Below are 54,759 nucleotides of genomic sequence, written 5' to 3'. Positions count from 1 at the left end.
ACTTCAAGGCGCGGCTGGTGGCCATGCACGCGCGGGGCAGGGGTAAACCGGGGTTCGGAGTGGTCAGGTCACAGCCGGTCGGGATCCACGACTTCAAGTTGACCGGCCTGGCCGCGAGGCCGGTCAACTGCCATGTCAGGATCGGGTCGCCGCCGGCGGGGCAGGTGCTGCTGTGCGATCTGCAGTGGGACGACCCGGCTGGATGGATCGCGATCTGTCACGACCAGGTGCAGCCCTACGAACTGTACGGCTACAGCATCGGAAGTGACGAGCCCTGGGGCAGCGACGACGCGATGTTGCTGTTCGCGCTGGCCGGAGACGCGACACGCGTCATCGACTACGGCGATGTGCCACGATCCGGTCTGCTTGACCGGATCGCTCTGGCGAAACTGCTCCTTGAACTGCACGGCCGCAGCAGTGCTGAGCGGGCCTTCGACGTCAAGCCGGTGAAACGAACGGGACCGAACGAGCCTGATCTGGAGATCACGGGGCTCGGCCCCGCGCCGCTCTACGCGGTCTTCAAATACGGAAGGCCCGTGCTGCCGGGTGAGACGCCGTTGTTCAAGGTCCTCGACGAACACCTGCAACGCTGGCTCGCTGTCGTCGCGGCTCCCGACCTGGCCGGCCAGACTCCCCTGCACGTCCTTGACGACAGGTTCTCGCCGGAAACGCCGGGCCTGAGGTTTCGCCGGCCTGAACCGGGGACGGCCGTGTACCCCGTCAAGTGAGCGTCCGACACCGCGATATGCCTTTAGGGGAGAGATGAGCCTGCGTACTGACGACTTGCGGAACTTTCTCGCAGGCTCGGGGCCGGAACTGTCCTTGCCTGCGGAGATGTTCGCGATCGAAGCGGTAGATCAGTTGTTCGCGAGCTACGGTTCGGGGTCGGCCCTGGAGGTCTCGGAGGCGGTCTGCGACCTGCCGGGCCTGGAGGTGCGGGGGCGGGCGCTCCTCGCTGGGCAGGCCCGGGCAACGTGCCTGCGGTTCCTCACCGACCTGGCTGGTGAGGCGGTGGTCGGTGTCGAGGCCGTGGCGGAGGGCTTCGACTGGCTGATCACGGAGCCGCCGGAGGCGGCGGGGGACTTCACCTTCCTGTGCGATGTGGGCTTCACCGAGCCGGTCGCGCTCTTCAGCGCCGGCCACGAGGTGACCGGGGTGGTGTGCGCGGACGGGAGCGCGTACGCGGTCGGTCCCGGGGCGGGCTTCACGGTGCCCACCGGTGACGGCCCTGCCACCGCGTATGTGACGGTCCTGGCCCCCGGCGTCCTCCAGCGCTACCAGCTGTCCGCGCGGCTGCCGAACGCAGTACCACTGGCCTCCGTGGAAGCGCTTGCCGAGCTGCCGTTCCTGAAGGGCCTGCCGCTGGCGGATCTGGACATCCCAGCCCAGATCGAGAACGCGTTGTCGGCGGTCAGCCTCAGGGAGGTGTCGGCCGCATACGCGACCGACACCTCATCGATCGACCAGGCCGGGGTCGTACTCACTGTGGTCCCGGGAACCCGGTGGGAGATCATCGAGGGATTCCTGGCCCTGGAGTCCTTCCAGGACCTGATTCTGACCGCAGTGTTGGAGGACGGCTCGTGGCAGCTCGCCGCCAGCATGGGCGCGACGTTCACGGTGGCCGGACGGTACGAGCTGCGCGCCGACCTGGCGCTGCCGCAACAACGCCTGACGGCCACCCTCGCCCAGCCAGACCGGGGCGCAGACCTGATCGCGGACCATCTCGACGGCAGCGGACTCGACCTGTCCTCCGTCACGGTGGACTGTCTGCGGGTCGAGTGCGACATCCCGACCCGCTCCTACTGCCTGGCACTGGCACTGGCCACGGACACGCCATGGACTCCCATCGCAGGGGTCGCGCTGGAAGGCCTGGAGCTGCGCCTTCGCGGCCAGGGCAGTTCAGCCATCATCGACGCCACACTGACAGGGCGTTTCACGATCGGCCAGAGCACGGTCGTGCTGGAGGGCGTCCGGTCGGGGACGGTGTGGCGGGTCGCGGGCAGCGCGTTCGGCGTGGACGTCGACAGCTTCGCGACCTGGTTCCACAGCACGTTCAGGGTGGAGTTGCCGGACGCGGTCGCCGGCCTGAACCTGTCGGAGATCGCGCTCTCCTTCAGTAGTGACGGCACCGGAGTCGTCACCTGCAGCGGTTGGCTGCCGCTGGGCGACGGCGCCGTGGACAGCACGTTCTGTTTGCGGGCGGAGCTCAGCCGCACAGGCGGCGCCTGGTCACCGCGGTTCGAAGCCGAGCTGGAGATCCGGGCGGATCTCGGGGGCGAGGACGGCCCGTACCCGATGCGGTTCACTGTCACCCTCGGCTCGGACCCGGCCGGAAAGCAGCTGACCGCCAGGTGGGAGGCCACCGACCGGCCGGTGCCGCTGTTCGCGGTGCTGCGCTCCCTGGGTCTCGCCGACCTGGGCGACATCGAGGAGACGCTGCCCGCCACGCTTCGCCCGGACCTGAGCGAGCTGACGCTCGTATACGACTCCGTGCCGGGCTGCACCGTGGTGGTGGCGAGTACCGGCAAGGTGTCCCTGGTGGTGGCTTCGGTGCGGGACGGGCAGGGGACGTCCACGTGGGCCGCGCAGGTGTCGGTCGCCGTGCGGGCGAGCCTCTCGGAGCTGCCGCTGTTGAACGGCTTGATCCCCTCGGGGGAGGATCTCGGACTGACCGGTGTCCGGGTGGTGTCTTCCTCTCGCTCGGTACCACGGGTGCTGCTGGGCCGGCTGAACCAGGCGCTGGCAGAGGCCTCCCCGTCCAGTCCCGCTCTGCCGGTGCTGGACGGGGAACAGGGCGGGCTGCCCGGCGGGACCTGGCTCGCGTTGGAGTACGTCGTGCCGGGGAGCGTGCCCGGGCTCCTGACGGTCCAGCTGGGTGGATCGCGCCCAGCGTTCCCGGTGAGCCAGGCTCTGCCCGTGCGGCCGGCCGGGCGGCGGGTGCTGGAGGGCGTCGTCCTCGCACCGGGCCAGGAGCCGTTGCTGCCCGAGGCGGAAGGACGGGCCGGGGCCTGGGTCGAGCTGGGCCGCTCGTTCGGGCCGCTGGCGGTCCATCGGGTCGGTGTGCGCTACGAGGCCGGGACGATCTGGCTGATGGTGGACGGTGCGCTGAGTGCCGCTGGGTTCACGATGGCCGTGCAGGGCCTGGCCCTGGGCGTCGACCTCGGCTCGGATGCCTTCGTGGTCCGGTCTCGGCTTGAGGGTCTGGCCGTGGAGTTCGACCGGCCGCCGCTGCGGATCGCCGGCGCGTTGATCAACCGTCCGCCGGAGTCCCCGTACGTGTTGATGGTCGGCGGGATGCTGGTGGTGCAGCTGCCGAGGCTCGGGATCACGGCGGTCGGGGCGTACCAACGGCGTGATGACGGCATGCCCTCGCTGTTCGTGTTCGGCCGGGCCGTTGCCGCGCTGGGGGGCCCGCCGCCGTTCCGGGTGACCGGTCTGGCGGCCGGGTTCGGGTTCAACAGCAGCCTGCGGATCCCCGAGTTCGACGAGGTGACCTCGTTCCCGCTGGTGAAGGGCCTGAGCGGCGGGCTGCCCGAGAACCCGATGGACGTGCTGGACAGCCTCACGGGCACCTGGGTGAAACCGCGGCAGGGCCAGATCTGGCTGGCGGCCGGGCTCGACTTCACCTCCTTCGAGTTCATCACCGGCCGGCTGCTCCTGCTGCTGGAGGCCGGCAACGACCTGACCGTCGCCCTGCTGGGGACCGCCCGTGCCGCGTTCCCCAAGACCGGCAAGGCGTATGCGCAGGTCGCGTTGCAGCTGCGGATCGTCTACCAGTCGGCGCGTGGGGAGTTCGCGGCCACCGCGCTGCTGTACGACTCCTACGTGATCGACCCCTCGTGCGTGCTGTCGGGCGGCTTCGCGTTCTTCATGTGGTCCGGCGTCAGTGACCACGCGGGGGACTTCGCGCTCACCGCGGGCGGCTACCACCCCGAGTACACGGCTCCCGCGCACTATCCGCAGGTTCCCCGGCTGGAGTTCACCTGGTCGCTGGGTGCGGTGAGCATCAGCGGGACGGCGTTCTTCGCGCTGACGCCGTCGGCGGTGATGGCCGGCGGCACGCTGGATGTGCGGTACTCGTCCGGGCCGCTGAAGGCGTGGCTCAGCGCGTACGCGCTCCTGCTGATCAGGTGGAAGCCGTTCCACTTCCGGGTCGGCATCGGGATCTCGATCGGCGCCTCGCTGAATGTCCTGTTCGGGACAGTGCGGGGCGAGTTGAGCGCTTCGCTGGACCTGTGGGGGCCGCCCACCGGCGGCAAGGTCACCGCCAAGTTCACCTTCGTCAAGGTCACCGTCAAGTTCGGCCCCGGAGACACGTCGTCGCAGGACCGGTTGACGTGGCCGCAGTTCACCGAGCTGCTGCCCCCGACCGAGCAGGTGCTGCGGATCGGGGCGAGCGCGGGGCTGCTGGCGGACGCGGAACCGCCGCAGGGACGTGACGTGTCCGATCCGAACGCGCCCTGGCTGGTGGACGCCGGCGGGTTCACGTTCGTCGCCGAGACGTCGGTGCCCGCCTCCGAGGCGATCTTCCAGGAAGAGGAGCGGCACAGCGGGTCCGCGCTGGACATCCGGCCCATGGGGGAGAGCGGGAAACGGAGCTCGTTCACCGTCCAGGTCGCCCGCAACACCGCACAGCGCGGAGTCGCCCCACGGTGGGAGGCCCTGGAGAACGACGGGTCCTGGCAGGCGACACCGATTCTGGACGCGGTGCCCACCTCGCTGTGGGGGGCGCCGAATGCCGACAAGGGCGACCTGCTCGACCCCGCGAGGCGGCTCCTCACGGGACGCTGCACCGGGCTGAAGGTCGTAGTGCCGCCGCCGGTGACGACGGGCAGGCCGCTTGGGGAGATCGCCGAGGCTTCGCTCGCGTACGAGGAGATGCCGGACGCGGCCGGGCCGTTGAAGCCAACCGACCGGCCGACCGGGGACCTGCTGAGCCTGGCGACCGGCACCGGCGTTGGCACCGTCGCTGAGAACATCGCGTCCGGCCAGACGGTGAGCGCGCGAACCCGCCTTGCCGGAGCACTGGCCGGACTGCTCGACCCGCTGCCCGACGACTCGCTGCGCGCGTTCGCCGACCACGCGACGACGGACGGTCTGCCCGCTGACCCGCTGCTGCGCGAAGACGCCGCCGCGCGCGGCGAGCAGCGGCCCCGTCCGGTGGCGTCGGCATGACCGCCGCTGACAAGGAGGAACACATCATGGGTGCCACCAGGGCCACCGGCGGCGCGGGCTCGAACCAGTCGCCGCCGGCCGTGCGCCGCCGCGACGCCTCGTTCACCCTGCGATTCGGGGACGACCTGGTCCCGGCGGTGAAGGCCGGCCGGTTCCTGATCACCGCGAAGCAGGAGATCGACGGGGTCGACACCGGCGGCTACCTTCGCGATGCCACCCGGGAGTTCGAGGTCCGCGCGCCGCAGTTCGTGCTCTCCCCGGACATGGTTCACGCGACCAACCCGGCTCCGGAGGAGGCCGGCGCCCTGGCCATGACCCTGCCCCACGTCACCTTGAGCGGTCACCTGTTGCCGTGGCTTCGCGACATCGACCCCCGATGGGTGGGGACCGGGCCGGTCACACCACGGGCGCCGTGGCTCGCGCTGCTGGTCTTCGCGGCCGAGGAGCTGCCCGGTGACCTGAGCGCGGTCGGGGAGGTGGACCGGATGCCGATCGGCCAGCTGCTGTGGCCCACCTCGCCCGAGCCGGGCGTGCTCGTACCGGACATCCCCAGGACGCAGGTCGAAGTGGCGCACTCGACCGAGTGCGACACGATCCGGATCCCGGGCCCGGTGTTCACGGCGGTCTGTCCGCGCCACGACGAACTGCGCCACCTCGCCCACGTCCGCACGGTGCGCGCCGACACGCGTCTGCGCGGCGAGGAACTCGCCGCGGGCGACTTCTCGGTGATCGTCGCCAACCGCCTGCCGAACCCCGCTGCCGGGCGGCACGTCGCCCACCTGGTGTCTCTCGAAGGGTGCCAGGCCGCGCTGAACACGGTCACCGCCCAGGACCCGCAGCCGCCGGACGTCCGCGTCGTATCGCTGCACCACTGGTCCTTCGAGTGCTACCCCGCCGACGCAGCCGGCTTCGCGGTGCGCGTCCACGACCTGCTCCACGACGACGCGGACGACGGAAAAGCACGCGACCTCCTGTTGCGCCGGCCCGTCCCGGCACCGTCGGCCGACCCGGCGGTGTCCCGGGCCCGTGAGCGCATCGAGGAGGGCTGGGTTCCGCTGCCCTACCAGGTGGCCTCGGGTGAACAGACGTACGCGTGGTACCGGGGTCCGTTCACGCCGACCGTCGCGCAGCCGCTGACCCGCCCGCCCGAGGACGGCTGGACGGAGGCCGGACAGCTCCTCGGCTACGACCCCGAGTGGGGCGTGTACGACACCGGCTGGGCCGCGGCCTGGACGCTCGGCCGGGCGCTGGCGCTCGCCGACGACGACTTCGGCGCCGGCCTGAGCGCGTGGCGCAGCCGGGCCCGGTACCGGTCCGCTGTGATCGCGCAGCGCCTCGCCGCCGCCGGTTCCGACGCCGTCACGGCCGAGCTGACCCGCCGGGCCCGCCCGCGCGTCAACGACCGGGCACTTCGGGCGCTGGCCGGCACGGGAGCGGCCGAGCGGCTGATCCGGGCACTGAACGACCCGCCCACGGAGCGCTGCGCCCGCACCGCGCCCGACCAGCCCGCACCGGTCCCTTTGGCCGTGCACCGCGTACTGGCCGAGAGCCGCGTCCAGTCCGTGCTGCGTGAGGAGCTGCGAGAGGCCCTGGACACTGGCGGCGAGCAGGTCGCGGCCTGGTTCGCCCGGCTGCGCCTGCTCTACGACGTGCCGTTCGCGCAGCTCGTGCCCGACGAGGCGATGCTGCCGCGCGAGTCGCTGCGGTTCTTCCACGTGGACCCCGGGTGGCTCACCGCCCTCCAGGCCGGCGCCGAGAGTCTGGGCGTCACCGGCACGGCCGACGTGCACCTGGCCGCGCTCGCCGCACCGTGGACCGATCGGACCCGCAACCCCGACGACTCGTGGCCGCGCGCGGGGCTGCTGATCCGCTCCGCGTTGACCCGCGAGTGCCCGGAGCTGATCGTGCGGGGCTGGCAGAACCGGGTCCCGGTGGGGCTGTTGCGCCGCAGCCTGCTGGAGGACGACGTCTTGCTCCTGCTGTTCGACCGGGTGCCGGACGAGGTCGAGCTGTCGGAACCGCCGGAGGGTCTGTCGTTCGGTGTCGACCCCCACCCCCGGGACGGCGTGCCGGTGCTGAACCTGCGCAGCCTCGGCGACGCAGGTGTGCCGACCGGCGCGACCCTCCGCGACGTGTACTTCCCGCAGGATCCGGGAGAGGCGGGCATCGACGCCTACCTGCGCGACGACGCCTTCGGCCGGCGGGTCCTGGACCTGCGCCCGGACGACGACGGCCTGGTGCGCGCGCTCGGCGCACGGCTCACAGAAGCGGGGCAGCCCGGCGAGCCCTCGCCCGCGGTGCTGGCCCTGCAACTCGTCAACGCACCGTTTCGGCAGATGATCCTGTCCAACCTGGCCACCGGGGGAAGCCCGTCATGACCGACCCGAGCCCGCTGTTCGTCCCGGTCCACCTGGATGCCCTGGTTGTCAACGACCAGGTCCGCCTGGGCGAGAACTTCCAACGCTGGCAGGCCAACTACACCCTCACCCGGTCCCGGCTCTCGCCCGAACCACCGCCGTTCGGCAACATCGACACGGACTTCGCGATCACACCGGACCGCAACGGCGTCTACCTGCAGTGGCAGTTGCCGCAGGCGCTCACCAACGGCACGCAGGACCACCCGGACTCCGACATCTCCTTCCCCCTGGTCCCCAACCGCTGGCTCGTCGTGCGCACGCACGGCCTGCCGGGCGCCGAGGCCCGCGAGCAGACCGCCTGGCTGGTGGAGAGCGACCACCTGGACCCGGTGGGCGGCACCAGCCCCTACGCCACACCGGACGGCACGATCACCCGGATCGGCCGCCGGATCAACCTCTCGGCCGGTGCGTCATGGAACGAACCAGGCCCGCCCGCCGGCGGCCTGTTCCTGACCGCGGTCGGGCCCGGCGTGCCGACGTTCGCGGTGTACCAGCCGTACAACGAGGACGTGTTCTCGATCCACGACACGATGGACGGCCTCGACCCGACCCGGGAGTGGACGGTCGGCTACCTCGTCGCGGGCTGGTACAGCGATCCGAGCGCCGATCCGGTGACCGAGGCCGGCCCCGAACTGCGCAAGCTGCTCACCGAGTTCGACTGGACGCTCACCCCCGGCCCCGAGACGGACCCGGAAGATCCCGAGGCTCCCGTCGCGGCCGCCTCGCGCGGCATCTTCCACGGCACCGTGCTCGGCCTGAGCTGGCACGGCACCGGCCCCTCACCCACTTCACCCCGCCCCGATCTGGTCGCCGTGGCCCTGGGTCACACCAGCGCGCACGCGTCGCTGGTGTTCGAGGAGGAGGCCGAGCCCGAGGACGCGCCCGGCCTTGCCGAGCTGCTGAACACGTGCCAGCGCGGCCTGCTGGAGGCCGTAGACGAGCCCGACGGCGCGTTCGTCAAGGGCCGCGCCACGTTCGAGTCCTGGTTCGTGCCGACCCCCGCGGGCTACACCTGGACCCTCGAAGCCGACCCGGACGCCCCCGAGGAGCCGGCGCGCGCTCGCCGCCGGGCCCGCCGCACGTTCACCGACCTGCTCGCCACCCTCAACGCGGACCAGGCCGCGCACGACGAGGCCGCCCGCGACCTCGCGGCGGCCCAGCGCCGGGTCTACGACCTGTGGTGGGCCGAGGGCCTGCCCGTGGTGCCCGAGTTCGACCCTGACGAGGTGCTGGAGGACGGCGCCTACCGAGGCGAGCTGGGCACCCGCCTGCGCGCGGCCGAGGAGGAGGCGGCCCGCTGCCAGCTCGTGCTCGACCAGGCGCGCGAGCGGATCCCGTGGGGGCGCACCCAGGACGAACTCGCCGACTCGATCACCGAGCACTTCGCAGGCCAGACGTCCGGATTCGTCCTCAAGCGCGAGGTGCTGCCCGACCTGTACCGGGCAACCGAGCCGGTCGTCGCGCTGCGCTGCACCAAAGAGGACCAGCAGGCCCGGCTCGCAGCCGAGGACGGCCTGCTGTGCCGGCGCGCCGAGGAACTGGTGTGCGGCGTGTACCTCGACCCGGCGCGCACCGTGCTCGTCACGGCTCCCGCGAGCGCGATCCCGGTACCGCCGAACCTGCCCAACGCACCAGCCGAACTCCCCCGCCTGCTGCATGAGTTCTTCTACCTCGACCCGGCCAACGCGCGCGCCCTGGCCAGGGCCGCCGGCCGTCCCGACACCGATGCGGCGGCGCTGCGCGAGGCGATGGCCGACCCGGCGACGCGGGCGCACGGCCTGCCCCCGGCACTCGGCACGACCGAGTGGCGGCAGGCGTGGTCACCGCTGTTCTTCCAGTGGGAGATCGACTACTACCCGATCACCTACGCCGAGGGCCAGGGCATCGAGGACCCCGAGCAGGCCAACTGGACCTTCGACGGCAACCGGTACCGCTGGAACGGAACCGGCGCCGACCACGAGCCACTCACCCTGCGCGGCCGGCAGTTCCTCACCCCCACCCCCGCGCAGACCCTCGCCGACTCGCTGCGCCACGCCGCTGCCGACCGCTCCGGCCCGTACGCCGAGCTGCTGCGCACCCTGGCCGACCAGGCCGCCGAGGCCGACCTGATCTCGCAGACCCTCAACGGCTTCAACGACCAACTCCTCGCGCGCAGCGCCAACGAGGCCGTCCACCTCGGCGGCGGCTCGCGGGTGCGCGACGCCGCGATCGGCGGACAGATCGCCCAGGGCCTACCACCGGACCCCGGGCCGTTGCCGCGCCCGTTCATCGGCTGGGCCGCCTCCCGGTTCCAGGAGGTGCGCTCGGGCCAGTTCGCGTTCACCCGGCTCAACGTGGTGGACCGGTTCGGGCGCGGCCTGCCCGTGGTGATCCCGGACGAGATCGAGCTGCGCGACACCATCGGCCAGGGCACCCCCGCGCACGCGTTCCGACCGGGACTGCCGCACGATCTGAGCCCGGGCACCGACGAGGAGACGGGCGAACTCGTCACGGTCGTCGACCGGGACCCGGGCCGGTTCGTGGAGCTCAAGCCGCGGCTGCCGCAGCCCGCGCGCACCCGGCTGAGCCTGCTGTCGGCCGATGCCGACGCGCACGTGCTGGACGACGAGGCCGCCGCCGCCTCGATCTGCGCCTGGCTCGTCCCGAACCATCTCGACCAGGCCGTGCTGTGCTACGCGGCGGACGGCTCGCCGCTGGGCTCGGTCGCGATCAGCGTCATGCCGGACGGGACCACCGTCCCGCGCTGGCAACCGTTGCCGGGATCGATCTACCGGCTCCCCGGCGATCTCGCCGCCGACCACGGGCATCTGCACGACCTGGTCACCGGTCTGCTGGACCTCGACCGCACCACGCTGCGCACCTTCCTGCGCGGCATCGACCGGGCGCTGACCACGATCGCGCCGACCGGCGACCAGGACCCGCCGACCACGCTGAGCCGCCTGCTCGGCCGGCCGCTCGCCCTCGTGCGTGCCCGGGTGCGTCTGGACCTGGACGGCTCGCCGTACCGCGACCCGTCGTGGCAGCACCTGCTGGAGCCGTCCGAGCCCGAATATCCGAACTACCGCTGGCCGGTGAGGCTCGGCGAACGCGACGAACTCGGTGACGGCCTGGTGGGCTACTACCAGGAGCGCGACTACACCGGCCTGCACATCGTGCTCGACGAGACCGATCTCGCCGACCTGGACGACCAGCACGACTACCTGCGCCCGATCGGGCCGGGCAACGGCCTCGCCCTGCCGGCCCGCCCGCCGCGCGACCACGACCCGGCGAGCACGGCCCACCTGACCCTCCTGCTCGACCCGTTCGGCGCCGTCCACGCGACCACCGGCATCCTGCCCACCGCCCAACTGCGTGTGCCGGCGCGGGCCTTCGAGGAATCGCTCGGCGCGATCGCGGCCGGCTTCCGGTTCGGCCCCATGTTCACCATCGAGGCCCCGGACGACGCCGCCCTGATCCTGCCCCGCCCCGCCGACCGGCACGGCACGTGGACCTGGGCCCAGCCCGCACCGGCCGGTGCGTGGGCGGATCCGCACCCGACGGACCAGGCCGACCCGCTGCCGAGGTTTCCGTTCGCCCGTCCGGTCCTGCGTACCGGCTACCTCCAACTGCAGCCGTCCGAGGAAGGACCCACACCGTGACCGAGGAGTTCCCGGAGTTCCCCGCCTACTCGATCGCCTCGGGCGCGCTCGACTACGCCTCGCTCACCACGCCGTTCCCACTCCAGGTCAGCCCGCCGAGCGGCGATCGGCCCCCCGCCCGGATGGACTTCGTGGTCTCGGCGCCGCCCGGCGATCCGGTGCGCTGCGCGAAGGTCGTGATGGAGATCCCGATCGGCACGGGTGCGACGTCACTCGTGGAGACCGCCACGGGGATCACGGCCACGGCTCCGACCGGGTGGCAGTCGGCGATCACCTCCACCGCGAGCACCGCCACCATCACCTTCACCCCGCCCGGCAACGCGTTCGTCTTCGACCAGGACGGCGTCGAGATCGTCATCGACGGCCTGCGGATCAACACCGAGCCGGGCAACGTCACGATCCGGATCGCGGAGCACCTGGTCGGCGAGCCACAACCGACGGTGGTGCCGTTGTTCGTCGAGAAGTGGCCCTACCGGCCCCCTGTCCTGGCGGGCTCCCCGAACCGCTTCGCGGCCAGGCGGTGGGCGGGCACCGGCAGCCTCAGCCCTTCCCCCGCGACACAGGTGACGGCCGGCCAGAGGGTCACGCTGACCTGGCAGGCCCGAGGAGACGTCGAGCGTCACCTGTTCACCCAACCGCTCAACGACGACCTCGGCGCGACCGGCCGGGACGTCTCCACGCTCACCCGCTTCGACTGCGACCCGGTCGTACGCCCGACCACGTTCACGCTGCGCACCAAGGTCAAGGCCACCGGCGAGACGATGTACGACACCGTCACGGTCACCGTCGACACCCCGACGTTCGCCGGACTCTCGCTGACCGCTCCCCTCGCCGCCGGGGCCAGCGGCACGGTGACCTTCCCCGAGGCGGTGACGGTGACCAAGGGCCTGAGTATCGACGGCGAGCTGACGGCCGGAGCGGGCCTGACGGCGCTGGCCACCTTCGAGGCCAAGCAGAACCTGAACGCGACCACGGGCATCAGCGTCACCGGATCGGCCGGCGCGGGCGGGACCTCGACGGTGCCGGGCGGCGAGGTCACGGCCGCTGGCATCACGACCAAGGATCTGACGGCCAAGAAGACCGTAAGGATCTTCAACAGCGTCGTACGCATTTCACGTCCCCAGGATTTTCCGGGCACTGATCGGCTTCTCGTCGGCTACATGGTCCAGGGGGTCGGCGTGCCCAACCCTGGCATGGTCACCGTGACCGTCGGTAACCGGGAGGTCGGCGCTCGCGGCCGCAGCCTCAGCAGTGCCGACTCCCTCTTCCTGGCGGTCCGGGGTGACGAAGCAGTGACCTACGACCCATCGACCATCAGTTCCACCACGATGTTCCTCGCCTGGGCCATCCTCGGCAGCCCCACCTCGTCCTGACACCCGTCGCCCGGAAGGCACCCCGATGTCCCTCGCCTCGTCCGCCGCGCGAACTGTGCCGCCGGCGGCTGCTCCGTTGCTCGACCACGCCGTGCGCACCGATCCGGAGCCGCTGGAGGCGAACCTCTCGGGGCCCTCGCCCGCCGACCTGCGGGTGGTCGTCTCCAACAGCGGCAACGTCGCCGTGCGCTGCACCTCGATCGTGATCGAACTCCCGGTCGGTAGTCGCCCACGTGACCTCGCCAGCACCGGTGTCGGCATCGAAGCGTCGACCACGACCCCGGGATGGGTACGCACCGGACAGACCGTCAGCCCCACCCAGGCCCGCTTCGAGTTCGAGCCCAGTACCGATGAGGCGGCGGTGATCACGGAGGATCCTCTGACCTTCAAGGTCGACCGCGTACCGGTGAACAGCTCCGTGGGGGTGGCCTATCCGCTGATCACCGAGACCTCGGCCATCAGGCAGGACACTCCGCAGGCGCGTGAGGGCTACGCTCGGCTCCCGAAGTTCCCGGCCGGCACCACGGCCACGCTACCGGTCGGCACCAACCTGCGGGTCCACGTCGGTGAGCAGCCGATCGAGGGGCGTCCACCTGCTGTCCGCGTGCCGCACGGCAGCAAGGTCACCGTCGCCTGGAACCCCGCGCGCGACGTCGTGCGACACCTGCACTACGAGGACAAGGAGGCCGGTACTCCGATCGCGGAAGGGGCCACCCAGCTGGTGTGCGGCCCGCTGTACCGCGAGACGACGTTCACCCTGCAGACGGTCTCCCAGGTCAACGGCCAACCCGTCAGCCGCTACGACTCGTTCACCCTGCAGGTCGACGTGCCCGAGTATCCGCGAGTGAACCTGCCGAACGGAACCCTGGGCCACGTGGACCCACCCGGGCTGACAATCACCTCGCCCGTGCGCACCGAAAAGCTCCTGACCGTCAAGGAAGCGATGCACGGGAAGAACACGGCGTCGATCACCGGACGCCTCGAAGCCCCGACGATCAAGGCAGCCGCCACCCAGTTCGGCGGCACACTCGAAGTCGCGGGAACGTTCACCGCGAACAACCTGACCGCGGCGAAGGTGACCACCAGCCGGGGCCTCACCGCGACCGGGCGGGTCAACATCCTCAAGGCCGGGCACACACCGCTGCCGGCGTCCGGATCGCAGACGTTCCCCACCGACGGCCTCATCCTCGCCAGCGCAACCGACCATGCCGACCTCGAACTGTGGGTGGACACGCCCTCCCACAAATTCAGGAACGTGTCGTGGGGGAGAGTCGGAACGTTGGTCGCCCCGGTCAAGGCCGAGCAGCCGATCACCTGGGGCGGTAGCGGCACCGGCTACACGTTCAGCTGGTACCCGTTCGGCACCTGACGCTTCGTCATCCATCAGCCAGGCCAGCGAAGGAACCCGTCATGACGACCACACCGGACGCGCCCGCCGCGCCACTGCTCAGCTACGCGATCCAGACCACCCCCCACCCGCTGATCCACAGCCCGACGGAGGGCGAACTGTCCCTGGCCCGCTTGCGCTTGCTGATCTCCAATCCGCACCCCACACCGGTGCGGTGCGGTCGGATCACCATCGTGCTGCCGGTCGGCACGATCGCCGCCGACCTCGCCCAGACCGGCGTCGGCATCGTGGCGACGGCGACCCCGCACACCTGGTCCGTGGTCGCCGTCCAAGAGGACGTCCTGATCGCGGTGCCGCAGAACGGCACGGCGGAGTTCGTGCCCTCCGAGCACGGACGAGAGGACCAGGTGACCGCGAGCCTGGCGATCGAACTCACCGGCGTCAAGGTCAGCCGCAAGCCCGGCACCGCCTGGGTGCGCGTCATCGAGAGCAGCGCCCGTCCCGGCGAGCCCGAGACCGACCGTGACAACCCCAAGATGTTGGAGGTGATCAAGTCCTTCGTCCGCGCGCGACGTGACCTGCCCGCGGGCGGGACCGGGCAGGCACCGGCAGGCGAAACCGCGGCCGACGAGGAGGCCGAAAGTACGGCGAACCTCACCGCACGGCTCGGGACCGCGACCAGCCCCGACACCAAGCCCGCAACGCTCGTGCCCAGAGACACCCCGGTCGTCCTCGCCTGGCAGGGGCCGACCGGAGAGCAGACGCTGTACTCCACGGCGCATCCGAACGGAATCCCGATCACCTTCCCCTACGCGACGTTCCCCCTGGTGCACGACGAGACCTTCATGGTCAAGACCAGCGCGGGCGGTCTGGACCGCTACGACTCCGTCACCGTCGCCGTGAGCAAACCCCTCATGAACGGGATGCGCGCGGACTCGCTGGTCGGTTCCCCCGCGCTGACCCTCGACGCAGCCTCGGTGACCATTGCCAGCACGCTGAATGCCCTAGCGCCGGTCAAGGTCGAGAAGGCGTGCACCATCGATCGCGCCGTCACCACGACGAGCGCCACCACGCCGAGCCTCATCTCGACCGGAGCGATCACGGCGAGCGGCGCGAACCCGGAGATCACCGCCGACAAGCTCACGGTGACCGGCGCGCTGCAGAGCGACGACACCCTGAACGCCACCCGGGGCAAAGTGCAGATCCTCGGCCAACCGATCGTGAAGGACGTCCGCAAGGTCACCGACACCGCCCAGACCGACGGGTTCCTGGTCGGCTTCGCCCATGACGCGAAAGTCATGCTGAACGCCCCGAACGCCAAGGCCTATCAGTCGGGCACCTGGGGGCAGGGCCGCGCCACCACGGCCCTGCCCGTCCACCGTGGGGACCCATACGTCGGCGAGGTGGAACAGGACAACCGTGGCGGCCAGTTCGTCTTCTACCCGATCGGGAACGCCTGAGGCACACCCGGTTGTACGCCTCGCGCGGCGTGGCGTCGCTGGAGGGGCGTCAAGGCGGTGGACCGCTTGGTCAGTACCACCTCGTCGCGCCAGTCCTTCCGGTCCATCGCTCACCCGACCCGTGTCTTCGCGTCGGGGAATTCTGGATCCATCCGACGGGCCGCCTGATCGGCTGGGCGGCCCCTGGGACCTGCTCAGCCGATCACATGACTGGGTTACGCTGGTCCATCACGCCAAGGGGGTGAGTGCCGTGGAGCTGGGCCGCGAGGAAGCCGTCGCACTCGTGCAGCGAATCATGGACGCGGACTATGCCAGCGATGACGAGGTGGACGGCTGGCTGGACCAGCTCGACAGGGCCCTGAGGTGTCCGACCGGATACATCGGCGACCTCATCTTCTGGCCCAAGGGACCCGAACCATCAGCCGAAGAGGTAGTGGATCAAGCTCTGGCCTACCGACCGATCGCTCCCTGACCTGACGCTGACGGGATGTTGATCAGGTGGTGGGCTGTGCAACCTCCACCGCGAACTTGCCGCGCGCTACGGCCTGCCCGCCGCCGTCTACCTGGTGGTGGGGCAGGCCGTTGGCGGTCGCGACTGGGACTGACCGGTCGGAGCGGCCTGTGAGCCATGGGCAGCCGCATCGATCAAGTCGGCTGCTTCGGCGACGAGTTCACCTACCGGTCGACACGGTGGTACGGATCGGCTCAGCATCATGTCCTCCCTCTCGGAACGCTGGCAGTCGGAAGCCCGGTGGCCGGTCGCCGAGGAGACGCGAGGCATCCGGGCACTACGCGGGCAGCGGATCCGTCCCACGCCCCGGCTGGACCCCGCCGCACGCCTTGCCCTGATCCGCCCGCCCAAACACCGCCGGTCCCGACGGTGTCCGACCCACCACCAGCGCCCCACCGACTCGCAGTACTCCTTGCCCGGCGGCCCGGCCGACGACCACCTGCATCGCCTTGTCAACACGGCTCGCAAGCGCGTTTCACGGTGCGGCCTCGGTCGTGGGCCGCGGGGTCAGAGCGGGGCGTGACCGTGGCATGCGGCGAGGACGGAGGCAACGGCGGCTATGAGCGTCGTGAGCATCTCGGGTGGGAGACGGCATGGCGTCGTCGTCTTTCTTGTTCTTGCGGGCCATGCCGGGGCGGTCCTCCCTGCTGGGGTTGTGGGCACGGCTCCGCCGAGCTGGGAGTGAGGACTGCGGCGGACGGCCGTTGGTTGGGTACGGCTTGCACATAGGGCGGTGCGGCGGCATGGTGGCGCCAGGTGCTGGTAGGCGGTGGGACGGGTCGGCGGGAGGCTGGCGGCGCCTCCTTGGAAGGCCGGAGGTGGCGGTGGAGGCCTTCGTGTCGACCCTCGCCGGTGAGCTCGGCCTGCTCGGGCCGGCATTGGAGACCGCCTTCACGGTCCGGGAGGTTCGGCCGCGCCGAGCGTCGTGATCGTTCGGGTCGTGCGGCCGATGGGCGGCTGCACGACCCGAGAGCCGGGTTCAGGTGGCGTCGACGAGTTCCTGGAGCTGGTCGGTGACCTCGTCGGTCGGCACGCGGATCAGTCCGTAGTCGTCGTCGAGGGCGGCGGGGCCCCCGCGATGGCTTCCCGCAGAGCGCCGACCACGGCCTGCGCCGCATCCCGGTGACCGACCCGACGCCCGTCTACCCGCACGCCCTCCTCTGGCGCCGCGACAACCCCCACCCGGCGCTGGCCACCCTCCGCGCCCACTTTTGAGCCTTTTGCTGCGGCCCAGCGGACGCGGTCTGCCAGGCCGTCAAGATTGTTTGAATACGATCAGTTTTTCATGCATCTCTCATGCTGTTGTTACGGTCTGACGCTGTCGCTGCTGCTCTCCGCAGCCTGTCAAAGGAACAACTGTGCTCTTCACCACCCCATTCCGGATTGCTGCCACCTGTGCGGTCGTCACCCTCGGCGTCACGGCTTGCAGTTCCGGGAGCGGCGCCACGAAGTCGGCTGCCGCCCCCGCTCCGGCCACGTCCGCCGCCTCGGCCGCCCCGACCTCGGCGGCCCCCTCGGCCTCGCCCTCCGCGACCGGCCCGGACCTGTCGACGATGACCGGCGACCAGATCCTCCAGCAGGCGATCACCGCCCTGAAGGGGGCCGGCTCGCTGCAGACCGTCATCAGCGGCACGACCAGCGGGGTCCCCATCCAGGCGCACGTGTCCGTGGACGCCAAGGGCGACTGCAGCGGCAACATGAGCATGGGCCCTGGGGGGAGCGCCGACGTCCTGAGCACCCCGCAGCAGACCTACCTGCGGCCCGACGCGACGATGCTGACGACCTTCTGGGGAGGCGAGGGCGCCGCGGCCGCCAAGCTCCTCAACGGCCGCTGGATGAGCGGCGTCCAGAACGACGCGGACCTCAAGGACATCGCGGATTCCTGCAGCCTCGAGCAGTACACCGATCAGCTCGGCAAAGCCGGGGACAAGGCCACCAAGGGCAGCACCGACACGGTCAACGGCCAGCCCGCAGTGATCGTGCACATCGCTCGCGCCGACGGTGGCCAGACCGACCTCTGGGTCGCCACCCAGGGCACGCCTTGGCCGCTGAAGTCGGTGGACAAGGACAGCGACGGCAGCGGCACGGCCACGTTCAGCGCGTTCAACGCGCCGGTCACCGTGACCCCGCCGGCCGACAGCGACGTCATCGCGGCCTCGAAGCTGAAGGCGCTGGCCGGTTGATCCGCGTGATCCGCGTGTGAGTCGTTCGGGTCGTCGCCCGTGCGGGCAACCCGAAGGGCAGCACGGCGATCGCAGAAGATCAACGCCACCGGGCCCGTCCGGGCCTGCCCCGCCCTTTTCCGTGCGGAGGATCGGACCCTATCTGTCGTCAAACCCTGTCAGCAATCACCATCGGATCTGATTGGATTCGAGCTGCCGCGAACCCCCGGATTGCACGGGTTCATTGGACGCGCCGGACGCCTGTCGTCAAACGATCGCCTGACGACAGGCGGGCCGAGACGCGGAGCCTGTGCTCCTGTCACGCGGTTGCGGTGAGGAACTGCGTCTGGATCTGAGCGGGCTTCTCGGTCATGGGCAGCTCGAAGTGGTTGACCACCGTCACCTTGGCCGCATCGTGAACCTGCCAGCCGTGCTGGTCGAGGAGGGTGAGCCAGGCGTCACGAGACTTGATGGTGTGCAGGGGGCTGGCGCCAGTGAACATCACGTTGTCCACCGTCGAGACGACGAGCGTGGAGTCGAGGCCCGCGGGGTGTACTTCGGCGGTCAGGGCCAGCGTGCTGCCCCTGGCGGCACGCTGGGAGACGCCGGCGATGAGTCGGGCCACGTCGTCCGGCGTCAGGAACAGCACGAGGTGCTCGGCGATGAAGAGAGTCGGCTGCTGGGCGTCGTGACCGGCGCGGGCCAGGATGGTGGCGACGTCGTCGGTCGCGAAGTCCACTTCGGTGAGGGCGACGTGGGTGGTGTCGGTGTCGAGGGCATCGAGGCGGCGCGCCTTGTCGGCGATGACGTCGGGCAGGTCCAGTTCGAAGAACTGGACTCCGGTGTGCCGAAAGCGCAGAGCGCGGTCGTCGTAGCCGGCGCCGAGGTTGACGACCTGGCGCACTCCGGCCTTGACGGCGTCCAGGACGAGCTGATCGAAGTACGGGGCGCGGGGCGCCAGCAGGTCCAGGGACAGGGAGATGTCGCTGGGCTCGCCGTCCTGGTCGAGGGCTTGGAGGCCCTTGACGAGCGCGCGGCCGGCGTCGGGGTCGCCTTCGGGGGTGCGGGGGGCGGTCATGCTCGACGCGTCCCAGGGCGCACACCTCGCGGATCATGGTCAGGGTCTGGCCTGCTTGCGTGGTCATGAGGTGGCTCCGTTCCTGTCCGGGCAGGCCCGGGCGCGCGTCGACCTGTGCCGACGCGAGGTGTGATGAGAGGGTGCGCCGGTTTCGACGCGTTACGCGTCAGGACTCGTTGCCGTGGTGCGGCAGGCCGGCGGTGATTTTGGCGAGGAGGGCCTGGAGAGTGGCGCGCTCGTCGAGGGTGAGGGGCGCGAGGATCGACTCGTCCACGGCGATCATCGCCTCCTCATGTCCGGAGATGAGCTCGATGCCGGTGTCCGTGGCGAAGACGCGTTTGCTTCGGTCGTCGTCCTCGAAGCGACGCTCGACCAGGTGACGTGCTTCCAGGCCGCGCAGCACACCGGAGACATTCGCGGCGCTCGTCCGTGTCGCCTCGGCGATATCGCGCTGGATGGCACCGGGATGGCCTGCGAGGTAGTCGAGTACGAACGCCTGCTGCACACTGAGCCCGCGGGATCGAATCCATTCCTGCCCCGCCTGCAGCTGAGCCCAGTTGATCAGCTTGAGCTTCTCCAACGGGCTGGTAGGAGTTTCTCCCGGTGTGTCCATATCTCGAAGTTAACAGTTAAGGCCTTAATGGTCAAGTCGCTAACTGGGAGCTCGCGCGATGCGTGCTTCCTCCTCGGCCTCGGCAGCGCTTGCACGAGGTGCTGTTGGCAGAGTTGCGGGCCGCGGACCTGCTGGACTTCTCCCGGCCCTCGCCGCCTGTTGGCCGTGTGGCCGGTCTGGTCAGCCGGCCTCGGGAAGGCGCGTTTGAAGGTTGCCGTTGCTGTCCGTTCGGGTGGCGAACCACGGCTGCGGGGCGGTGGCCGGGCCGTCCACGTTCCAGCCGTCCAAGAGGCGGAAGACGCTGCCGTGCCAGGGGCACGTCACGCAGCCATCGGTGACCTCGCCCTCCGAGAGGGAACCGGAGAAGTGGCTGCACCGGTCGGCCAGGACATGGAACACGTTGTCGGCTTCCCGCACCACCAGGACCGGTACCTCGCCGACCACCCGGCGCGATGCCTCACCGACAGTGAACCGCGTGATGGGCCCGAGGGTGTGCCAGCCGGGCTCGACCAGGTGGGGGACGGGCTCCGTCTTGTTCACGCCGGCGGCCTGACGATAGGCGAGGTGGCCGCCGACCATCGCCCCGCCGCCGACTGCGGCCAGTCCGGCGAAGCCGAGCACGTGACCCGGCACGTTGCGGCCGCGCGAGCGGGCCGCCCACGACACGCCGTAGAGGCCCACCGCAGCCGCCATCGACACGGCGTGCAGCAGGCCGGTGCGCATCTGCTGCTCGGCCCAGTCGGCCCAGTCGGTCAGCGCCGCGGGGGCGGCGGTGACGACGCCGACCGCGACGAGGACCCGTGCGGCGTACTCGGAGCCGGGAACGCAGTCGAGAACGGCTGCGGAAAGCCAGGCGCCGACCGGCAGTTGGACGAGAGCCGGATGCAGTGGGTGTCCCAGGGGACGGCCGTGGCGGCACACGGCTCTTCGGCCTGCGGCTGGACATCACGCCGCACCCCGTACCGGTCGACAACGGAAACGCGTCCGGTGGCCTGCTGGTCTTCGCCCGGCGCGCCGGGCCGGGCGATTCGCTCCTCCTGATCGAGACCCTGATGACGCTGGTCGGCTACCGGCCGCGGATCGTGCTCAAGAAGGTGCTACGGCTGGACCCGTGCCTGGACGTCCTGCTCGGCACGCTGCCCACCTGCTTCGTCCCCGCCGGGCACGGCAGGGATGAGGTGGTCGCCGGGATCGGGCGGCTGGCAGCCGACCTCGGCGACCGGGACGCATTGGTGATCTTTCCGGAGGGCGGAAAATTCACCCAGGGGCGCCGTGCCCGGGCCGTACGGTGGCTACGGCGGCACGGCGAGGTGCGCCGGGCCGCCTACGCCTCCCGCAGCCGCCACGTGCTGCCTCCGATGACCGCGGGCCCGCTGGCTGCCATGGCCGCGGCGCCACGGGCCGACATCGTCTTCGTCGCGCACACCGGTCTCGACGCGATGGACTCGGTCGGGGCCGTCTGGCGCGGCCTGCCACTGCGGCACCCGGTCCGGGCCCGCTGGTGGCGGATCCCTGCGGCGGAGCTGCCGGTCGGGCCGGAGGCACGGACCGACTGGCTGTTGGCTCAGTGGGCCGAGGTGGACGCCTGGGTGCGGGACAACCGCGAGCTGTAGCTGGGACCCCGACGAGACGGCCCTGCGGTCAGGCCATCGCCTGGCGCTCGCGCAGGGTGGTGACCCCTTCGCCGTCGAGCTGGTCGCAGTAGGGCGCGCGGCCGGCCATCGCCATGACCAGGGCCAGGGTGGTGCCGGACACCCGTGGGCCGTCACCAGCGGCGAAGGGGCCGTCGGTGGCCGTCAGCCGCAGGCCGGCGGCGCGCCTCTTGGAGAGGACGGGCAGGTCGGAGCCCTGGTAGTAGGTGGCCAGGGCGGTCAGGGTGTCGACCGGGTAGTCGCGCTCGATGCCGAGCGGCCGGCGGATGTCCTCCGCGTGCACCACGGTCTCCCCAAGCATCGCCACTCTCGGCAGGGGCGGCTTGGTCGTGCTGGTGATCACCCGGCGGAACCGTGCGAGCGTCTCGTCCGGAGCGGCGCCCATCTGCTCGGCCAGCCGCAGGGCGACCTGCCGGTCGAAGTGGAAGCGGCAGCGGATCACACCCGCCATCCACCGCACCGGGGTGAGGCTCGCCCCCGCGGTCATGTGCGCGAGCACCTCGCGGACGGTGAACCGGTCGCAGAGGGACCGGATGGCCCACTGCCCCTCGCCCAGGCCCGCCAGGTCGGCGGCCAGGGCGGCCCGCTCGGTGTGGATCTGCCCCCAGATGCCGGTCGCGGGTCGGGGGCTGTCGGTCGGTATCGACGGTGGCATGCGGGCACTGCTCCTGTGCGGTAGACGGGCGAGCGCCGATCCGGCACCGGCGGAGCGAAGCCTCGCACGCGTGAAGCCACGGCGCATCCTCCGCAGCCTCCGCCAGCCTTGCGCGGCGACCGATCAGCTTGCGCAGACAGCCGACGAAACCCTCGACAAAGTCGCCATCTATTGCCACCTATTGCCACCGAATCTCTGACTCAGGTCACTGGAAGGGGAAGAATCCGCTCACCACCTACCTCGGAGCGACTTCTGGCGGCGGGAACGATCACCTCCATCCCGGTGGACAGCGGGTTCGTCCGCACTGCTGTCAGGTCGGCAGGTAACGGTGGAGGTCACCAGCCGGGGAAGCGCCGGCGGGCGGCCGCGCTCCGAGCGCCTCTGGTCGCCCGACGACCGCCGGGGGCTGGCCGCGCTGGGAGTGGGCGAGGCACCTCTGGCCGACCGTCCGGGCCCAGGCCACCCTGGCCGCCCTCCGGTGGCCCGAGGCGGCCAGGCAGGTGGAGCACGAACCCGCGCCTGGGGGCGCCATCCAGCACCGGACACGGGAGCGACAGAAGGATCGAGAACCATGAGCGAGGACTCCGAGGCGACGGACCTGCCCGAGGACCTGCTGGATCTGGAACGAGCCCGCGTGGCGGCACGGCGCGCCCTGGACGTCTTCGTGTGCACGGTGGCGGTCGAGCGCCGCATGCTGTTTCCGGCCCACGACCAAGTGGCGGAGCGGGTGAAGTGGCCCGAGGAGCAGAACACCCGCTGGCACGAACTCCGCGACGCCTACCAGCAGGCGACGGCTGCGGTGCGCGCCCACCCCCTGCTCGTCGAGGCAGCCGCGAACGACGGCTTGTGGGTGATGGAGATGCAGCTGCGCACCACGGTCCCGCAGGTCGAAGTGGTGGTGCGCCGCGATGAGGCGGGCCACGAGGTGGTCAGGGTCCTGCTGGGCGGCGTGGAGCAGGAGGAGGCGGAGTCCTGACGACCCACGGCGTCTGGGAGACCAGTTCAGCCGCTGTCGGGATGGCCGCCCAGGCTCACTCCCGCTACCGGCCTGATCCGGGCCAGGGACACCACCGTGGATGGCCCCTCGTCGGGAACGCGGCCCGGGATCCGAGCGCTCTGGCACTGGATGAGGCTGCGGGGTACCCGGCCACGAGGCTGCTGAGGCCAGCGGTGGTCAGGGAACGCAGTCGCGACAGACCGGCCGGGCGTCGGGAGTGCGGTCGGCGTGTGCGCGGTCGGTCGATCGTCGGGTTCAACCAGCCAGCACCCGTGGTCCCCCACGTCGAGCGGGTCGAGCGTCGGAATCCCCGCACGGCGGTCTCCGGGTCCAGATGGACCACGCCGTCAACGGGTTGCATTCAACGCAACGATGTTGAATCAGTTACGCGATGGCACGTCACGCCTTACGCCGAACGACACCACGCGAGCGACACCGTCGTCGTGCACTTCGAAAACCACAGGCCACGGCCCTGCCTCGCAGCTGCCGAATGATGCATTCAGTGCAACTCCGCGCCTAGCTCGCTCCACACGGTCTTCCCGGTCAACTCGGGGGTGACGCCCCAGCGGTCGGCTAGCTGGTCGACGATGTGCAGGCCGTGGCCGCCGATCTGATCGGGCAGGTGTCCAGGGCGCAGGTGAGGTGGAACGGCACTGCCGTCGGTGACCTGGATGCGCAACCGCCCGCCCTCGCCTGACGGGTGGCGCGCTCTGGCCCGGGCGCCTGCCCCGCTGGTGAGGCGTTACACCCCCGGTACCGGAGAGCCACTAGGCGAGAGTCAGCAGCACAACGACGTCGAGGCGGCACGCTGGTTCGAACGCAACCGCGCTGCGTGCGGACCCCCGGGCCTGTACCTAACGACCCACGGTTCGTCTCACCGGACATTGCGTGTGCAGATCAGAGTGCCCTCGGCTCACCCCAAGTGATCACAGGGTTCGTGGCGGCCCGGCCGGGGGAACATAAGCCGAGCAGTGGACACTCGGCGTGAGGGATGTGCGATGGCGACAGGAACCGTGAAGTGGTTCAACGCGGACAAGGGATTCGGATTCATCAGCCAGGACGACGGCGGGCCGGACGTCTTCGTGCACTTTTCTGCGATCCAGTCCCACGGCTTCAAATCCCTCATGGACAACGACAGGGTCGAATACGACCTGGTGCAGGGGGCGAAGGGACCACAGGCCGAGAACGTCGTGGTTCTCGAGCAGTAGGCCACGCTGCCGCCGGTATGGGGCCGGGCGCAGCCTGCCCGGTCCCCATCTGGAGTCGCCCCCTCGGCCTGCACGGCGGCGACGCTTCGTGAGGGTTGTGGGGCGGACATGGTACGACCGCTCAAGGATCGATGAGACTGCTCAAGCTCGGGTGCGACGAGACAGCGGCAACCTCCGGCCGTGTAGCGAGCCGGGTCCTCGAGGGCGCTGCCATCGAGGCCGGCGAGGAGTTCGCCGACGCTGGCACGTCCCACGGGGTGTCGCCGATGAACAGGGCCTCACCCGGCTTCGCGCCAGCTTTGGCCAGAGCGGCGTGGACGAGGTCGGGGGCGGGGTTGCTGGCATCCACGTCGTCGGCATCCAGTGCGCGGCGCATGGCAGTCAGGTCCCGCCCGGAAGCGGAGGATGCGAGGCTCCGGCCACGTAGAGCGCGGCCGCCCAGGTGGTGACCTGGGCGGCGCAGTTCGCCAGGCCGCTGCCGTGCTCGGCGAGTCGGCCGGTCATGTTGCCGACGATGGTGACGTCCAGGCCGTCCAGGATCCAGACCGTGCCCAGGCTGACGACGATCCGCCAGTGCCAGCCGGACCAGGGCAGCCGGTCGAGCCGGGCGGGGATCCTGGTCCGCAGCACCGGCCGTCCGGCACCGGGGCGTGGGGGCTCTCCAGGGGCGCCCCCGGCGGGTTCTGCTGTCGCATGGGTGCACGTCATCCCGTGGCCCCGGGCGGCAACCGCGGCATCCCCCGAACGGGTGACGGGCGGTCAGCGCACGCCGCGCGGGCGGAACTGGACGCTGATCCGTGGGCCGACCGGCCGGGTGGTCTTCGGCACCGCGTGCTCCCAGGTGCGCTGGCAGGAGCCGCCCATCACCAGCAGGTCGCCGTGGCCCAGCGAACGGCGCACGGTGGGACCGCCGCCGTGCCGGGGGCGGAGCAGCAGCGGGCGCGGTTCGCCGACCGAGAGGATCGCGACCATGGTGTCCTCGTGGGCGCCGCGGCCGATGGTGTCGCCGTGCCAGGCGACGCTGTCCCGGCCGTCGCGGTAGTAGCAGAGGCCGGCGGTGCGGAAGGGCTCGCCCAGCTCGGCGGCGTAGTGCGCGCTGAGCGCCGCGCGGGCCTCGGCCAGCACGGGGTGGGGGAGCGGGTCGTCCTCTCCGTAGTGGGCGAGCAGCCGGGGGACGGCCACCACCCGCTCGTACATCCGGCGCCGCTCGGCCTGCCAGGGGACGTGGACGACGAGGTGTTCGAACAGGGCGTCCGCGCCGCTCAGCCAGCCCGGCAGGACGTCCAGCCACGCGCCCTGGCCGAGCACCGTCCGGCGGGCGGCGCTCAGCGGGCCGAGGCCGAGCTGGTCGGCCGCCGCGAAGAGCGATCCCTGGAGGTGCGTGGTCATGGCATCAGGGTACGCCCGAATAGGAACGGGTGTTCGAACATGCGGTCATGTGTACGGTCCCTCGTACAGCTGTGCGGGGGCTGGTGGCGGTCGGGGCCGGCTGTCCGGATCGGCCCTCGGGGCACCCGTCGGCCGCGCTAGATTCGGTGCGGGCAGACCGAGGCGAGGAGGCCGTCGTGCACGAGCTGGAGCCGGAGCTGGAGACCGCGGAGGACGACCCGCAGCGCTGGTGGGAGGCCGACGCGGCGGTGCTCGGTCCGGCCGCCGCGCTGGACGTGGCGATGTACTGGGCGCGCCGGATGGCGGACTGGTCGGCCGGGCACGATCCGCGGGTGGCGGGTGCCGACCTGGAGGCGGTCCGGACCCTGCTGGGGCTGGCCGTCTACCGGTCCGCACAGCTGGAGGGGGTGGCCGATCCGGGTGGGCTGCCCACCCTGATGCCGATGATCATGCTGTCCCGGAGCAAGGCGCCGTCCACCGCGGCGGTCCGGCCGCTGGGTCACCTGGGTGCCGGCCGGCTGCGGCTGGCCGACCGGGAGCGGATCCGGGCCGCGCTGGCGGACCCGGATCCGGTGGTGTTCGAAACGTTGCGCAAGGAGACGGTGATGGTCCTGGTGTCCAACACCGACCATGCCCGTACGGTGCTGGGGATCCGGAGCAACGACAGCACGGTGTGGACCGAGCGGCCGCTGATCCCGCTCGCCTCGCGGCACCTGGAGCTGCCGGACGCGGACCTGGCCTGGGACTGGTACGGCGCGGCCTGAAGGCCGCCGGGCCTCAGGCCTGGCCGGTGTCGAAGCGGCTGATCCGGCCGTCGGCGATCTCGAACTGCCAGCGGGTGCGCATCTCCCCCCAGGTCTCGTTGGTGAAGCGGGCGACCAGCTTCCGGCCGTCCTTCGACTCCTGCTCGACCGCCATCCGGCCGTTGGAGGAGAAGATCTCCCGGTCCACCCAGGCGTCGAGGTCGCGGTCGCTGCCGTCGTCGGACATCGTGGCGCCGTCGGCGAGCAGCTTGAAGAAGGCCTGGCGGTCGCCGCTGTTGACCGCGCCGACGAAGGCGCGGACGGTCGGGTCGGAGAGCTGGTCGGGTGAGATGGCCATGGGGACTCCCGGGTCGGGTTGGTGGGGGCGGTGCCGTCCAGTCAAACGCACGATCGGGAGCGGGTCGCGGGAGCGTGCGCCGTCCAGGTGGTCGGCCCCGGGTGACGGGCCTCTCGTCGGGGCGAACGCATCTGCTACCGAATAGCTCGGTCACCGATGTAATGTGAACACATGCGCGAGCACCGTGTCCCCCCGTCTCCTGCCGTGCCCGGGCTGCGTGCCCTGCTCACCACCGAGCGGCCCCGGCCGGAGCTGATCCGCCGGCACCCCGCGGCCTGGCGGCTGGCGGTGGCCACGGTCTGCTTCGGTGCCTTCATGGGGCAGCTGGACGCCAGCATCGTGACCCTCACCTACCAGCCGCTGCGCGAGGAGTTCCACAGCGGTCTGGCCGGGGTCGAGTGGGTCTCGCTGGCCTACCTGCTGGCCCTGGTCGCGCTGCTGGTCCCGGTCGGCCGGCTCTCCGACGTGCACGGCCGCAAGCTGTTCTACCTGTACGGCTTCGCGGTCTTCACGGCCGCCTCGGCCGCCTGCGGCCTGGCACCGGGGCTGGCCGCGCTGGTCGGGTTCCGGGTGGTGCAGGCGGTGGGTGCCGCGCTGATGCAGGCCAACAGCGTCGCCCTGGTGACCACCAGCGCGCCGGCGGACCGGATGCGTGGCGCGCTCGGGATCCAGGCGGCCGGCCAGGCGCTCGGCCTGGCACTCGGGCCGACCGTCGGCGGTGCGCTGGTGGACACCCTGGGCTGGCGCTGGGTCTTCCTGGTCAACGTGCCGATCGGCGTGCTGGCCCTGGTCGGCGGCCACTACCTGCTGCCGCGCACCCGCCAGGGCGCGGACCACGGGCGAATAGACGTGCGGGGCGTGCTGCTGCTGGCCTGCTCCAGCACGGCGGCCCTGCTCGCGCTCTCGGTGGCCTCCGGGCTCGGTCTGCCGCTCTGGACGGTGCTCGGGCTGGTGCTGATCGCCGGCCTGGCCGGCTGGGCGTTCGTCCGACGGCAGCGCAGCTGCCCGCGGCCGCTGCTGGACCTCGCGCTGCTGCGGGCCGGGCGGATCGGTCCGGGCCTGCTCGCCGGGCTCTGCGGCTACCTGGTGCTCTTCGGACCGCTGGTGCTGGTCCCGGTCGCGCTGGCCCGGCACGGTACGGCGCCGCTGACCACCGGGCTGGTGCTGACCGCGCTGCCGGTCGGCTTCGCGGTCGCCGCCACCACCGCCGAGCGGTTGCTCCCGGCGGGCTGGTCCGACCTGCGGCGCAGCCGGATCGGGGCGGCCGGCTGTCTGGTGGCGCTGGCGCTGCTCGTGGTGCTGCCGCTGCGGGCCGGCACGCTGCCCTGGTCGCTGGCGCTGCTCGGGCTGGCGCTGGGGGTGTTGATCCCGGCCAACAACACCCTGGTGATGCGGGCCATCCCGGCCGGCTCGGCGGGGACCGGGGGCGGCATGGTCAACATGACCCGCGGTCTGGGCACCGCGATCGGGGTCGCCGCCGTGACGCTGGCCCTGCACCTGGCCGCGGGGGACGGGGGGCTGCGGGCCGCCGGGTTCGTGCTGCTGGGCTTCGCCGCGTTGGCGCTGGTCACGACCGTTCCGCTGCGGTTGTCCGTCAAGTTTTGGTAATGATTATCAGCATTATGACAGCTGGGCTGGTTCTGAAAATCGTTTCTGACTAGCGTGAGTGGTGTCGAACCGTGCCGGACACCGCTCAGTCGGGGTCCGCCGCTCCCGAGGAGTCCCCACCCCATGCGCGTCCCCCTGTCCCGTCCCGGCCGTCGGCCCGTCGCACGGCTGGCGATCGGCGCCGCCGCCGTCGCGACCCTCGCGGCGACCACGAGTGCCTGCTCCACCGCCTCCCCGGCGCGGAGCGCGGCCGGCTCCACGGGCGGCGGCAAGGTGATCCAGGTCGCCGCGGCGGAGAACTTCTGGGGCAGCATCGCGAGCCAGCTCGGCGGTGACCACGTGAAGGTGACCAGCATCGTCACCAACCCGGACACCGACCCGCACTCCTACGAGCCGACCACCGCCGACGCCCGGACGGTCACCGGCGCATCGTTCGTGATCACCAACGGGATCGGCTACGACGCCTGGTCCGACAAGCTGCTCGCCGACAGCCAGGTGAGCGGGCGGACCGTGCTCAAGGTCGGTGACCTGCTCGGCAAGAAGCCCGGGGACAACCCGCACCAGTGGTACTCGGCGGACAGCCTCCACCAGGTGATCGACCAGATAACCGCCGACTACCAGAAGATCGACCCGGCCGACTCGGCGTACTTCGCCGACCAGAAGCAGACCTTCGAGACCACCACGCTGGCCCAGTACAACCAGCTGGAATCCGACATCAAGGCGAAGTACGCGGGCACGCCGATCGGCGCCTCGGAGTCCATCGTGACCCCGCTGGCCGAGACCCTGGGCCTCAAGATGCTCACCCCGGAGACCTTCCTGGACGCCGAGAGCGAGGGCACCGACCCGACCGCCGGCGACAAGGCCCTGATCGACCAGCAGATCGCCACCAAGCAGATCAAGATCTACGTCTACAACACGCAGAACTCCGACCCCGACGTGATGGCCCAGGTGAGCGCCGCCAAGGCCCAGGGCATCCCGGTCGCCACGGTCACCGAGACGCTGGCTCCCGCGAACGCGACCTTCCAGGCCTGGCAGACCCAGGAGCTCCAGGGCATCGAGGCCGCACTGCACCAGGCGACGGGCAAATGAGCCGGCAGTCGGTCCTCGGCGCGGACCCCACGACGGCGCCGGTCGCCAAGCCCGGCACCGACCCGGTGCTCGCGCTGCGCGGGGTGGCGGTGCGGGTGGGCGGACGGACCCTCTGGTCCGGAGTCGACCTCACGGTCGGCCCGGGCGAGTTCACCGCCGTGCTCGGCCCGAACGGGGTGGGCAAGTCCACCATGGTCAAGGTGCTGCTCGGGGTGCTGCCGGCGGCGGCCGGCGAGGTGCGGGTGCTCGGCGCCCAGCCCGGGGTCGCCAATGCCCTGGTGGGCTACCTGCCGCAGCGGCGCAGTTTCGACCCCGGCCTGCGGATCCGCGGCATCGACGTGGTCCGGCTCGGCCTGGACGGTGACCGGTGGGGGATCCCGCTGCCCGGCCTGCGTACCGCACGCCGGCGCGCCGAGCACGAGCGGATCGCCGAGGTGATCGAGCTGGTCGGCGCCACGGCGTACGCGCACCGGCCGATCGGACAGTGCTCGGGCGGCGAGCAGCAGCGACTGCTGATCGCCCAGGCGCTCGTGCGCCGGCCCCGGCTGCTGCTGTTGGACGAGCCGTTGGACAGCCTCGACCTGCCGAACCAGAGCGCCGTGGCGGCGCTGCTGGGGAGGATCTGCCACCAGGAGGGGGTGTCGGTGGTCATGGTGGCCCACGACGTCAACCCGATCCTGCACCAGCTGGACCGGGTGGTCTACCTGGCCGAGGGTGGCGCGGTGGCCGGCACGCCGGAGCAGGTGATCACCTCGGAGACGCTCACCCGGCTGTACGGCACCCCGGTCGAGGTGCTGCGCACCGCGGGCGGCCGGCTGGTCGTGGTCGGCCAGCCGGAGGCGCCCGCGCGGCACGGCGACCGGCACGCGGACACGACGCCGGTGGTCGCGCAGGTCGTCGCGCAGCGGAGCGGAGACGGTGATGACGCTGCTGGCTGACGGGTCGGGGCCGGTGTTCTCCTGGAACCTGGTCGCCGACTTCCAGGACATGTGGTCGTACGTGTTCATGGTGAACGCCTACCGGGCCGGGGCCGTCGTGGGGGCGGTCTCGGCCGTGGTGGGCTGGTTCATGGTGCTGCGCCGGCAGACCTTCGCCGGGCACACCCTCTCCGTGGCGGCCTTCCCCGGTGCCGCGCTGGCCACCCTGCTGGGGGTGAGCGTCTCGCTGGGCTACTTCGGCTTCTGCGTGGCCGCCGCGCTGGTGATCGCCGCGCTCGGCCGGCGCGGCCGGTCGGGTGGCGCGGAGGAGTCGGCCGGCACCGGTACCGTCCAGGCCTTCGCGCTGGCCTGCGGGTTCCTCTTCCTCACCCTCTACAAGGGGTTGCTGGAGGGACCGGAGGCGCTGCTGTTCGGCAGCTTCCTGGGCATCACCAGCGACCAGGTGCTGGTGCTGGCGGTGGTGGCCGCGGTGGTGCTCGGGGTGCTGGCGCTGATCGGGCGCCCGCTGCTGTTCGCCTCGATCGACCCGGAGGTCGCGGTCGGCCGCGGGGTGCGCGTGCGGCTGCTCTCCGTGGTCTTCCTGGTGCTGTTGGGAGCGGCCACCGCGGAGGCCAGCCAGATCACCGGCACGCTGCTGGTCTTCGCGCTGATGGTGATACCGGCCGCGACCGCGCAGCAGTTGACCGCGCGGCCGGGGCTGGGGCTGTTGCTCGCGGTGCTGCTCGCCGTCGGAGCCTGCTGGCTCGGCCTGTTCGCCGCGTACTACCAGCCGTACCCGCTGGGCTTCTTCGTGACGACCTTCGCGTTCGGCGGGTACGTGCTGGCCCATCTGGTGCGCTGGGTACGGGAGTCGCCCGGGCGGACCGCTCGGGCGACCGCGGCGGTGGCGGGGGGTGCGCTGTGACCAGCTCGCTGGCCGGTACCGCCATCATGACCCAACCGTTCTTCCAACACGCCCTGCTGGCCGGCACGTTCATCGCGCTGGCGTGCGGGCTGGTGGGCTACTTCCTGGTGCTGCGGGCGCAGATCTTCACCGGCGACGCGCTCAGCCACGTCGCGTTCACCGGCGCGATGGCCGCCCTGGCCGGCGGTTACGACCTGCGGCTCGGCCTCTTCGTGGCGACCATCGGGGTCGGCCTGCTGCTGGGCGGGCTGGGTCGACGCGGGCGGCCGGACGACGTCGTGATCGGCAGTGCCTTCGCCTGGATCCTCGGGCTGGGCGCGTTCTTCCTGACCGTCTACACCACCTCGCGCAGCGGCTCCGGCCAGGGCGGGGCCGGGACCACCGTGCTGTTCGGCTCGATCTTCGGCCTGGACGGCAGCGCGACCACGGTCGCCGTGCTGATCGCCGGCGGCTGCTGCCTGGCGCTGCTGCTGATCGCCCGGCCGCTGCTCTTCGCGACCCTGGACGAGGCGGTCGCGGCGGCCCGCGGGGTGCCGGTGCGGATGCTCGGCTTCGGGTTCCTGGCGCTGGTCGGGGCGTGCGCGGGGGAGGCCGCCCAGGCGGTGGGCTCGCTGTTGCTGCTCGGGCTGCTGGCCGCGCCGGCGGGCGCGGCGCTGCGACTGACCGAACGGCCGTTCCGCGGGCTGGCGTTGTCCGCGGCCTTCGCGGTCGGCGAGCTGTGGGCCGGGCTGCTGCTGAGTGCCGAGTTCCCCACGCTGCCGCCGAGCTTCAGCATCATGGCGGCGGCGACCGCGGTGTACGGCGCGACCTTCCTGCTCCGGCCCGGCCGGGCGGGGCGCGGCCGGGCGCTCCCGGCGGGGGCCGGGGCGGCCGGCTGAGGCGCCCGCGCCGGCACTGCTTCGCGCGCCCGTCGGCCAACGGCCGGCGGGCGCGTCGGCGTTCACCAGGAGGTGGCCGGTTGTGCTGCTGAGTGCCCGCCGGGTGATCTACAGTGCTGCAGGTCATAACCCGTCACTTGGTGACCTGAGGAGGAATCGCGAGTCATGTCGGCTGAGACGTTCGAGTTCCAGGTGGAAGCGCGTCAGCTTCTGCAGATGATGATCCATTCGATCTACTCGAACAAGGACGTGTTCCTGCGCGAGCTGGTCTCCAACGCTTCCGACGCGCTGGACAAGCTGCGCCTCGAAGCCCTGCGCGACGACACGCTCGGTGCGGACGTGTCCGACCTGCACGTCGCCATCGAGGCCGACCGGGAGGCCCGCACGCTCACCGTGCGGGACAACGGCATCGGCATGTCCCACGACGAGGTGGTCCAGCTCATCGGGACGATAGCCAACTCCGGCACGGCGAAGTTCCTGCGGGAGCTGAAGGAGGCCAAGGACGCGACCGTGACCGAGGGCCTGATCGGCCAGTTCGGCGTCGGCTTCTACGCCAGCTTCATGGTGGCCGACGAGGTCACGCTGCTGACCCGGCGCGCCGGCGAGAGCACGGGCACCCGCTGGACGTCGAGCGGCGAGGGCACGTACACCATCGAGACCGTGGCCGAGGCCCCGCAGGGCACCGCGGTCACCCTCCACCTGAAGCCCGTGGACACCGAGGACCGGCTCTACGACTACACGTCCGGCTGGAAGATCCGGGAAATCGTCAAGCGGTACTCGGACTTCATCACCTGGCCCATCCGGATGGCCGCCGAGGGCGCCGCGGATGCGGCGGACGGCGACGACGCCGCCCCGCGCGAGCCGGAGACCCTGAACTCCATGAAGGCGCTGTGGGCGCGTTCGCGGGACGAGGTGTCCGACGCCGAGTACCACGAGCTGTACAAGCACATCAGCCACGACTGGACGGATCCGCTGGAGACCATCCGGCTGCAGGCGGAGGGCACCTTCGAGTACCAGGCGCTGCTCTTCATCCCCGCGCACGCGCCGCACGACCTGTACACCCAGGGCTACCAGCGCGGCGTCCAGCTCTACGTGAAGCGCGTCTTCATCATGGACGACTGCGAGGCGCTGCTGCCCGGCTACCTGCGATTCGTCAAGGGTGTCGTCGACGCGCAGGACCTCTCGCTCAACGTGTCCCGCGAGATCCTGCAGCAGGACCGCCAGATCCAGCTGATGCACCGCCGCCTGGCGAAGAAGGTGCTGTCCGCGATCAAGGACATGATGGCCAACGCCCCCGAGCGCTACGCCACGCTCTGGCGGGAGTTCGGCCGCGTCCTCAAGGAGGGCCTGCTCGGCGACTTCGAGAACCGGGACGCCATCCTCGCCGTCTCCTCCTTCGCCTCGACGCACGACCAGGAGGCGCCGACCACCCTGAAGCAGTACGTCGAGCGGATGAAGGACGGGCAGGAGCACGTCTTCTACCTGACCGGTGAGTCCCGGCAGGCCATCGAGAACTCCCCGCACATGGAGGCGTTCCGGGCCAGGGGTATCGAGGTCCTGCTGCTGACCGACCCGGTCGACGAGGTGTGGGTCGAGGCCGTCCCCGAGTTCGACGGCAGGCAGCTGCGGTCGGTCGCCAAGGGCGAGGTCGACCTCGGCACCGACGAGGAGAAGAAGGAGGCCGAGACCGAGCGCGAGAAGCGGCAGCAGGAGTACGCCGGGCTGCTCGGCTGGATGACGGACCGACTGGGTGAGAGCGTCAAGGAGGTGCGGCTCTCCTCCCGGCTGACCGTCTCGCCCGCGTGCATCGTCTCGGACACCCACGACGTGACCCCGGCGCTGGAGAGCATGTACCGCGCGATGGGCCAGGACGTCCCGCGGATCAAGCGGATCCTCGAACTCAACCCCGGTCACGCGCTGGTGAGCGGCCTCAACAAGGCGCACACCGAGCGCGGGGAGGACACCGGTCTCGCCGAAGCCGCCGAACTCCTCTACGGCATGGCACTGTTGGCCGAGGGCGGCGAGCTGAACGATCCGTCACGCTTCATCAAGCTGGTGGCGGACCGCCTCGAGCGGACCTTGTAGCGCGCGGCGCGCTGGATCAACCGGTCCCGGAACGGGGGCCGGCACGGCTCACATGGCCGTGCCGGCCCCCGTTCCGCTCTCCGGCGCCGGCCGGGCGCCGCTGCGCTGTCGATCGGTCCGCCCGGGTGGCGCGTCGAGCAGGGAATCCCCCCGCAAACCTCGCCGCGTCCTGCCCCGCGGCGGCTGTCGTGTTCCGGCCATGTCCAGTTGATGAACTGGCATGGCCTCGTCATAAGAGCCTATGGTGGGTCACATCCGGTCGGCGGCGTCGCCTCCACCGGGCAGGTGACGGTTCGTCGGCCTGACGCTTCGGCGAGACCAACCGCACCGCTGCTTCTGGCACGTTCTCCTTCCAACCCCGCGGCCCACGGCCGCTGTTCGGCTCTGTTTCGGGCTGGCCCCCACATGCCGCCCCGAACGGGTCCCCCCACAACAGAAGGAACAACGCAGTGACAGAGAAGAACACCTACGGCCGCGCCATCGCGGTCCTGGCGATAGCCGGAGCGCTCAGCTCGGTGATCGTCCCCGCGGCCGACGCGGCCCCCGCCTCCCCGGCGCACCGTCACCACCACTACGCCCTCGGCGCGTTGCTGGACCCGGCCCGGGACCACACCCACACCGCCCTCGCCCCGCACGCGCTCGCCGCCGACCTGCCCGCGAGCGTGGACCTCAGCAACTACCTTCCCAGCGTGGGCGATCAGGGCCAGGTCGGGTCGTGCGTGGCGTGGGCGATCGACTACTCCGCCATCGGCATCATGGAGGGCGAGCAGGGCATCAAGGGCGCCCCGCACGCCCCGATGTACACCTACGCGCAGATCGCCCAGGGCGACGACCAGGGCAGCTACGCCTACCAGCACTTCGACATCCTGACCACGCAGGGCCTCGACACCAAGGCCGACTACTGGCAGGGCGACTTCGACTACACCACCCAGCCCGACGCCAACGAGACCGCGAACGCGGCCAACTGGAAGCTGTCCGGCTACACCGCCCTGGACACCGGTGACGCCCTGGTGAACGAGGTGAAGAGTTCGCTCGCGCAGGGCGAGCCCGTGGTCTTCGCCTTCGAGGTGTACCAGAGCCTGGAGGACATCGATGCCTCCACCGCCGCCAACTACAGCTACTACCCGACCGATTCGGAGCTGGCCGGGCAGCCGCTGGGCGGTCACGAGGTGGCCATCGTCGGCTACAACGACCAGGGCGTGAAGATCGCCAACTCCTGGGGCAGCTCGTGGGGTGACAACGGCTACTTCACCGTGCCGTGGAAGTTCGTCACCAACCAGATCGAGGAGGCCGACGCGGTCGGCAAGATGATCGCCACCGGCTCCGGCGTCTACTGATCCGAGCCGTCCCCCGGTCGTAGCCCTCGGACGACCGTTGCGGGAGACCAGCTGCCGGGCGGCCCGGGAAGCCGGACGCCCGGCAGCTGATCTCCCACGTCCCTTTCCGGCGCCTTCCGTTCAGTGCGTGGCTCCGGCCGCGAGCGGCAGGTCGGTCCGGGTCGCCGTGGCGGTCAGCAGGATGGTCCGGATCGCCGCCGCGGTCAGTGCCACCGGGAGCGAGGGGGCCGCGCGGTCCACCACCTGTTCGGGGGCGAACGGGACATGGACGAACCCACCGCGCAGGGTGGGGAGTTCGGTGGCGATGTGGTGCATGAGCCCGTAGAAGACGTGGTTGCACACGTAGGTGCCGGCGGTCTGGGAGACCGAGGCGGGCACCCCGGCCGTCCGCAGCGCGGCGACGCACGCCTTGATCGGCAGAGTGCTGAAGTAGGCCGCCGGACCGCCCACGACGATCGGTTGGTCGACCGGACGGTGGCCCGCGTTGTCGGGGACGCGCGCGTCGTCGACGTTGATCGCCACGCGCTCCAGGGTGATGTCCGGGCGGCCGCCGGCCTGCCCGACGCCGAGCGCCAGGTCCGGCCCGACGGCCTCGATCGCCGCCCGCAACTCCTCGCGAGCGGTGCCGAACACGCAGCTCAGCCGGACGGCGGTGATCTCCAGACCGGCCGGGCGGTCGGCCGCCACCAGCGACACCGCCTCCCAGGACGGGTTGACCTCGGCGCCGTCGAAGGGTTCGAAGCCGGTGATGAGGACCCTGGTCATACGGCGGACCTCCAAGACGGGGTGGGCGAGGGCCCGGGCGGGCGGGTAGGTGCCGACGGGTCAGAACGCGAAGAGCGCGACGACGGCGATGTTGCAGAGCAACAGCACGCCGGCGGTCGGGAGTTGGGCCTTGATCGGACCGTACTGGTCCTTGAGTTCCAGCAGCGCGGCGGGGACGAGGTTGAAGTTGGCGGCCATCGGGGTGACCAGCGTGCCGCAGAATCCCGCGAGCATGCCGGCCGCCAGCACGACCGGTGGCCGGCCGTGCAGGTGCTGGACGAGGACGGGCCAGCCGACCGCGGCCGTCAGCACCGGGAAGGCGGCGAAGGCGTTGCCCATGACCGCCGAGAACACCGCCATGCCGACGCAGTAGACGACCACCGCGAGGTACTTCTGGTCCGCGGGGAGAACGGAGGTGGTGATCCGGCCGACCTGGGTGCCGACCCCCGCGACCTGGAAGACGCCGCCCAGCACGGTGAGGAGCTGCGGCAGGAGCATGATCGGGCCCATCGACTCCAGCAGGCCGCGGCCGGCGTGCAGCGGGGTGGCGATGCGGCGCTCGCGGACCACCGCCATCGCCACCGCCAGCGCGGTGATCGCGCCGAAGCCCAGACCGAGGATGGTCTCGCTGCCGGGCTGCAGCAGGGCGGTGCCGCCCGGGTGCCAGTTCTTGACGACCGACGCGCACACCACCGCGACCAGCGGAACGGTGAGCGCGGGCAGGAAGAGCCGGCTGCCGACCCGGGCGGCCGAGGCGGCCCGTTCGGCCGGAGGGGTGGTCCGTGGCTCGCCGCGGCCGACCCGGCCGAGGCCGGCCAGCAGCACCATGGCCAGTACCGCGGCGCCCAGCGGCGCCGCGGGCGCGGTCCGGTCCGCCACCCAGGAGCTGTAACCGAAGGAGACGCCGAGCAGGCCCCAGAAGGCGGCGGAGCCGAACCGCCGGGGATTGCTGCGGTCCCGAGCCATCTGGGCGGCCATCGCGAGGAAGAGCGCGCCGACCAGCCAGTAGAACCACTCGACCCTGATCACCGAACGTCCTCGCGGGTGCGGGCCGTTGCCAGCTGATTGAGTGTCAATTCCCGTTCCAGTGCACGGTCCAGGCGTAGCAGTCGGAAGCCGTGGACGAGGAAGGCGCAGGCGGCGGTGGGGACCGCCCAGAGCGCCACCGCCGCCGGTTCGAGATGGACGTGGTAGGTGGTGTTGACCAGTCCGGTGATCAGCAGGACCGAGCCGACCGCCAGGAAGCAGTCCTCGCCGAAGAAGAGGCCCACCGTGTCGGCACTGGCCGCGAAGGAACGGATGCGCTCGCGTGCCCGGTCGGTCAGCGGGCCGTGCCGGCGTTCGGCGGCCCGCTCCGCGATCGGGACCACCATCGGCCGCACGCTCTGCGCGGGGCCGCCGACGCTGGTGATCCCGAACGCCGCGGTGAGCTGACGGATGCCCAGGTAGAGGGCGAGGAAGCGGCCGGTGGTGAGCCCCCCGAGCCGGGCGATCAGGGTCCGGGCCTGGTCCTGCAGCCCGTGGCGCTCCAGCAGGCCGATCACGGGGAGCGTGATGACGAAGACCGTCACCGACCGGCTGCCGGCGAAGCCGGTGCCGAAGGCGTCCAGGATCCCGACCGGCGAGAGTCTGCCCAGCGCCCCGGTGACCACCCCGGCGACGCCGACGACCAGCAGGGGGTTGCGCCTGGTGGCGAAGCCGACGACCACCACGAGGACGCCCAGGAGAACGATCATCCGTCCGCCTTCCGGAGAGCAGCCACCACGGAGTGCGATGGGGGACTGCGGGGGACGCTAGAGGATCACCGGACGGCTCCACAAGGGTGTTGGCATGATCGGCTCACCCTGGTGCGTGGCCGGTCAGTTGTCGCCGGACTGCTGCGCCTGCTCCATCAACGCCGCGAAGTCCACCGTGTCGTCCGCGGGCGGCGCGCTGGGCCGCACCGGGGTGCCGTAGTCGGAGTAGTCGGCGGTGAGGTCGAGTTCGCCGTTCTTGGTCCGCGTCCGGGTGGAGTGCCTGACCAGCAGGTCGTCGCTGTCGACCCAGACGTCGATGTGCTCGCTGGTGATCCCCTGCGACCGCACCTGCTGGCGCAGCGCGTCGAGCTGGTCGGAGGTCAGCCCGTCGGCGGCGCCGGCGCCGTCGGACAGGTCGTCGAGCGACAGGTCGCCGCTGTAGTGCGTGGTGGGCGTGGAGTCGACGGTCTCCGTGCCGTCAGCGGTGACCCTGCCGGAGGCGATCAGGGCGCGGACCGCGGCGACCGGGTCGGCGTTGCGGAAGCCGTTCTGCAGCGAGTCACCCGCCGTGCCCAGGTAGGTCGCCAGGTCCGCGTAGCCGTACTTCAACCAGTGCTTGCCGCCGAGCTGCGCGGTCATGGCCGGGGACAGGTGCATGTTCACGTACATCGCGTCGGGCAGGTAGACCATGTCCGCCGGGCCGCTCGACCCCAGCTTCGACGTGAGGGCCGCCGGCAGTCGCGTCTGCATCGTGCCCTGCACGCCGTTCGCCCAGGAGAGCGAGCCCTTGCTGGTGATCGTCCCGCTGGGGGTCTGGACGGTCTCGCTGACCACGGCCGACTCGGCCGCGCCGGTCCGGTCGCTGACCTTCCGCAGCAGCGCGGCCGGGGTCACCTCGATCGGCGACGCGCCGCCGGCCGGGGCCGCCGCGGTCGGCGACCCGGGGTTCGGGTGTGCGGCGCCCGGCTTGGCGTCCGCGCCGCAGGCCGCCGTCCCGGCCAGGGTCAGGACGAGGGTCGCGGTGGCGAGTGTGCGGGTGCGTGCGGTGCTCATGCTCGGATCCCCTCCCGAGCGGCCGGTCGGCCGCTTCACTGATGGAGCAACCCGCGGACTCTAGCCGATCGCCCAGCCGGCTCGCCCGGCTCTTTTCCAGCGTCAGTGCGCGCCGCGCGGAAACAGGTCGGGGTTGTCCAGGACGTACTGCCGCACTCCGGTGGCCGGCCGGCCGGTGACCCGCTCGACGTCGTCGGTGGAGCGGTCGTAGCGGTTCTGCGCGTGCAGGCGGGCCATGGTCGCCAGGTGCTCGAAGACGTGTTCGGGAAGCCCGAGCGGGCGCAACTCCTGCTCGACCCACTCGTCGTACGGCGGATCGAGGTAGCTGATGGGTCGGCCCAGCACCGCGGAGAACTCCGCCGCCAGCTCGGTCAGGTCCCGCGAGGCGGGTCCGGTCAGTTCGTAGGTGTGCCCGGTGTGCGGGGCCGGGTCCGCCAGGACCGTCGTGATGACCTCCGCGACGTCCGCGGCCGCGATCGGGGAGGTACGACCGGCCCCGAACGGCAGCCGGATCGTCCCGTCCTTCGCCATCGACTCGTACGCGAAGACCCGGAAGAGCGGATTCTCCATGAACACCGTGGGCCGGACGTGCGTCACGGGCAGCCCCGACCAGTTCAGGACCTGTTCCGCCAGCCAGTGCTCGTGCTGCTGCGCCGACTCGGCCGTACTGGTGAGATCCATCTGCGAGACGGTCAGCTGGGACATGTTGACCAGCACCTCCAGGCCGCCGTACTGGCGGGCCGCGGCGGCCACGATCACCGTCGCCTCCAGGTACCGCGCCGACACGCCCATCCCGAAGTACATCCGTCCGCAGCCGGCCAGAGCGCGGGCCACGTCCGCACCTCGGGTCAGGTCGCCCACCACGACCTCGGCACCCAGCGCGCGCAGCCCCTCGGCCCGCTCGTCGTCCACCCGGACGAGGGCGCGGACCGGCAGGCCCCGCCGTCGCAGTGCGTCGGCCACCCGCCTGCCCACGCCGCCCACGCTGCCGGTGGCGCCGGTCACCAGAATCGGCTGGTCATCCGTCATGAGGTCGCTCCTGTAGTCACGTACCGGTCCTCGGCGGCCGGACCCTCGCCACGAGGGTACGTTCGCCGCGCCCGGTCGGCACCGTGGTGGGGAGCGGCCTGCCGGTCAACCGGGGCGATCCCGGGCGCGCCGTCCCGGGTTCCGGGCGCCCGGCCCGGTGATGATGGGAGACCGCGTACCTTTCCCGGACCCGAGGTGATGACGGATGTGCCGTCTGTTCGGCATGAGCAGCGCTCCGCAGCGGACGCGCGCCACCTTCTGGCTGCTCGACGCCCCGGACAGCCTGGCCGCCCAGAGCCGTCGCGACCCCGACGGAACCGGGCTGGGCTACTTCGACGCCGACGGCACGCCGCACGTGCACAAGGCCCCGATCGCGGCCTGGGAGGACCGCGCGTTCGCCGAGGAGGGCCGCGAGGTCGAGTCGGTCACCTTCGTGGCCCACGTCCGCTACGCCTCGACCGGCGGCCTGGCGGAGCGCAACACCCACCCGTTCCTCCAGCACGGCCGGCTGTTCGCGCACAACGGCGTGGTCGCGGGCCTGCCCGAGTTGGAGGCCCAGCTGGGCGAGTCGCGCGCGCTGGTGCAGGGGGACACCGACTCCGAGCGGGTCTTCGCGCTGATCACCCGTTCGATCGAGCACCACGGCGGGGAGGTCGGCGCCGGGCTGGCCGCCGCCGCCCGCTGGATCGCCGCCCATCTGCCGCTCTACGCGCTCAACCTGGTGCTGATCACGCCCGAGGAGATGTGGGCGCTGCGCTATCCCGACACGCACGAGCTGTACGTGCTGGAACGCCCGGCCGGCGGTCTGCACGGCACCAGCCGGCTCGACCACTGCGGTCGGGGCGGGCGGCTGCACGTGCGGTCGGGGGAGCTGGCACAGGTGCCCGCGGTGGTGGTGGCGAGCGAGCGGATGGACGAGAACCCGCACTGGCGGCTGTTGCGTCCGGGTGAACTGCTGCACGTCAGCCGGGAGTTGCGGGTCCGCTCGCACATCGCGCTGCCCGACCCGCCGGCCCACCAGCTGGCCCTGGCCGACCTCGCCGACCGCGCGGCCGCCTCGCAGAGCGTGCACTGAGCGCCGGCCCGAGCGATACCAGCGGCACCTATTGACGTGGCCGGTCCCGCGATGTGACTGTGGCATCGGCACTTTACTCATGGACACGTCACGCAGTGTCCGCGTACCGCATGCGGCCGCGCGCGGGCCCATGTTGACCTTCGGTCAGCTGATGACCGGCGACGATCGGCCGTCGCGACGCGAGTATTGGCATGCTCGCGACAATCTCCGGCCGCGCTCGCCGCCGCGCATCACCGTGTCGGCACGCCGTGCGCCAGGGGAGAGGAACCCTTTGATGAACTTCCGCAAGGTCGCCATGGCCGCGGTGTCGGTCGGCGCGTTAGCTGTCGGCCCGGTCGTGCTGCCGGCCACCGTGGCCCAGGCGCAGAGCACCGCGAGCCCGCGGCTCGGCTCGGCGGCAAGTCTGCCCAGTCCCCAACTCGCCGGCCGGGGAACCGTCCAGGTGTGCGCCGGCATCGCACGGAACCGCTGCATGGCCCAACTCGTCACGGTGGCCCCCGGGTCGACCAAGGCGCTCGCGACCAGCGCCCCGGCCGGGTACGGACCGGCGGACTTCGCCGCCGCGTACCACCTGCCGGCCGCCAACGCGGGCCCCGCCAACACCATCGCGATCCTCGACGAGGGCGCGTTCCCGACCCTCGAGGCCGACCTCAACGCCTATCGCACGCAGTACGGCCTGCCCGCGTGCACCACGGCCAACGGCTGCTTCAAGCAGGTCGACGAGCACGGCGGCGCCCCGCTGGCCGCCGGCGCGACCTCCGACGAGAAGAACTTCGACGAGCAGGTCGGCGTCGAGACCACGCTGGACGTCGACATGGCCTCCGCCGCCTGCCCGACCTGCCACATCCTGGAGATCACGGTCAACCGTGACATGACCACCAGCGAGGACCAGGCCGCCGAGGACTTCGGCGTCGCCATGAACACCGCGGCGGCGCTCGGCGCGTCGGCGGCCAGCGTCAGCTACCAGTTCAGCCCGGACGCGACCCTCGACCTCGGTGCGGCCGCCCGCGACTTCTACCACCCGGGGATGGCGATAACCGCCTCCTCGGGCGACGGCGGATACGAGGGAACGCCCTCCGGCTGGCCGCAGAACCTGCCCACCGTCACCTCCGTCGGCGGCACCACCCTCTACCGCACACCCGGCGCCGGCCGGGGCGGCTACACCGAGGTCGCCTGGGACGGCTCCGGCAGCGGCTGCGCCGCCGAACTGCCGCCCGCGCTCGGCCAGCCCACCAGCGTGTCGGCCAACTGCGGTGGCCACCGGGCCGGTTCGGACGTCGCCGCCGACGCCGACCCGACCACCGGTGCGGCCGTCTACGACGACTACACCCCCTTCTCCGGCCTGCAGCAGGGCTGGCTCGCGGTGGGTGGCACCAGCCAGTCCAGCCCGTACATCGCCGGCCTGTACGCACGCGGCGGCCACCTGGCCGACGTCGAGGGGCCCAACACCCTCTACGCCGCGCCGTCCTCGGCGTTCAACGACGTCACGGTCGGCCAGAACGCGCCGGCGAACAGCGGTTGCACGGTGCTGTGCGTCTCCGGGCGCGGCTGGGACGGCCCGACCGGGCTCGGCACGCCCAACGGCCTGTCGGGGTTCTGACCGAGGTACCGGAGGGGGGGAGCGCGCGGGGGGGCGCCCCCCCCCCGCCCCCCCCCCCCCCCCACCAAACCCCCCCCCCCCCCCCCCGGGGGCCCCCCCCCCGGGGGGGGGGGGGTGGCCCCGGCGGGGGGGGGCGGGGCGCGCCCGGGGGGGGGGGGGGGGGGGGCGGGGGGGCGGGGGGCGCCCCCCCCCCCCCCCCCCCCCCCCCCCCGCTTCCCCCCTCCCGCTTCGACGTACCGGGACCGAGGCACCGGGGTCGGACCGCGCCTGTGCGGGAGCGGCTTCGCGCGCGGGTGTCAGGCGGCGGACGCGTCGTCGCTGAAGGCGGCCCTGGTGAGGGTGGTCGCCGCTCCCACCGCGCTGGCGATCGCGTCGTCGAGCGCCAGGCCGCAGAGGTCGGTCAGCACGAACAGGGCCTCGGCGCTGATCACGACCGCGAGTCGCTGCTTCAGCCGGGTCAGCGCGGCCGGGGAGAGGGAGGTCGGTCCCCCGGCGTCCTGGAAGGGCGCCAGCGCGTGGTCGATCAGGTCGAAGCGGAGGCCGGGGCGGGCCTGCGAGCGGGTGGGCGTCGTGATGGTGTGGGAGATCATCGCGCGCACCGAGCCCTGGTAGGCGTGCACGCCGCGCATCAGGAACTCGCAGGCGAAGGCGACGCGCTCGACCGGATCGGCCGACTCGGCGACCGGCGCGAGGGCCTCCGCCGTGTCCGGCCACAGGCCGACCAGGGACTCCTGCAGCAGCGAGACCAGGTCGGGGAAGTAGCGGTACGCGGTGGCCTCGGAGACCAGGGCGGCCCGCGCGACCTGCGGCATGGTGATCTCGGCGCCGGAGCGGGTGAGCTCCCGGCAGGCGTCGACGATCGCCTTGCGCGTCCTGGCCTTCTGGTTCGTGCGCCCGGTGGCGACCTCAACGGCCATCGGCATGCGACCTCTCTCATTTGCGACGGTGGAATCTCTGTATGAGAGTACTCTTGCAGCAAGCGTACAAGCTGGCTATCTTTACGACAGATCACTCTCATGAGATGGCCGGAACGGAGACACCATGGCCGAGGTTTCGATCGTCGCCCCCGGTGGTGGCGAGATCGTCCGCTTGGGGCCCATGACCATGCGGATCCTGGAGGACGGCAGCACCACCGGCCACCGCCTGGGAATCGGCGAGATCACCGTCGCCCCGCACACCGAAGGACCGCCCCAACACCGGCACGCCCGGCACGACGAGGGCTTCTACGTCGTCTCCGGCACGGCCAGGTTCACGGTCGGCGACACCACGTACGACGCGTCGGCCGGCACCCTGGCGATGATCCCGCCGGGCGCCCCGCACACCTTCGCCAACCCCGCGGACGAGCCGCTGGTGCTGCTGAACACCTTCACGCCCGACCTGTACGTGCAGTACTTCCGCGACCTGCGGGAGATGATCGAGCAGGGCGGGACGCTGACCCCCGAGGCGACCGTGCGGGTCATGAGCGGGTACGCCACCGAGCCGGCCACCGACTACGCCGGCTGACCGGCGCCGGCACTCCGCCGCCCGACGCGTGCGCCGCCCGAGGAGCCCGGCCGTACGCCGGGGGCGACGGGCGGCAGCGGCCCCCGGCGGGCGCCGGGGGCGGATGGGTCAGGGCTGCGGCGGACCGTCCTGTTCCGGATTCGTGCCGAACCGCCCCTTGAGCTTCTCCTGGGCGGTGTCGACCTGGCTGCTGTACTTGTCCTGGGTCCTCTCGTCGACGAAGTCGCCCGCCTTGTCGATCCCCTTGGAGGCCTGGTCCTCGTGGCCCTTCAGCATCTGCTTGAGCTTGTCCAGCATGGACATGGGCGTTCTCCTCACCGGGTTGGCCCCCCGCCTTCCCAGGTTCCCCGTCCACTTCGCATCCCGCATCTCCGCGCGCGCCACGGCCGGTCCGGTGCCGGCGGCCACCCCGTCGGGCGGCGCCCCTCCGGTGTCGAACTCCCGGCCGCGGGGCGGGAGATGCTGAGGACGGCACCCCCACCCCCGTGAGGAGGGGCCCGTGCACGGACTCCGATCCCGCGCGGTCCGCTTCGACCGCCACGGCGGCACCGACGTCCGCTATGTCGCCGACGTGCCGCGGCCCGTACCCGGTCCCGGCGAGGTCCTCGTCGAGGTCCGCGCGGTGGGCGTCAACACCGGGCCGCCGCCGGTGGGGTCGGCACGTTCGTCGTGCGGCTGCCGGCCGCGCGGGGCGTCCGTGTGCTGGGCATCGCCTCGCCCGACCGGGGCGGCACCGGGGGCCGGGGGAGGGGAGGTGCCTGCCACTCCGAGGAGCGCGACGGCCGCGCCGCGCCGCCGAGTTGGGACGCGGACCCCGGTCGGACGCTACGGTGGACGCCAACGTCACACCCAGGAGCGCGAGATGAACGACCAGCCGTCCGCCCCCGAGCGCCGGCCACTGACCGTCGAGGCCGCCGCGGCGCTGCGCGAGTACGCGGCCGGACAGCGGGCCCGGACCGAGCGCTTCACCGAGGTCCTCGAGGACATCGCGGCCAACGGCCTGCCCCGGGCCGAGGACTGCACCCCCTGGGAGGCGATCCGGGACCGCCGCCTGGCCGAGATCGCCGGCCGGCGGGGCCACGCGGCCTGATGACCGGTCAGCACCGGCGCGCGCAGATCGCCTTCACCCAGCTCGCCGAGCAGCAGATCAACCGGATCACCGATCCGGGGGAGATCCACGCCCTCGACCGTGCGCTGGCCGCGCTGAGCGTCGACCCCGCGATGGGCGCGCCGATCGCCGCCACGACGCCCGAACTGCGCGAGTACGCGGACGCCGTCGACGCCGTCCGCCTGATCTACTACGTCACCGCGCTGCGCACGGTGGTGGTCGTGGCCTACCTCGAGACGGGCTGACGGGCGCCGCGCCGAGGGTGTTCCGCGCGTTGTCGGGGCCGAGACCGGGCGCGCGGCGCCGTGCTCGTTCCAGTCCGTGAGCGCGCGGCCCCTATATGTGAAACAACCAGGGCCGCGCAAGGGCGCAAGAGCTGCCAAACGGGACATAGGGCGCATGTTGCCGAGTGACGCTGCACACACCCCCGACGGGGTCCACTACGGTGCATAGTCGTCCCGCTCGGGAGGTTTGGCGGCCATCTGGCGCGAGTGCCCGCGATCCTCCCTTCCGATGTCGCGCAGGCTGTCGCCGCTCACGGTATCCGTGCAGCTCAGGGGCCTGATCTCGGGGGTTGGAAAAATTTTCCAAGAGGGAGGTTTCAGCTCGGGAGTCGCGGGTACTTCCGGCGCCACTCGGGGGGCCTCGCGGGGGTTCGGCTACGACCGGGCGTCGTAATTCGGTGTGTTCTGGGTCTCTTGGAACCGGCTCAGGTGCCCGCTAACAATGACTTCGTCGTCGCGACACGTTGGTCCCCCCGACCCGGGTCGCAAACGGTGCACATCCACTGCACCTCGACCCGCGCTCGGAGAGTGACCCGCAAGGGCCGCGCATCCCACTCCAGGCGTGGCTTCCTGTCCCCCGACCTAGGACCGCACTTGTCTATTTCGTTCCCCACTCGCCTGCGCAAGTCTGCTGCCGTCGTCGTCACCGCCGCGGGTATCGCCGCCATCGGTGCCACGATCGCCCCCACTGCCGCCTCTGCCGCCACCCCGCAGCAGATCGCCGCCAGCATCGTCCCGGCCAACCAGCTGGCCTCCTTCAGCAACATCATTTCGCACGAGAGTGGTTGGAACGTCACCGCCACCAACCCCAGCAGCGGTTCCTACGGCCTCGGCCAGGCCCTGCCGGCCGACAAGATGGCCTCTGCCGGTGCGGACTGGAAGACCAACCCCGCCACCCAGATCAAGTGGGCTTACGACTACATGAACTCCCGTTACGGCAGTCCGAACGCTGCCTGGGCGTTCTGGGCCGCCCACCACTGGTACTAAGCCGACAGCTGGACGCGGCTGGTGAAGGGCCCCGGTGCATCGCACCGGGGCCCTTCCCGCGTGGTGCAACTCGGCTCCACTGCGCGGCGGTTCGCCTTCCTCGCCGCTCCCGGGCCAACACCGCGCACCAGGACTGGGATGCCGCGGGGCGGCGCTGCGCGGGGTGGTCCGAAGGCCTGCCGCGGGCAACGCCCTCCCGCCTGCGGGGTCCTGGTCCGTCACCCGCGGTGACGTTCATACCCGGAGTCCGCTCCCGACGGTGAGCCAGGGCGGGGGGTGTCGGTCAGTGGGTGGGGGAGCCGCTATCGGGCGGGGGTGGGCGGGCCCGGGAACCGGTGCTGGACTCGGCCGGGGACTCATCCCCCGCACCCCCTCGCGGCCAGGACGCCGAACGGGTGCCAGCGGGGCGGAACCGGCGCGGGCCCGCGCACGTGCTTCACCCATCGAGATGCCGGCTCTGTCGCCAATTGTCCGAATTGGGTTACCTTGTCAACGAGATCTGACTAACACCAGATGAACGGGAAGCGGCCGGCTCACGACAGGCGGCGCGCCCTGCCCCGGAGTGGCGATCGGAGTAGTCATGAGTGACAGTGCCGGCACATCCCCCGCGTCCGCACCCCGGGGAGGCTTCTCGAAGGTGCTGCTGCACCCGGTCGGGGCGGTGACCTCGGCGGTGCGCCAGGTGCCCGGCGCTTCCGTCGTCAAGGAGGTCTTCGACGGCGTTCTGGACACGGTCGGTGTCGTGTCACCACGCACCAGGCGGGTCGCGGCGTACGCGGGTGCCGGCCTGTTGGGCGCGGCGGGGCTGGTCGAGTGGCCGGTGGTGGTGGCGGGCGCGGCAGTCGTGTGGCTGACCCAGCCGCGGGCCCGGAGCGGTGAGAGCACCGCGGCCCAGCCGGCCCGGAAGCCGGCGGCCAAGGCCCGCGCGGACCGGCCGAGGACGAAGTCGGCGACCGGCACCGCCAAGGCCGCCAAGCCCAGGACCACCAAGCCCAGGACCACCAAGCCGTCGGCGGCGAAGTCGACGGCACGGTCGACCGGGACCCGTGCGACGGCCTCCACGACCGGGCGTCGCGCGACGGGTGCACGCCAAAGCTGAGCGCGCTCTTCCGCCGCGCGGGCGGGCAGGAGTCCTGACCCGGCCGCACGGCACGTCCGACCGCGGGTGCGACCGCCGACTCCGCGTTCCCGGCCCCGGCGGGGCACCACCCGTGAAGGTGAGACATGGTTCTGGGATTGCTGACCCGGCTGCCCGCGGCGGGGCTCGACCTCGCACTGACCGCGCCCTCCGCGTTGGTGCGCCGGGCCCTCCCGGCGGCCGGCACCGCCGTCCGGATCGCGGCCGATGCCGCGAGCGACACCGCGAGCACCACGGCGCGTGGTGCCGCGGCGCTCTCGGCCAAGGCGGTGTTGACGGGCAGGGTCGCCCGGAACGCCGTGACACCCGGCCTGGGGTACTGGCACGCCGGAACCCGTGTGCACCTGCCGTTCCGACCCGATCCGGCCGCCACCGGGCGCGGCGTGCGCCGGGTGGAGACCGCCGCGAAGCGGGTGGCGGCGGCCCTGGCGGACCACCCCGACGTGGTGGTCGCCTACTGGGACGGCGGCCTGGCCCGGCTGGTCGTGCGGCTGACCGAGGGCGCGCTCACGGACCAGGTGGTGTCCGAGGTGACCGAGCTGGCCGTCGGACAGGGGCTGGAACGCCCCGACGAGCAGGTACTGGAGCGCGTGCACCCGGGGCACCCCGGGGGCGTGCGCTCCGCGATGATCGCGCTCGCCTGCGACGCGGCGGGTATCGCCGCCGCGGTCGGCTCGCGGACGGTCCGTCAGAAGAACTCGTCGCGGCTGGCCACCGCCGTGGTCACGCTGTTGCGCGAGGACTCGCGGGTGCGGGCGGTGCTGCGCCGCCGGCTCGGCACCCCCGGCGCCGATCTGGTGCTGGCCGCGGCCAACGCGGCCGCCCACGGTGTCGGGCAGTCGCCCGCCACCCTGCTGCTCGACGCGGCGCTGCGAGCCGGCCAGCTGGCGGAGGCGTTCGCCCGGGCCGTCGCGTTCGACACGGCTCACGACGCCGTCTGCGCGCCGGGACGGCTGAGCCTGGCCGACGGTCAGGTCGCCCGCCCACCGATCCGGCCGAACCCGGGCGAGGAGTACGCGGACCAGGCGGTCGCCGCGAGCCTGGTCAGCGCCGCCGCGACGCTGCTGTTCACCCGCGACGTCCACGAGGCGGCCGAGGCGGTGCTGGCCGGTTCCCCCAAGGCCGCCCGCTACGGTCCGGCGGCCTTCACGGCGGCCCTGGGCACCGCCCTGGCCCGCGAGGGGGTGCTGGTCCGCGACACCGAGCGGCTGCGGCAGCTGGAGCTCGTCGACACCGTGGTGCTGCACTCCGAAGCGCTGCGCAGTACCCGGCGAACGGTGCTGGAGGCGAACCCCAGCGCGGCCGGCTGGGGGCGCGACCGGTTGTGGCGCGTCGCGTCCGCGGCACTGTGGCCGGACGGGCCGGCGACGGAACCGTCCGGGGAACCGTCGGTCCGACTCCGCCCGGTCCCTGATGAGGGGTCGTCGGAGACCGGGCTGATGATCGCGTCGCTGCGCGGCCAGGACGTCGGCACCGTACTCGTCGGCTGGGAGGTCGACCCGCTCGCCGAGGCCGCCCTGGACGCGGCCCGCCGGGCCGGTCTGTACGTGGTGGTGGTGGACGACGGCTCGCTCGGTGACTTCGGCGCGTTGGCGGACGAACGCGTCGGAGCGGACCAGCCGTTGGCCGAGGTGGTGCGCCGCCTGCGGGACAGCCGCCGGGTGGTGCTCACCGTGGCGCGCGTCCCGGACGACCGCGCGGGTTCGGGACGGCGGATGAGCGCGCACGCCCGCGAGGTCCTCGAGGGGTTGCTGCGCAGCGACATCGCCGTCTCGCTCACCGACGACCGCAGCGCGGTGGTGTGGGGCGCGGACGTCCTGCTGCTGCACGGGTTAAGGGGAGTGTGGCGACTGCTGGCCGCCGTACCTGCCGCGCGGACGGTCGGCCGGAACGCGAAGACCTTCGCCGAGGCCGGCGCCGCGCTGTCCGGCCTGCTGGTGGTCACCCGGGGCTCCCGGGGGCGACGTTCCGCCTCTTTGGCCGGGATCCGACTCAGCCCGGTGAACGCCGCCGCCGCCGTCTCCCTCGCCTCGGGGTGGCGCGCCGCTCTGCTCGTCACCGCTCGCGAGGTGCCCCGCCCGAGGCCTCGGGTGCCCTGGCACGCCCTACAGCCCCGGGAGGCGCTGTCGCGGCTGAGGGCCACCAGGTGCGCGGCACCCGCCGCCTCGCAGGCCGTACGGAAGGCCGTCGGCCGGACCGCGGGCCGGGCGGCGCGGCTGCCGGTCTTCACACCGGCCCGCCTGACGGTCCGCCTGCTCGCCGCCGTCCGAGCCGAACTCGACGATCCGCTCACACCGGTGCTGATGGTCGGTGCCATCGCCTCCGCCCTGCTCGGGTCCACCGTGGACGCCCTGTTGGTCGCCGGTGCGATGGGCGTGAACGCGACGGTGGGCGGGGTGCAGCGGCTGCGCGCCGAACGGGCCCTGTCCGCACTGGTGGTGGGGCAGCGCCAGACCGCCCGGCGGGTCGGCGGTGCCGGTCGCGGAAGGGCGACCACCGTCGAGGCCTCGCGGCTGACACCCGGCGAGGTCATCGAGCTCCACACCGGCGACGTCGTACCGGCGGACGCCCGGCTGCTGGAGGTCGACGGCCTGGAGGTGGACGAGTCCTCGCTGACCGGCGAGTCGCTGCCGGCCGGCAAACAACTGGACGCGACACCACGGGCGGCCGTGGCCGACCGCCACTGCATGGTGTTCGAGGGCACGACGGTGGTCGCCGGCCGTGGCCGGGCCGTCGTCGTGGGCACCGGGGAGGAGACCGAAGCCGGCCGGGCGGCCCACCTCGCCGCGCACCTCCCGACGGCGCCCGGGGTCCAGGCGCGGCTGCGCGAACTGACGAACCGGGTGCTGCCGTGCACCCTCGCCGGAGGCGCCGCCGTGACCGGCCTGTCGCTGCTCCGCGGCCGACCGGTGCGCGAGGCCGTCCGGGGCGGACTGGCGGTAGCGGTCGCCGCCGTGCCCGAAGGGCTCCCCCTGGTGGCGACGGTCGCGCAGCTGGCGGCGGCCCGTCGGCTCGGCCGGCGCGGCGTCCTGGTGCGCACCCCGCGCACCCTGGAGGCACTGGGCCGGATGAACACCATCTGCTTCGACAAGACCGGCACCCTCACCGAGAACCACCTGCGGGTGGTCCGGGTCGCCACCTCGATGGGGGCCACCCACCCGACCGACGCTCCCGAGGCGGCACCGGTTCTGCGGGCCGCCGCCCGCGCCTGCCCGCACATCGCGGACGACACGGGGGTCCACGCCCACGCCACCGACGAGGCCGTCCTGGCGGCGGCGCCGGACGACCCGGAGTGGACACCGGTCGGCGCGCTGCCCTTCGCGGCCAGCCGGGGATACGCGTCCGCGGTGGGAACCGACGCCGAAGGCGCCCAGCTGCTGTTCGTGAAGGGTGCGCCGGAAGTCGTGCTGCTCGGCTGTCCGGACGCCGGGGTGGACGCCGCCGCCACGGCGGAGTCACTGGCCGGGCAGGGACTGCGGGTGCTGGCCGTCGCGGTGCGCCGGCTGGTGGGCGAGCACGGGGACGAGGTGCTGGGCAAACCGCTGGAGGCACTGGAACTCCTCGGATTCGTCGGGCTGGCCGACACCCCGCGCCCCAGCTCCGCCCCACTGGTGGCCGGCCTGCGCCGGTCCGGCGTCCGGCCCGTCATGCTCACCGGCGACCACCCGCACACGGCCCACGCGGTGGCGGTCGCCCTGGGCTGGCCCGAGGACGTCACCGTGGTCACCGGCGACGAACTCGCCGCCGCGGACCGGGCCGACCGAACCCGCCTGCTGCGCGACTGCGGGGTCGTGGCCCGGGTCGCGCCGGAGCAGAAGCTGCTGGTCGTCGAGACGCTCCAGGAGGCCGGACAGGTCGTGGCCATGGTCGGGGACGGCTCGAACGACGCCGCCGCCATCCGCGCCGCCGCCGTCGGGATCGGCATCGCCGCCCGGGGGTCGGCCGCGGCCCGCAACGCCGCGGACCTGGTGCTCACCACCGACGACCTGACCGTGTTGATCGACGCCGTCGCCGAGGGCCGGGCGCTGTGGCACAGCGTGGCGGACGCGATCAGCGTGCTGATCGGCGGCAACGCCGGGGAGATCGGGTTCTCCGTGCTCGGTGCGCTGCTGTCCGGGACCTCACCGCTCTCCACCCGTCAGCTGCTGCTGGTCAACCTCCTCACCGACATGTTTCCGGCGATGGCGGTGGCGGTCACTCCCCGGGACGAGGAACCGACCGGGGAAGCCCCCGAGCCGGTGGGTACCGCGCCCGTCGGCACCGCGGTGCTCGGCGAGCCGTTGACCCGCCGGATCCGCCAACGCGGCGTGGTCACCGGGCTCGGCGCGACCACCGCCTGGCTGATCGGCACCGTCACACCGGGCTCCGCGCGGCGCACCAGCACGATGGCGCTGTGCGGTGTGGTCGGCGCCCAGCTCACCCAGACCGCCGTCGGACGGCACCGCAGCCCGCTGGTACTGGTCACCGTGCTCGGTTCCGCCGCCGCCCTGGTCAGCCTCGTCCAGACACCGGTGGTCAGCCACTTCTTCGGCTGCACCCCGCTGGGCCCGGTGGCCTGGGCGGGCGTCGCCGCCGCCATCGGCGTCGCGGCGCTGGGCCCGCGGTTCGTGCCCGCGGTCGAACAGCTGCTGTCCGACCTCGGGTCACGTCTGCGCCCGGAGGCACGGGTCGTGCGCTGACACCCCGGCCGGGTCCGCGGCCGGCGCCAGGGGAGACGGGACCGCGAGCGTTCGTGGTGCGTTCCGCAGTGGTGCGGGCAGGCCTGGGGTCACAAGGACGTCCGGACACGGAGGATTGCCTCCGGGCAGCCGCGCGGGGAAGGGCACGCGGCGGCCCGGAGGGGTCCGTGGGGTGCGCGGTCAGGCGGCGCGGGCCGGGCTGGGGCGCAGTGGGGCGCCGCACCAGGAGGGGGAGGTGTGCTCGGCCCGGTCGTCCGGCAGCGGCGTCGGCGCGGGGGCGGCCAGCTGGGGGTCGACGGTGAGCGCGGTGATGCCCAGGGGTTCGGTGAGGGCGCGCAGGGCGGGTTCGGCGAGCGCGATCCAGGGCTGGGCGGGGCTGAGCACGGCGGCGAGCCGCTGCTCGGTGGTGAAGGCGACGGCGGTGCGTTCGCCGAGCGGTGTGCGGAAGACGCGGACGGCGTGGCCCAGTGGACCCGACCGGACGGGCACCAGCAGGTGTCCGGCCGGGACGCGTTCGGACGGCTCGGGGTCTTCGCAGGTCTGACGTCGGTTCATGGTGTTGCCTCCACGCGGGTGCGGGTCGGGTCCGCGCCGTGGTCCGGAGGGCCGGGGAGAGGTCCCGGGTCGCCGGGGCGCAGCAGTGACGCTATCCCCGCTGGCCCGGCGGCGCCTGCTGGTCCTGACAACTCCTTGATCCCGAAGTCCGATGTCCTGACATGGCGTTGACGGCCGCCCGGATCCACCTGCCGCCGGCGTACGCCGGGCGCCGTCCCCGATTCGGCCCAGTGCGCGTCAAGGTGCCGTCAAGGACGGCGGGGTGCGCGTAGGTCACGCGTCAAGGACGGGTGCGATCGATCCACGCCGGGTCTCCACTGGAGCAGCGGGCGGCAAAGTTCCGGAGGCCCGCCCCGTGATCTGGAAGGAAGCGATCCACCATGGCCATAACCCAGCTCACCGCCCCCGTCGAGCCGGCGTTCCGCCGTCAGCTGGACGACGCGCCGGTGCGCCGGCCGTCGCAGCGGGTCGTGCTCACCACCCGGACGGACCGGCCCGAGGAGGAGGGCGACCAGTCGGGCGCCGCCTCGGTGGCGGAGCGGCGCACGGCGCCGGTGCACTGCCGGATCGCCATGCAGTACCTGGACTGACCCGGCCCCCGCCCCCGCCGCGCCCCCGCACGTCCGCACCGAACAGGAGTGCCCCGTCATGACCACGCTGTCCGCCGTTCCCGCCGGCCGTCCCCTCGAACACCCGGCCCCCACCGGCCACCCGCTCGGCAGCCCGTGGCCCGCCTCGGCCCGCCCGGGGCCCGGCGGGGACGTGCTGATCAGCGGCGTCGGTCTGGCCGAGGCCGCCGACCGCTTCGGCACCCCGCTGTACGTGCTGGACGAGGCCGAGGTACGGGCCCGCGCCCGGGCCTACCGCCGGGCCCTGCCGCAGGCCGAGGTGCTCTACGCCGCGAAGGCCTTCCTGTGCAGCGCGATGGCCGACTGGGTCGCCGAGGAGGGTCTCGGCCTGGACGTCTGCTCGGTCGGCGAGCTGCGGCTGGCAGCCGGGGCCGGCTTCCCGGCCGAGCGGATCCTGCTGCACGGCAACGCCAAGAGCCCGGAGGAGCTGCGGCTGGCCCGGCGGCTGCGGGTCGGCCGGATCGTCGTCGACGGACTCGGCGAGATCCCCCGGCTGGCCGCGCTGTCCGTCGTGGACGCCCCGCAGCGGGTGCTGATCCGGGTCGTGCCGGGCGTCGAGGCCGGTCACCACGCGGCGGTCCGTACCGGTGTCGACGGGCAGAAGTTCGGCTTCCGGATCGCCGGCGGGGAGGCCGCCGAGGCGATCGGCCGCGTCCTCGCCCAGCCCGGCCTGGTCCTGGTCGGCCTGCACTGCCACCTGGGCTCGCAGATCGACTCGGTCGAGCCCTACCAGGCCGCCGTCGACCGGCTGGTCGAGCTGCTGGCCGAGATCCGTGACCGGCACGGCGTGCAGCTGCCCGAGCTGGACCTCGGCGGCGGGCACGCTGTGCGCTACCTCCCCGGGGACACGGAGCTGACCCCGGCCGAGTTCGGCCTCCAGGTCACCGACCGCCTCGCCGCGCGCTGCGCCGAGCACGGTCTCGCCGTCCCACGGCTGCTGGTCGAGCCGGGCCGGGCGATCGCCGCGCCGGCCGCGGTGGTGGTCTACCGGGTGCTGTCGGT

The 54,759-nt window shown here is 72.2% G+C and carries 46 protein-coding genes and 2 pseudogenes (1 of these 48 running past the window's edge); 31 read left to right on the top strand and 17 right to left on the bottom strand.

Going from position 1 to position 54,759, the window contains the following annotated elements; genetic code table 11:
- The 10 genes and pseudogenes from ACIGXM_RS11830 to ACIGXM_RS11785 form a co-directional block, all read left to right on the top strand.
- A partial coding sequence (locus ACIGXM_RS11830) for a hypothetical protein (RefSeq protein ID WP_396559559.1) occupies positions 1-728 on the top strand: 728 nt, incomplete at its 5' end.
- A 106-nt stretch (positions 729-834) separates the two neighbouring features.
- The gene (locus ACIGXM_RS11825; RefSeq protein ID WP_396559557.1) at positions 835-5,175 is read left to right on the top strand and encodes a DUF6603 domain-containing protein; all 4,341 of its coding nucleotides are present in this window, start codon (positions 835-837) and stop codon (positions 5,173-5,175) included.
- Positions 5,176-5,201: 26 nt separating this feature from the next.
- Positions 5,202-7,553: a hypothetical protein gene (locus ACIGXM_RS11820; protein ID WP_396559555.1), complete on the top strand. Its 2,352-nt coding sequence runs from the start codon at positions 5,202-5,204 to the stop codon at positions 7,551-7,553.
- Positions 7,550-11,230 (top strand): hypothetical protein, encoded by a 3,681-nt coding sequence (locus ACIGXM_RS11815; RefSeq protein WP_396559553.1) that lies wholly within the window; start codon positions 7,550-7,552, stop codon positions 11,228-11,230. Before ACIGXM_RS11820 ends, ACIGXM_RS11815 begins: the two co-directional genes overlap by 4 nt.
- Positions 11,227-12,603, top strand: coding sequence for a hypothetical protein (locus ACIGXM_RS11810; RefSeq protein WP_396559551.1), 1,377 nt, complete (start codon positions 11,227-11,229; stop codon positions 12,601-12,603). Before ACIGXM_RS11815 ends, ACIGXM_RS11810 begins: the two co-directional genes overlap by 4 nt.
- A gap of 25 nt (positions 12,604-12,628) precedes the next feature.
- A complete protein-coding gene (locus ACIGXM_RS11805; protein WP_396559549.1) occupies positions 12,629-13,972 on the top strand; it encodes a hypothetical protein in 1,344 nt (447 codons plus the stop codon).
- 41 nt (positions 13,973-14,013) lie between these two features.
- Positions 14,014-15,411 (top strand): hypothetical protein, encoded by a 1,398-nt coding sequence (locus ACIGXM_RS11800; protein WP_396559547.1) that lies wholly within the window; start codon positions 14,014-14,016, stop codon positions 15,409-15,411.
- A gap of 241 nt (positions 15,412-15,652) precedes the next feature.
- Positions 15,653-15,883 (top strand): e9imm peptide, encoded by a 231-nt coding sequence (locus ACIGXM_RS11795; protein WP_396559545.1) that lies wholly within the window; start codon positions 15,653-15,655, stop codon positions 15,881-15,883.
- Between the two features lie 1,134 nt (positions 15,884-17,017).
- Positions 17,018-17,131 (top strand): annotated as a pseudogene (locus ACIGXM_RS11790) (LysR family transcriptional regulator); the annotation flags it as partial.
- 149 nt (positions 17,132-17,280) lie between these two features.
- Positions 17,281-18,105: a hypothetical protein gene (locus ACIGXM_RS11785; RefSeq protein WP_396559543.1), complete on the top strand. Its 825-nt coding sequence runs from the start codon at positions 17,281-17,283 to the stop codon at positions 18,103-18,105.
- Between the two features lie 298 nt (positions 18,106-18,403).
- On the opposite strand, the gene ACIGXM_RS11780 is transcribed toward ACIGXM_RS11785, so the two are convergent.
- The 3 genes from ACIGXM_RS11780 to ACIGXM_RS11770 form a co-directional block, all read right to left on the bottom strand.
- On the bottom strand, positions 18,404-19,162 hold the full coding sequence (locus ACIGXM_RS11780; RefSeq protein WP_396559541.1) for a class I SAM-dependent methyltransferase: 759 nt from the start codon (positions 19,160-19,162) through the stop codon (positions 18,404-18,406).
- 166 nt (positions 19,163-19,328) lie between these two features.
- Positions 19,329-19,742: a MarR family winged helix-turn-helix transcriptional regulator gene (locus ACIGXM_RS11775; RefSeq protein ID WP_396559539.1), complete on the bottom strand. Its 414-nt coding sequence runs from the start codon at positions 19,740-19,742 to the stop codon at positions 19,329-19,331.
- 213 nt (positions 19,743-19,955) lie between these two features.
- Positions 19,956-20,696: a Rieske 2Fe-2S domain-containing protein gene (locus tag ACIGXM_RS11770; protein ID WP_396559537.1), complete on the bottom strand. Its 741-nt coding sequence runs from the start codon at positions 20,694-20,696 to the stop codon at positions 19,956-19,958.
- Between ACIGXM_RS11770 and ACIGXM_RS11765 the strand changes: the two genes are divergently transcribed.
- A complete protein-coding gene (locus ACIGXM_RS11765) occupies positions 20,663-21,388 on the top strand; it encodes a hypothetical protein (protein ID WP_396559535.1) in 726 nt (241 codons plus the stop codon). The two genes, ACIGXM_RS11770 and ACIGXM_RS11765, sit on opposite strands and share 34 nt — an antisense overlap.
- A 28-nt stretch (positions 21,389-21,416) precedes the next feature.
- On the opposite strand, the gene ACIGXM_RS11760 is transcribed toward ACIGXM_RS11765, so the two are convergent.
- A complete protein-coding gene (locus tag ACIGXM_RS11760) occupies positions 21,417-22,082 on the bottom strand; it encodes a maleylpyruvate isomerase family mycothiol-dependent enzyme (protein ID WP_396559533.1) in 666 nt (221 codons plus the stop codon).
- Between the two features lie 571 nt (positions 22,083-22,653).
- Between ACIGXM_RS11760 and ACIGXM_RS11755 the strand changes: the two genes are divergently transcribed.
- Positions 22,654-23,058 (top strand): hypothetical protein, encoded by a 405-nt coding sequence (locus tag ACIGXM_RS11755; protein WP_396559531.1) that lies wholly within the window; start codon positions 22,654-22,656, stop codon positions 23,056-23,058.
- 520 nt (positions 23,059-23,578) lie between these two features.
- Here the strand turns inward: ACIGXM_RS11755 and ACIGXM_RS11750 are convergent.
- Positions 23,579-23,758, bottom strand: a complete 180-nt coding sequence (locus ACIGXM_RS11750; protein ID WP_396559529.1) for an ATP-binding protein — start codon at positions 23,756-23,758, stop codon at positions 23,579-23,581.
- Between the two features lie 319 nt (positions 23,759-24,077).
- Here ACIGXM_RS11750 and ACIGXM_RS11745 point away from each other — a divergent pair, with 319 nt between their 5' ends.
- A complete protein-coding gene (locus tag ACIGXM_RS11745; RefSeq protein ID WP_016571134.1) occupies positions 24,078-24,287 on the top strand; it encodes a cold-shock protein in 210 nt (69 codons plus the stop codon).
- 121 nt (positions 24,288-24,408) lie between these two features.
- Here the strand turns inward: ACIGXM_RS11745 and ACIGXM_RS11740 are convergent, their stop codons facing one another.
- From ACIGXM_RS11740 to ACIGXM_RS11730, 3 genes and pseudogenes are all read right to left on the bottom strand, one after another.
- Entirely contained in the window at positions 24,409-24,663 is a 255-nt protein-coding gene (locus tag ACIGXM_RS11740; RefSeq protein ID WP_396559526.1) for an HAD family hydrolase, read from the bottom strand.
- Positions 24,664-24,698: 35 nt separating this feature from the next.
- Positions 24,699-24,995: pseudogene (locus tag ACIGXM_RS11735) on the bottom strand (MFS transporter); the annotation flags it as partial.
- A gap of 51 nt (positions 24,996-25,046) precedes the next feature.
- Positions 25,047-25,676 (bottom strand): alpha-ketoglutarate-dependent dioxygenase AlkB, encoded by a 630-nt coding sequence (locus ACIGXM_RS11730; RefSeq protein ID WP_396559524.1) that lies wholly within the window; start codon positions 25,674-25,676, stop codon positions 25,047-25,049.
- A 176-nt stretch (positions 25,677-25,852) separates the two neighbouring features.
- Between ACIGXM_RS11730 and ACIGXM_RS11725 the strand changes: the two genes are divergently transcribed.
- The gene (locus tag ACIGXM_RS11725; RefSeq protein ID WP_396559522.1) at positions 25,853-26,440 is read left to right on the top strand and encodes a hypothetical protein; all 588 of its coding nucleotides are present in this window, start codon (positions 25,853-25,855) and stop codon (positions 26,438-26,440) included.
- A 13-nt stretch (positions 26,441-26,453) separates the two neighbouring features.
- Here the strand turns inward: ACIGXM_RS11725 and ACIGXM_RS11720 are convergent, their stop codons facing one another.
- On the bottom strand, positions 26,454-26,777 hold the full coding sequence (locus ACIGXM_RS11720) for a nuclear transport factor 2 family protein (RefSeq protein ID WP_396559520.1): 324 nt from the start codon (positions 26,775-26,777) through the stop codon (positions 26,454-26,456).
- 171 nt (positions 26,778-26,948) lie between these two features.
- Between ACIGXM_RS11720 and ACIGXM_RS11715 the strand changes: the two genes are divergently transcribed.
- The 7 genes from ACIGXM_RS11715 to ACIGXM_RS11685 all read left to right on the top strand — a co-directional run bounded on the left by ACIGXM_RS11715 (position 26,949) and on the right by ACIGXM_RS11685 (position 35,616).
- A complete protein-coding gene (locus tag ACIGXM_RS11715; RefSeq protein WP_396559518.1) occupies positions 26,949-28,385 on the top strand; it encodes an MFS transporter in 1,437 nt (478 codons plus the stop codon).
- A gap of 123 nt (positions 28,386-28,508) precedes the next feature.
- A complete protein-coding gene (locus tag ACIGXM_RS11710) occupies positions 28,509-29,474 on the top strand; it encodes a metal ABC transporter solute-binding protein, Zn/Mn family (protein WP_396559516.1) in 966 nt (321 codons plus the stop codon).
- Positions 29,471-30,412: a metal ABC transporter ATP-binding protein gene (locus ACIGXM_RS11705; RefSeq protein ID WP_396559514.1), complete on the top strand. Its 942-nt coding sequence runs from the start codon at positions 29,471-29,473 to the stop codon at positions 30,410-30,412. The genes ACIGXM_RS11710 and ACIGXM_RS11705 overlap by 4 nt, the downstream gene beginning before the upstream one ends.
- On the top strand, positions 30,396-31,316 hold the full coding sequence (locus ACIGXM_RS11700) for a metal ABC transporter permease (RefSeq protein ID WP_396559512.1): 921 nt from the start codon (positions 30,396-30,398) through the stop codon (positions 31,314-31,316). The genes ACIGXM_RS11705 and ACIGXM_RS11700 overlap by 17 nt, the downstream gene beginning before the upstream one ends.
- A complete protein-coding gene (locus ACIGXM_RS11695) occupies positions 31,313-32,194 on the top strand; it encodes a metal ABC transporter permease (protein WP_396559510.1) in 882 nt (293 codons plus the stop codon). The genes ACIGXM_RS11700 and ACIGXM_RS11695 overlap by 4 nt, the downstream gene beginning before the upstream one ends.
- A 165-nt stretch (positions 32,195-32,359) precedes the next feature.
- Positions 32,360-34,279 carry a molecular chaperone HtpG gene (gene htpG / locus ACIGXM_RS11690; protein ID WP_396559508.1) on the top strand — a complete coding sequence of 640 codons (1,920 nt, stop codon included), beginning with the start codon at positions 32,360-32,362 and terminating at the stop codon, positions 34,277-34,279.
- 449 nt (positions 34,280-34,728) lie between these two features.
- Positions 34,729-35,616, top strand: coding sequence for a C1 family peptidase (locus ACIGXM_RS11685; RefSeq protein ID WP_396559506.1), 888 nt, complete (start codon positions 34,729-34,731; stop codon positions 35,614-35,616).
- Positions 35,617-35,736: 120 nt separating this feature from the next.
- Here the strand turns inward: ACIGXM_RS11685 and pcp are convergent, their stop codons facing one another.
- The 5 genes from pcp to ACIGXM_RS11660 all read right to left on the bottom strand — a co-directional run bounded on the left by pcp (position 35,737) and on the right by ACIGXM_RS11660 (position 40,199).
- Positions 35,737-36,381 carry a pyroglutamyl-peptidase I gene (pcp, locus tag ACIGXM_RS11680; RefSeq protein ID WP_396559504.1) on the bottom strand — a complete coding sequence of 215 codons (645 nt, stop codon included), beginning with the start codon at positions 36,379-36,381 and terminating at the stop codon, positions 35,737-35,739.
- Between the two features lie 60 nt (positions 36,382-36,441).
- Positions 36,442-37,410 carry a DUF979 domain-containing protein gene (locus ACIGXM_RS11675; RefSeq protein ID WP_396559502.1) on the bottom strand — a complete coding sequence of 323 codons (969 nt, stop codon included), beginning with the start codon at positions 37,408-37,410 and terminating at the stop codon, positions 36,442-36,444.
- On the bottom strand, positions 37,407-38,117 hold the full coding sequence (locus ACIGXM_RS11670) for a DUF969 domain-containing protein (RefSeq protein WP_396559500.1): 711 nt from the start codon (positions 38,115-38,117) through the stop codon (positions 37,407-37,409). Before ACIGXM_RS11670 ends, ACIGXM_RS11675 begins: the two co-directional genes overlap by 4 nt.
- 123 nt (positions 38,118-38,240) lie before the next feature.
- A complete protein-coding gene (locus ACIGXM_RS11665) occupies positions 38,241-39,170 on the bottom strand; it encodes a hypothetical protein (RefSeq protein WP_396559498.1) in 930 nt (309 codons plus the stop codon).
- 102 nt (positions 39,171-39,272) lie between these two features.
- Positions 39,273-40,199, bottom strand: coding sequence for an NAD(P)H-binding protein (locus tag ACIGXM_RS11660; protein WP_396559496.1), 927 nt, complete (start codon positions 40,197-40,199; stop codon positions 39,273-39,275).
- Positions 40,200-40,404: 205 nt separating this feature from the next.
- Between ACIGXM_RS11660 and ACIGXM_RS11655 the strand changes: the two genes are divergently transcribed.
- Together ACIGXM_RS11655 and ACIGXM_RS11650 are read left to right on the top strand one after the other, a co-directional pair.
- Complete coding sequence (locus ACIGXM_RS11655; protein ID WP_396559494.1) at positions 40,405-41,274, top strand: class II glutamine amidotransferase; 870 nt, start codon at positions 40,405-40,407, stop codon at positions 41,272-41,274.
- Positions 41,275-41,548: 274 nt separating this feature from the next.
- Positions 41,549-42,874, top strand: coding sequence for a peptidase S8 (locus ACIGXM_RS11650; RefSeq protein WP_396559492.1), 1,326 nt, complete (start codon positions 41,549-41,551; stop codon positions 42,872-42,874).
- Positions 42,875-43,170: 296 nt separating this feature from the next.
- Here ACIGXM_RS11650 and ACIGXM_RS11645 read toward each other — a convergent pair whose 3' ends face one another.
- Positions 43,171-43,797, bottom strand: a complete 627-nt coding sequence (locus ACIGXM_RS11645; RefSeq protein WP_396559490.1) for a TetR/AcrR family transcriptional regulator — start codon at positions 43,795-43,797, stop codon at positions 43,171-43,173.
- Positions 43,798-43,915: 118 nt separating this feature from the next.
- Here ACIGXM_RS11645 and ACIGXM_RS11640 point away from each other — a divergent pair, with 118 nt between their 5' ends.
- Positions 43,916-44,377, top strand: a complete 462-nt coding sequence (locus ACIGXM_RS11640; protein ID WP_396559488.1) for a cupin domain-containing protein — start codon at positions 43,916-43,918, stop codon at positions 44,375-44,377.
- Between the two features lie 108 nt (positions 44,378-44,485).
- On the opposite strand, the gene ACIGXM_RS11635 is transcribed toward ACIGXM_RS11640, so the two are convergent.
- Positions 44,486-44,680 carry an antitoxin gene (locus ACIGXM_RS11635; protein ID WP_396559486.1) on the bottom strand — a complete coding sequence of 65 codons (195 nt, stop codon included), beginning with the start codon at positions 44,678-44,680 and terminating at the stop codon, positions 44,486-44,488.
- Between the two features lie 559 nt (positions 44,681-45,239).
- Between ACIGXM_RS11635 and ACIGXM_RS11630 the strand changes: the two genes are divergently transcribed.
- The 5 genes from ACIGXM_RS11630 (at position 45,240) to ACIGXM_RS11610 (ending at position 52,573) form a co-directional block, all read left to right on the top strand.
- Positions 45,240-45,467, top strand: coding sequence for a hypothetical protein (locus tag ACIGXM_RS11630; RefSeq protein ID WP_396559484.1), 228 nt, complete (start codon positions 45,240-45,242; stop codon positions 45,465-45,467).
- Positions 45,467-45,730: a hypothetical protein gene (locus ACIGXM_RS11625; RefSeq protein WP_396559482.1), complete on the top strand. Its 264-nt coding sequence runs from the start codon at positions 45,467-45,469 to the stop codon at positions 45,728-45,730. Before ACIGXM_RS11630 ends, ACIGXM_RS11625 begins: the two co-directional genes overlap by 1 nt.
- 633 nt (positions 45,731-46,363) lie before the next feature.
- Positions 46,364-46,756 (top strand): transglycosylase SLT domain-containing protein, encoded by a 393-nt coding sequence (locus tag ACIGXM_RS11620; RefSeq protein ID WP_396559480.1) that lies wholly within the window; start codon positions 46,364-46,366, stop codon positions 46,754-46,756.
- A 580-nt stretch (positions 46,757-47,336) separates the two neighbouring features.
- Entirely contained in the window at positions 47,337-47,855 is a 519-nt protein-coding gene (locus ACIGXM_RS11615) for a hypothetical protein (RefSeq protein WP_396559478.1), read from the top strand.
- Positions 47,856-47,980: 125 nt separating this feature from the next.
- Positions 47,981-52,573 (top strand): HAD-IC family P-type ATPase, encoded by a 4,593-nt coding sequence (locus ACIGXM_RS11610; RefSeq protein ID WP_396559476.1) that lies wholly within the window; start codon positions 47,981-47,983, stop codon positions 52,571-52,573.
- A gap of 180 nt (positions 52,574-52,753) precedes the next feature.
- Here the strand turns inward: ACIGXM_RS11610 and ACIGXM_RS11605 are convergent, their stop codons facing one another.
- Complete coding sequence (locus ACIGXM_RS11605) at positions 52,754-53,128, bottom strand: SAV_915 family protein (RefSeq protein ID WP_396559474.1); 375 nt, start codon at positions 53,126-53,128, stop codon at positions 52,754-52,756.
- Positions 53,129-53,508: 380 nt separating this feature from the next.
- Between ACIGXM_RS11605 and ACIGXM_RS11600 the strand changes: the two genes are divergently transcribed.
- Positions 53,509-53,718 (top strand): hypothetical protein, encoded by a 210-nt coding sequence (locus ACIGXM_RS11600; protein WP_396559472.1) that lies wholly within the window; start codon positions 53,509-53,511, stop codon positions 53,716-53,718.
- Positions 53,719-53,776: 58 nt separating this feature from the next.
- Positions 53,777-54,759, top strand: the 5' portion of a protein-coding gene (gene lysA / locus ACIGXM_RS11595; RefSeq protein WP_396559470.1) for a diaminopimelate decarboxylase. The gene runs 379 nt beyond the window's last position; the window shows 983 of its 1,362 coding nt (coding positions 1-983); it begins with the start codon at positions 53,777-53,779; its stop codon lies off the right edge, out of view.

It is taken from the genome of Kitasatospora sp. NPDC052896 (assembly GCF_044547075.1).
Lineage (GTDB): Bacteria > Actinomycetota > Actinomycetes > Streptomycetales > Streptomycetaceae > Kitasatospora.
Note: the sequence above shows the minus strand (reverse complement) of the source record. Positions and strands in the feature narration are given on the sequence as shown.

Coding starts and splice junctions, on each gene's coding strand:
- pcp (WP_396559504.1), bottom strand. CDS start 36,381: ATGACCAGGGTCCTCATCACCGGCTTCGAACCCTTCGACGGCGCCGAG.
- ACIGXM_RS11625 (WP_396559482.1), top strand. CDS start 45,467: ATGACCGGTCAGCACCGGCGCGCGCAGATCGCCTTCACCCAGCTCGCC.
- ACIGXM_RS11800 (WP_396559547.1), top strand. CDS start 14,014: ATGACGACCACACCGGACGCGCCCGCCGCGCCACTGCTCAGCTACGCG.
- ACIGXM_RS11635 (WP_396559486.1), bottom strand. CDS start 44,680: ATGTCCATGCTGGACAAGCTCAAGCAGATGCTGAAGGGCCACGAGGAC.
- ACIGXM_RS11815 (WP_396559553.1), top strand. CDS start 7,550: ATGACCGACCCGAGCCCGCTGTTCGTCCCGGTCCACCTGGATGCCCTG.
- ACIGXM_RS11640 (WP_396559488.1), top strand. CDS start 43,916: ATGGCCGAGGTTTCGATCGTCGCCCCCGGTGGTGGCGAGATCGTCCGC.
- ACIGXM_RS11655 (WP_396559494.1), top strand. CDS start 40,405: ATGTGCCGTCTGTTCGGCATGAGCAGCGCTCCGCAGCGGACGCGCGCC.
- ACIGXM_RS11630 (WP_396559484.1), top strand. CDS start 45,240: ATGAACGACCAGCCGTCCGCCCCCGAGCGCCGGCCACTGACCGTCGAG.
- ACIGXM_RS11720 (WP_396559520.1), bottom strand. CDS start 26,777: ATGGCCATCTCACCCGACCAGCTCTCCGACCCGACCGTCCGCGCCTTC.
- ACIGXM_RS11610 (WP_396559476.1), top strand. CDS start 47,981: ATGGTTCTGGGATTGCTGACCCGGCTGCCCGCGGCGGGGCTCGACCTC.
- ACIGXM_RS11605 (WP_396559474.1), bottom strand. CDS start 53,128: ATGAACCGACGTCAGACCTGCGAAGACCCCGAGCCGTCCGAACGCGTC.
- ACIGXM_RS11805 (WP_396559549.1), top strand. CDS start 12,629: ATGTCCCTCGCCTCGTCCGCCGCGCGAACTGTGCCGCCGGCGGCTGCT.
- ACIGXM_RS11710 (WP_396559516.1), top strand. CDS start 28,509: ATGCGCGTCCCCCTGTCCCGTCCCGGCCGTCGGCCCGTCGCACGGCTG.
- ACIGXM_RS11820 (WP_396559555.1), top strand. CDS start 5,202: ATGGGTGCCACCAGGGCCACCGGCGGCGCGGGCTCGAACCAGTCGCCG.
- ACIGXM_RS11825 (WP_396559557.1), top strand. CDS start 835: ATGTTCGCGATCGAAGCGGTAGATCAGTTGTTCGCGAGCTACGGTTCG.
- htpG (WP_396559508.1), top strand. CDS start 32,360: ATGTCGGCTGAGACGTTCGAGTTCCAGGTGGAAGCGCGTCAGCTTCTG.
- ACIGXM_RS11730 (WP_396559524.1), bottom strand. CDS start 25,676: ATGACCACGCACCTCCAGGGATCGCTCTTCGCGGCGGCCGACCAGCTC.
- ACIGXM_RS11755 (WP_396559531.1), top strand. CDS start 22,654: ATGAGCGAGGACTCCGAGGCGACGGACCTGCCCGAGGACCTGCTGGAT.
- ACIGXM_RS11600 (WP_396559472.1), top strand. CDS start 53,509: ATGGCCATAACCCAGCTCACCGCCCCCGTCGAGCCGGCGTTCCGCCGT.
- ACIGXM_RS11660 (WP_396559496.1), bottom strand. CDS start 40,199: ATGACGGATGACCAGCCGATTCTGGTGACCGGCGCCACCGGCAGCGTG.
- ACIGXM_RS11715 (WP_396559518.1), top strand. CDS start 26,949: ATGCGCGAGCACCGTGTCCCCCCGTCTCCTGCCGTGCCCGGGCTGCGT.
- ACIGXM_RS11650 (WP_396559492.1), top strand. CDS start 41,549: ATGAACTTCCGCAAGGTCGCCATGGCCGCGGTGTCGGTCGGCGCGTTA.
- ACIGXM_RS11670 (WP_396559500.1), bottom strand. CDS start 38,117: ATGATCGTTCTCCTGGGCGTCCTCGTGGTGGTCGTCGGCTTCGCCACC.
- ACIGXM_RS11780 (WP_396559541.1), bottom strand. CDS start 19,162: ATGACCGCCCCCCGCACCCCCGAAGGCGACCCCGACGCCGGCCGCGCG.
- ACIGXM_RS11700 (WP_396559512.1), top strand. CDS start 30,396: ATGACGCTGCTGGCTGACGGGTCGGGGCCGGTGTTCTCCTGGAACCTG.
- ACIGXM_RS11705 (WP_396559514.1), top strand. CDS start 29,471: ATGAGCCGGCAGTCGGTCCTCGGCGCGGACCCCACGACGGCGCCGGTC.
- ACIGXM_RS11615 (WP_396559478.1), top strand. CDS start 47,337: ATGAGTGACAGTGCCGGCACATCCCCCGCGTCCGCACCCCGGGGAGGC.
- ACIGXM_RS11665 (WP_396559498.1), bottom strand. CDS start 39,170: ATGAGCACCGCACGCACCCGCACACTCGCCACCGCGACCCTCGTCCTG.
- ACIGXM_RS11745 (WP_016571134.1), top strand. CDS start 24,078: ATGGCGACAGGAACCGTGAAGTGGTTCAACGCGGACAAGGGATTCGGA.
- ACIGXM_RS11740 (WP_396559526.1), bottom strand. CDS start 24,663: ATGCGCCGCGCACTGGATGCCGACGACGTGGATGCCAGCAACCCCGCC.
- ACIGXM_RS11760 (WP_396559533.1), bottom strand. CDS start 22,082: ATGCCACCGTCGATACCGACCGACAGCCCCCGACCCGCGACCGGCATC.
- ACIGXM_RS11645 (WP_396559490.1), bottom strand. CDS start 43,797: ATGCCGATGGCCGTTGAGGTCGCCACCGGGCGCACGAACCAGAAGGCC.